Origin of the sequence: Enterobacter sp. 725m/11 (assembly GCF_011683705.1) — a bacterium.
GTDB classification, from domain to species: domain Bacteria; phylum Pseudomonadota; class Gammaproteobacteria; order Enterobacterales; family Enterobacteriaceae; genus Enterobacter; species Enterobacter bugandensis.
Genome location: NZ_JAAQOK010000001.1, coordinates 114,012 through 169,806, shown reverse-complemented (window position 1 = coordinate 169,806; position 55,795 = coordinate 114,012). Strand labels below are relative to the sequence as shown.

The following is a 55,795-nucleotide window of genomic DNA, read 5'->3' as shown; positions in this document are numbered from 1 at the left end:
AGCTGATGCACGAGAACAGCCGGGTTCAGCTTTCCATGGTGCAGATGCCGGGGCTCAATACGCCGCAGTTCGAATGGGCAAGGAATAAGTTCGCCTGGGCGATGCGACCGGTGCCGCCGGTCTTTGAGCCTGAAGTGGCCGCCAGCGCCATCTTTAAGGTTGCGCAGAAACCGGTGCGAGAGCTGTGGGTGGGCAGCAGCACTATCCAGTCCATCGTCGGGCAATTCTTCTTTCCGGGCTACCTTGACCGTCTGATGGTAAAAAAAGCCTGGGAAGGCCAGATGACCGACGATCTGAACGCAGCGGATCGGCGGGACTATCTCGACCAGCCGATTGACGACCTGCACAAAATCCATGGTCGTTTTACCGACGAAGCGAAGAACCGCGCTACGTCCGTCACCTCCGGTATGCCGGGCAAGGTGGCGCTGGGGGCCCTCGCGGTGGCGGGGATTATGCTGACGCGTCTGATAACCCGCCGGAAACGCTAATCAGCGCAGCGCGCTGCGGTGCGTCCAGAACCAGCGGTAGCCGTAGGCGCCAATACTGAGTTCGACGGTTTTGCCGCAAACCAGCGCGTCGTCGTAGCGTTTGTCCGCGAGGCAGGCGGTCCAGGTGGCGTTGCGGATCCCTCTGGCGGTGAATTGCACCGGCTGGTCGCTGAAGTTAACGAAGGTCAGAATGCTGCGCTCGTCGGTCTCGTAATAGATCCCCAGCACCGCGTCATGATCGAGGGTGATGAGGCGAAAGGGCGCCACGGCAATTTCGGGGAACTCCGAGCGGGTATTGGCAATATCAATAATCCGGTGCAGGAGCGAGTTGCGGTGGAGCAGCGAATCGGCGACGTTGATTTTTTGATAGCGGTAGGGCCCGTGGTCGATTATCGGCGCAATAAATTTTTCAGGATCGGCTGCCGAAAACCCGCCGCCCTGTGAACCCGCCCACTGCATTGGGGTGCGGACGGCGTAGCGCTCCTCCAGTTCAAGGTCGTCACCCATGCCGATCTCATCCCCGTAGCGCATCACCGGGACGCCCGGCAGTGAAAAGAGCACCGCGTGGCAGAACGCCAGCCGCTTTGGATCGCCATTCAACATCGGAGCCAGACGTCGCCGGATCCCACGCTGATAGACGTTCATCTCCTCGTCAGGGGCGAAGGTGTCGAGCACGAACTGTTTATCTTTCTGGCTAATCCCTTCCAGATCCAGCTCGTCATGGTTGCGCAGCCAGTTGGCAAAACAGCATGAATCTGGCGGGACGATCATTTTCTTCACCGCGTTGCGCAGCGGGCGGGCGCTTTTTCTGGCCAGGCTGACGTAGAAATACTTGTTGAGCCAGAAGTTGAGCACCAGATGCAGGCGGTCGTTATTGCCGAAATAGTCTTTATAAACCTCAACGTCTACGTCCACTTCGCCGAGCAGGATCGCGTCCGGATTACGCTGCTCGATAAGACGGCGCATGTGCTCCAGGATCCACAGGCCCTTTTTCTCGTCACCGCTGCCCGCCTGCTTCGTGAGGTGTGATGCGGCATCCAGTCGAAATCCCGCTACCCCCAGCTTGAGCCAGAAGAGGATAATATTCTCAATCTCCTTAAGCACGGCGGGCGAGGTCAGGTTCAGGTCCGGCTCGTGGCGGTAGAACATGTGCCGGTAATACTGTCCCGCTTCGTCGTCCCAGCTCCAGACGCTCTTTTCCACGCCGGGGAACATAGGTGGCGTATCGTCGTCGTCGTTATCCGACCAGATATAGTAATCGCGATAGGGCGAGGCGGGGCTGCGGCGGGCCTGCTGGAACCAGGGATGGGCGTCCGAGGTGTGCTGGATCAGCAGCTCAATAATAACCTGCATGCCCAGCTCCCGGGCCTGTTCGATAAAGGCGATGATATCGGCCAGTTTTCCGAAGCGGGGATCCACCTGCAGATGGTCGCTGACGTCGTAGCCCTCATCGAGAAAGGGCGTGAGGTAAAACGGGGTGATCCAGATAACCGTCGCCCCCATGCGGCGAATATAGCGCAGCTTGGCCGCGATCCCGGCGATGTCCCCGCAGCCATCGCCGTTCATATCGTAAAAAAGCGCGGTGTCAATCTGGTAGATAATGGCCCGTGTATGCCAGTCCGTCATAGCGTTCCTCAGTGATAGCCTTCAGTATCCGAAACCTTGCCCCGGAAGACGTAGTAGCTCCAGGCGGTGTACACCAGAATCACCGGAATTATCAGCAGGGTCCCGACCAGCATAAACAGCTGGCTGGCGGGGGGCGCCGCGGCTTCCCACAGGGTGATGCGCGGCGGAATAATGTTTGGCCACAGGCTGATACCCAGGCCGCTAAATCCGAGGAAGATCAGCCCCAGCGTCAGCAGGAAGGGGCGCGAGTGGCTGGCCGGGTTGCGGGTCAGCCGCCAGATCAACACGCTAAACAGGCCTACCAGCAGGGGAACCGGCAGGAACCAGAAGAAGTTGGGCAGGGTAAACCAACGGTCGGCCACGTACTGCCAGCCGAGCGGCGTCCAGACGCTGACAACCGCGATCACCACCATCAGGGCCAGCAGCACGTGGCGGGTTAGCTCGCGCATGCGGCGTTGCAGGGCGCCTTCACTTTTCATGATAAGCCAGGTGGTGCCCAGAAGCGTGTAGGCGACCACCAGGCCGATACCGCAGAAAAGGTTAAAGGGCGTCAGCCAGTCAAGCGGCGAGCCCACAAAGCGTCTGCCCTCTACCTCAAAGCCGTTGATCACCGCCCCCACGACGATCCCCTGGCTGAAGGTGGCGAGCAGAGAGCCACCGGCGAAGGAGTAGTCCCAGAACTTGCGGTGCGAAGGCGTCGCTTTAAAACGAAACTCAAAGGCGACGCCGCGAAAAATGAGGCCGATCAGCATCGCGGTGAGGGGGATAGTGAGCGCATCAATGATCACCGCGTAAGCCAGCGGGAACGCGCCGAACAGCCCCGCACCGCCAAGCACCAGCCAGGTCTCGTTGCCGTCCCATACGGGCGCTACGCTGTTGACCATCACATCGCGCTCTTTCGCATCGCCCACGAAGTTAAACAGCAGGCCGATGCCCAAATCAAAGCCATCCATAATGATGTACATCAGCGTGGCAAAGACGATGATGGCAAACCAGATAACAGAGATATCGACGCCCATCAGTTTCTCTCCTGTTCCGGAACAGACTCCGCGGCAGACAGCGGACGGGCGGGGGTGCCCGACGTGTTTGACGTCAGCGTATCGACGGGCTGCGGGCCTTTCTTAATCAGCCGGATGAGGTACACATAGCCCACGCCAAACACCGACGAGTAGACAACGAAGAACGCCAGCAGGCTGATGCTCATCTGCAGGGTGCTGTGCAGGGAGACCGCGTCAATCGTGCGCAGATAACCGTAAACCACCCACGGCTGGCGGCCCACTTCGGTGGTCACCCAGCCGGCGAGCAGCGCCACCAGACCCGCGGGCCCCATGCAAAGGGCAAACCACTGGAACGGACGCGAGTCGTAGAGCCGGTGGCGATAGCGGAGCCAGAGGCTGACCAGACCGAGGGTAATCATCAGCAGGCCCATTCCGACCATGATGCGAAACGACCAGAAGACGATGGTCGAGTTTGGGCGATCCTCTTTCGGGAAGTCCTTCAGCGCCGGGACCTGCTTATCGAGGCTGTGCGTCAGGATCAGGCTGCCGAGCGCGGGGATTTCAAGACCGTATTTGGTGCGCTCCTCGTCCATATCGGGCAGGCCAAACAGCAGCAACGGCGTGGCTTCGCCGGGCGGATTTTCCCAGTGCCCCTCTATGGCGGCAATCTTGGCTGGCTGATGCTCAAGCGTGTTCAGGCCGTGCATATCGCCTACGACGGCCTGAATGGGGGCAACCAGCAGCGCCATCCACATCGCCATGGAGAACATGGTGCGTATGGCAGGGGTATCGTTACCGCGCAGCAGGTGCCATGCGCCCGACGCGCCGACAAACAGCGCGCTGCTCAGAAATGCGGCGATGGCCATATGAATCAGGCGGTAAGGGAAGGAGGGGTTAAAGATAATCGCCAGCCAGTCCTGCGGAATGACCTGCCCGTTCTCGATAGTAAAACCCTGCGGGGTGTGCATCCAGCTGTTTGAGGCGAGGATCCAGAAGGTCGACATCAGCGTGCCGAGCGCCACCATGCAGGTTGAAAAGAAGTGCAGCCCAGGGCCGACCTTGTTCCAGCCGAACATCATTACGCCAAGAAAGCCAGCTTCCAGGAAGAAGGCGGTTAACACCTCGTAGGTCAGCAGGGGACCGGTAATACTGCCTGCGAACTGGGAGAACCCGCTCCAGTTGGTGCCGAACTGATACGCCATGACCAGCCCGGAAACGACACCCATCCCGAAGTTAACGGCAAATATCTTGAGCCAGAAGTGGTACAGCGAGCGCCAGACGTCGTTTTTGGTGCGCAGCCACATGCCTTCAAGCACGACCAGATAGCTGGCAAGACCGATGGTGATCGCCGGGAAAAGAATGTGAAACGAGACGGTAAAAGCGAACTGAATTCTGGCGAGATGGAATGCATCAAGTTCGAACATGGTCCGTACCTCTGAAGCGATGGGGCACGAGAATTGCCGGGCAGGTCAGGATGCCCGGCAAAACCGATTACGGTTTACTCTTTCCGGCACCCAGCTCGGCACCGGTCAGCGGGTCGGAATGGGGATCGGACTTGGTGCGGGCAGACATCGCCTTAACCAGGGTTGCCTGTTCAGCTGTGAGCGTCACGCTGGCGCTACCGTCTCCGCCATCAACCGCAGGCTTGGGGGACTCAACGTAATCAAAGTGCTTATCGCTGTTCCAGCTTCCGCGAACCTCTCCACCTTCAGACATATTGTAGTACTTGTTGGTGAATTCCTCGATTGGCGGCAGTTTTCCCGGCGGGAAATTATTACGAATGGACTGCAGCGCCTTCTCAAAGGAGAGCTGATGCGCCGCCTCACGCGTCATCAGAAACGCCAGCGCATCCTTCACTCCGGGATCGTCAGTGACGTTAATCAGCCGTTCATAGATGATTTTCGCCCTGGCCTCTGCCGCCACGTTCGAGCGCAGATCCGCCGTCGGCTCGCCGATGGTATCGACGTAGGCTGCCGTCCAGGGCACGCCCGCGGAGTTAGTGAGCGGGGTACCGCCGCCGTAGAGCAGGGAGGTGATGTGGCTGTCGTTACCGTTTTCGGTCATGGACCGATACAGTTCAGCCTCATTTTCCACCCCTTCCGCCAGCGCGCCTTTGGCACCTTTGTTCAGCATACCAACCAGCGTACCGATGATTTCGAGGTGGCTTAGCTCCTCGGTGGCGATATCCATCAGCATATCCTTGCGGCCCGGATCGTCATCGCTCAGGCCCTGAGTGAAGTAACGGCAGGCGGCAGCCAGTTCGCCCTGCGGCCCGCCAAACTGTTCCAGTAAAAGGTTAGCAAGACCGGGGTTGGGTTCGGCGACGCGAACCGTATATTGAAGCTGTTTGACGTGTCGAAACATAGGCACTCTCCTGTGGATTATTTTTTCGCTTCGACACCGTCTGCGTCTGAACGCAGCAGGAACTGTTCCGTCGTTTGCGGGATATGGCGAATCAGCCAGTCGGCCATTTCGCGCTCTTCTGCGAGGATCGTCTCAATGGCAGGCACAGAGGCGGTATCGCCCGCTTTTTTCGCCGCAGCGAGCAGGGAGGTGTAGCAGGCGATTTCAAACTGTTCGAAGACATAGCCGCTGATCGAGCCCTTAACGATCTCATCGGACGGGAACATACCGCCGATGGATTGACCCAGGGCCGCCATTTTGCTCATCGAGTCTTTTAAGACCGAACGAGAAATATCATTACGGTCGAGGATTTCCTCCAGCAATGTAATTTGCCGTTTTGTCTCATTAATATGTTGCTCAATTCTGGCGCGAACATCAGGATAATTATCAATACGGCTGGCCATGGACTCCAGCATAGATTCGGCTTGCTTTTCCATTGCATGGGCATCGCGTAGCCAGTCATGGTAGTGTTCTACGTGATTCATCATTGTATCCTCATTAGGGGTTCGCTTATTTGGTCTCACTTTCAGCAGCCTGATCGGCACGTGCGGCACTGTAGCCAGATAAGTGGCCGACAATATTGGCGTAAATGCTGATGATAATGACCCATAGTACGCTATTCTTCCACCATATTACGGAAGGGATAGCGAGAATGAACCATATTATTGCTGCCGCTAAATGGCACCGTTTAATTGTCCTGGGACTGATGCTCATTTTATTTAACCTGTCTTATCGCGTCATTTCTGCGCTTTTTGGTTAATATTGCCAACGGCCAGGTCGGTGAGTTTAAGGTCGGTCTCTTTCTCTTCTTCCAGCGTTTCGGCAAGAAGTTTAACGGCTTTTTTGTAGCCCAGTTGTTCTGCGAGGGTCGCAAGGGTACCGTAGCTGGCTATTTCGTAATGCTCCACTTTTTGCGCAGCGGCAATTAACGCGGCATCACGCACTTCATTTTTTTCCGTACTTTCGATAACTTCGTTGGCTTCTTCAATTAAGCCTTCCATTGCCACGCACTTCATGCGCTTGAGCTTAATACCGTCTTCCTGATCGACGATCTGGTCAATACGTTCAATCTGACCCTGCGTCTCCTCCAGGTGCGCGGTGAAGGCGGCGCTCAGCTTCTCGCTGGAGGCGGCGCGAGCGAGTTTGCTTAACGCTCGGGTAAGTTGTTTTTCAGCGCTGTAGGTATCGGACAGAAGATGAATAAATACATCCTCAACACTTTTCATATTCATAATAACTACGCTCCGGTAAAATAAGGAAAGGGTACTGCGAGCTTTTCAGCCCGCAGCATGCTCTCAGGTTTTATTAAAAGAGTACTAAATAAGATCAGGAGTTATCAGATTTACGGCCTCCGCCGTGACTGTTCTGTCCCCCTTTCTTACCCGCTTCAGATGCGCGTTGCGGATCGTTTTTGAAATTACCACCGCTGTGCTGGCCGCCTTTACGTCCAGCTTCTGATGCTTTTTCACGGTCTTCAGCGAAATTACCGGAACCACCACGATGCTCTGCCATATTAAACCTCATAGTCATATATTGGTTATGTCAGTACGATACGAAAATATTCCGTATCACTCGTCGTTCGAGTAATAACTCTAGTCGCTGTGAGGCATACGTCAAATTCGTTTCGCCAATAGCGGTTGCGTTATATTTAATTATTGCTGCGTTTGCGCTTCGCTTGGTTTGGAAATATGGAAGTGTGGGAAGGACTTGTAAACAAATGTTCGGATTAGTCCTAAGTTTCATTTAAAAATCGGAAGGTTGAGGCCAATAATAATGGCTTGGCAAAAACGAATAATTTGTAAGCGGTGATTTGGGAAAAATTACCCCTTTAGGGCTAGAAAAATAGCCGCTACGAATCATAAGGAAAATCCTGGAAAAAGATGACGAGGCGCCTGACAGGGGTCGGTAGCACACGGTTTAACCACTGGCGTCTTAAGATCACAAATCAGAAATTCTTCCCCCCGGAAGGAACGGCCTTCTCTACACTCCAGGTAATATTCACTGGAGGCATGACATCATGGCGAACACCATCACGGCTGATGATATTCGGGAACATTTTTCGCAGGCTATGTCGGCGATGTACCAGCAGGAAGTTCCGCAGTACGGCACCTTGCTTGAGCTGGTCGCGGACGTAAACCTGGCGGTTCTGGAAAATAATCCACTATTACATGAACAACTGGCGAACGCCGACGAGCTGGCACGCCTGAACGTGGAGCGTCACGGGGCGATCCGCGTCGGTACGGCACAAGAGCTTTCCACCCTGCGTCGTATGTTTGCCATCATGGGCATGTTCCCGGTCAGCTATTACGATCTTTCTCAGGCGGGGGTACCGGTCCACTCAACGGCGTTTCGTCCGGTTGACGATGCGGCGCTGTGCCGCAATCCGTTTCGTATCTTTACCTCACTGCTGCGCCTTGAGCTGATTGAAAACGTGGCGTTACGCGAGCGGGCGGCAGAAATTCTCTCTCAGCGGAACATCTTCACGCCGCGCTGTCTGGAACTTATTGACCTCTATGAGTCGGAAGGGCACTTTACCGAAGCGCAGGCGCACGAGTTTGTGCAGGAAGCGTTAGAAACCTTCCGCTGGCACCGTCATGCAACGGTCGACCAGGAGACCTACCTGGCGTTGAGTAACGAGCACCGCCTGATAGCTGACGTGGTCTGCTTCCCGGGGTGCCATATCAACCACCTCACGCCGCGCACGCTGGACATTGACCGTGTGCAGGAGCTGATGCCGAAGTACGGGATTGAGCCCAAAATTCTGATCGAAGGGCCGCCGCGTAGTGAAGTGCCGATCCTGCTGCGTCAGACCAGCTTTAAAGCCCTCGAAGAGCCGGTGCTTTTCGCCGGGGAACATAAAGGCACCCACACCGCGCGCTTCGGTGAAATTGAACAGCGCGGCGTGGCACTGACCCCGAAAGGCCGTGAACTGTACGATAGCCTGCTGGCCCAGGCCGGAACCGGAAAAGATAACCTCACGCACCAGCTGCATTTGCGGGAGATTTTCAGCGCCTTCCCGGACAGCGAAATGTTCCTGCGCCGTCAGGAGCTGGCGTATTTTCGCTATCGCCTGACCCCGGCGGGAGAAGCCCATCGTCACGCGTTTCGTCCGGGGGATGACCCGCAGCCGCTGATCGAGCGCGGGTGGGTGGTGGCCCAGCCGATAATTTACGAAGATTTCCTTCCGGTCAGCGCGGCGGGGATTTTCCAGTCCAATCTCGGGAATGAAACCCAGGCGCGCAGCCACGGGAATGCCAGCCGCAATGCGTTTGAAGCCGCGCTCGGCTGCCCGGTGTATGACGAATTTACGCTCTACGAGGAGGCGGAAACGCGCAGCAAACAGCGTTGCGGTTTGCTCTGAAATCGTTACTCTTCAGGGGTGTGATGGAAAAAATAAGGTCGTTATGCAAAATCCTTCCGCCCCTGTGGTTGAAACGCGCCAGGGCGCACTGTCTGGTTTAACCGATGAAAACGTTCACCTCTGGCGCGGTATTCCTTATGCCGCACCGCCCGTTGGCGACTGGCGCTGGCGCTCACCCCGGCCGCCGGAACGCTGGGATGGCGTGCATGCAGCTACCGACTTTTCGCCCTCAAGCTGGCAAAGCACTGAATATTGTCAGGAGCTGGGCGGGGGCGATCCCGGCCAGTTTTCTGAAGACTGCCTCTATCTGAACGTCTGGTCCCCTATCGACCGTACCGGGCCGCTGCCGGTCATGGTCTGGCTGCACGGGGGTGGGTTTACGATCGGCGCCGGAAGCCTGCCGCCGTATAACGGCAAAGCCCTGGCATCCCGCGGGGTGGTTGTCGTCACGATTAACTACCGTCTCGGCCATCTCGGCTTCTTCGCCCATCCCGCTCTGGAAGGTGAAGAGGAGCGGGTGGTGCATAATTTTGCCCTGCTGGACCAGATCGCCGCGCTCGAATGGGTGCGGGATAATATTGCCGCGTTTGGTGGCGACCCGAATAACGTGACCCTGTTTGGTGAATCCGCCGGCGCGCGCAGCGTGCTGTCGCTGCTGGCCTCGCCGTTGGCGAAAGGACTATTCCATAAGGCGATAGTGCAAAGCGGGTACACCTTGCCGGACACGCCGCGCGCGCAGGCCCTGCAAAAAGGGGAAGCGCTGGCCGCCCACTTCGGGCTGGAAAATGCGACGGCAGAGCAGCTGCGCGCGATCCCGCCCGAGGCGTTCTGGCCGCTGACCGCGCCGCTGAACGTCGCCCCGGCCCCTATCGTTGGGGATTGCGTTCTGCCGGAAGCGATGCTGGACGTCTTTTTCGCCGCCCGCCAGCATCCCGTGCCGGTGATGATTGGCTCCAACAGCGATGAAGCCAGCGTGATGGCGGTGTTTGGTGTCGATCTCGCCGGGCAGATCCAGAAGCTTCGCCGGGAGCGCCGCTTCGGGCTGGGGCTCATCAAGCTGCTTTATCCGGGCGTGAAGGGCGACGAGGAGCTCGGCAGGCAGGTGTGCCGCGACATGGCCTTCACCACTATGGGCTACGTGGTGATGCAGGCCCAGCAGCGTGTCGGCGGGCTTTGCTGGCGCTACTGGTTTGACTATGTGGCCGAAGCGGAACACGCCACCTATATCAACGGTGCCTGGCACGGCAATGAGGTGCCGTACGCGTTCGATACCCTCGGGCAGGTGGAGCCTTCGCGCCAGTACGTTAACGAACGGGATCTGGCGTTTGCCGCCCAGGTGGCTGATTACTGGGTGAGTTTTGCGCGCGATGCCGGAACGCATGACACCCTTCACGGGCCGACGCGCTGGCCCGCCTGCCGCAAAGGACGGGACGTGCTGTTACGTATTGGCGTGAATAAACATGCAGGTTTCAGGCTTGAAAACCGCTTTATGCGCGCCCGCATGAGCCTCTTCAAGCGCGTAATGAAGCACCACGTCAGCCTCGATTAAGCAAACAGGCGCGAAACGCCGCCAGACCATTCTCCTGACAAGGCGTTTCGCGCAGCACCAGCCGGTAGCTCGCGCCGGTTTTAATGCTGGTCTCATAGGGCCGCATTAGCCTTCCGGCGCGGATATCTTCTGCCACCAGCGTTTCGTCGGCAATGGCTACGCCCAGCCCCTGAATGGCGGCGGTAATGGCGAGATCCATCGTATCGAAGTGTTGATTTTTGTGCATAGCAAAGCCCGGACCTTCCTGATTCGCCAGCCACAGTGACCAGTCTGTCTTATCCCTTGTCGGATGAAGAAACGTCAGCGAACCCAGCGTGGCACCCGCTCGCACGGGGCTGAATACCGGCGTCAGCGCCTCTTCGAACAGCAGATCGCCTGCGCTCATGTGCGTGCCGAAGACGATGGCGGCATCGTAAGATTCGGTTTTGAAATTGACGTTATGATCGGTCGTGGTGGTGAGCGCGATCTGCAGATCCGGCTGCTCGCGCTCCACTTCCAGCAGGCGCGGCACCAGCCAGCGCATCGCGCAGGTGGGGGCCTTGAGGCGGATCACCGTGTGCTGGCTGCGGGCCTGGTCGGCCACGCTCAGCAGTTGTTCGAAGGAGGACTGCAGTTCGGGAAGCAGGGCGCTGCCCTGAGGGGAGAGGCGCAACCCGCGCGCGTGGCGCTCAAACAGCGGAAAGCCAAACCAGGCTTCAAGGGAGGCAATCTTACGGCTCACGGCCCCCTGCGTCAGGCAGAGTTCCGCGGCGGCGTGGGTAAGATTCAGATGACGCGCGGTGACTAAAAATGCGTCGATGGCATTGAGCGGGAGCGAACGGCGTGACATTGAAACACCTCAGCTATGCATTTTTCTCATGGCTATTATGACAACAATTCGATTGTCCCGGCAACGGAGTTGTTGTTTGAATAGTTATGCAATATCCATGAGAAGGGAAAGAGGATGACTTTACGAACGCCGGTGCAAACGCGCTCCAAGCTGCCAGACGTGGGGACCACCATTTTTACCGTTATCGGCCAGCTTTCGGCCCAGCATAACGCCATCAACCTTTCTCAGGGGGCACCGAATTTTTCCTGCGACCCGAAGCTGATCGCCGGCGTTACCCGCGCGATGGAGGCAGGGCATAACCAGTATGCGTCGATGACCGGCCTCCAGCCGCTCAAAGAACGCATCGCCGATAAGATTGCCGCGCTCTACGGCACGCAGTATAACCCTGCCAGCGAGGTGCTGGTCACCGCCAGCGCCAGCGAAGGGCTCTATTCGGCGATAAGCGGGCTGGTGCACCCTGGCGATGAGGTGATCTACTTTGAGCCGTCGTTTGACAGCTACGCGCCGATTGTTCGTCTGCAGGGGGCAACGCCTGTCGCCATCAAGCTCACGGTGCCGGATTTTGCCGTCAACTGGGATGAGGTCCGTGCGGCAATCACCCCGCGCACGCGCATGATCATCATCAATACGCCGCACAACCCGAGCGGCCAGGTCTTCTCCGCTAATGACCTGCAGCAGCTGGCGGCGCTGACGCGCAATACCGACATCATTATTTTGTCTGACGAAGTGTATGAACACGTCGTGTTTGATGGGGAACCGCACCACGGGATGGCCACGCACCCGCAGCTGGCGGAGCGTAGCGTGATTATTTCTTCTTTCGGAAAAACCTATCACGTCACCGGCTGGCGCGTGGGTTATTGTGTGGCGCCCGCAGAGCTGATGGACGAGATATGTAAAGTCCATCAATTTTTGATGTTCTCTGCCGATACGCCAATGCAATACGCGTTTGCAGAACACATGACCGATCCGCAAACCTGGCTGTCCCTGTCGGCGTTTTACCAGCGTAAGCGCGATCTGCTGCAAGGCCTGCTGGCCGATTCGCCGTTTACCCTGCTGCCGAGCGCCGGGTCGTTCTTTATGCTGGCGGACTACAGCCAGTTCAGCGACGAGCGCGACAGCGAGCTGGTGAAGCGGCTGATTGTTGAGTACGGTGTTGCCACCATTCCGCTGTCGGCGTTTTATGCCGACGGCACGGATAATAAATTGATTCGTCTCTCTTTTGCGAAAGATGAGGCGACGTTACGGGCAGGTGCTCAAGCCCTGTGTCGGGTTAAACCACGCTAAGGAGTATGAGATGAAATTACGCGCGTTAGTTGTCGGCATGGGATTGCTGTGTACCTTTTCCTCCTTCGCGGCCACCGAGCTGCGCTACGGTCTGGAAGCGGAATATCCGCCGTTTGAAAGCCGTAATGCGGCAGGCGAACTGGAAGGGTTTGACGTTGAGCTGGGAAATGCCATCTGCAAAGCGGCAGCGCTGAAGTGCAGCTGGGTCGAAACCTCGTTTGACGCGCTGATCCCGGGGCTGGTGGCGAAGAAGTTTGACGCCATCAATTCGGCGATGAACATTACCGAGCAGCGCCGCAAGAGCATCGATTTTACCCAGCCGATCTACCGCATTCCGTCTCAGCTGGTGGGCAAGGCCGGTACGGCGGTCGAAGCAACGCCTGAAGGGCTGAAGGGGAAAACCATCGGCGTGCTGCAGGGGTCTATTCAGGAAACCTATGCCAAAGAGCACTGGGAAAAGCAGGGTGTCACCGTGGTGTCGTATAAAGATCAGAATATGGCCTGGGGCGACCTGCTGAATGGCCGCATTGACGCCTCGCTGGTCATGTCCGCGGCCGGGCAGGCGGGTTTCCTCAGCAAGCCGCAGGGAAAAGGGTTTGGCTTCATCGGCAAACCGGTGTCTGACGACACTATCCTCGGCAGTGGGATCGGCTTTGGGTTGCGCAAAGGTGACGAGGCCACCAAAAAGCAGCTTGATGCCGCCATTGATAAAGTACGTGCCGACGGCACGATCGCCAAACTCGCTGATAAGTACTTCCCGGGTATCGATGTCAGCGTAAAATAACCGCCTCATTGGCCCCGTCAGCTGATGTGCTGACGGGGCATTTTTCTACACATTTTCCAGGCTTTCTTTACACCACTTTCAGGCCGTTCTGGTCGACAGAAAATATTTCTCACTTTGTTCATATAATCACCGGCCAACAATTGGATTCTTAACCATTTTTGTTTAGGCTGTGCGTTCTTTCTTGCCGTCATTTCGCCGAGCGCGAAACACATTCACACGACCATAAGGACGTTTTTCCAGGCATGAATCGCAGACGTTTTCTAAAAGGCTCGCTGGCTGTGGCAGCCCTGAGCGGCACCTCCGGCCTTGCTTCCCTGTTTTCCAAAGCGGCATACGCGGCTGACTCTGACATCGCTGACGGTCAGAGCCGTCGGTTTGACTTCTCCGTACTGCAATCCATGGCGCATGACCTGGCGAAAACCCCGTGGGGTGGCGCGCCGCGTCCGCTGCCGGAGACGCTGGCGACCATGACGCCGCAGGCGTATAACGCCATCCGCTACGATGAAAAACAGTCTCTGTGGAACAACATTGAAGGGCGTCAGCTGGACGTGCAGTTCTTCCATATGGGAATGGGGTTCCGCCGCCGCGTGCGGATGTTCTCGCTGGACCAGTCTACCTCTATGGCGCGCGAGATCCACTTCCGCCCTGAGCTGTTCAGCTACGGTGACACGGATGTCGATACCAAACAGCTGGAAGGGCAAAGCGATCTCGGCTTTGCGGGCTTCCGCGCCTTTAAAGCGCCTGAGCTGGCGCGCCGCGATATCGTCTCTTTCCTCGGGGCGAGCTATTTCCGCGCGGTGGACGACACCTACCAGTACGGGCTTTCCGCGCGCGGTCTGGCGGTAGATACCTTTACCGACACCCCGGAAGAGTTCCCGGACTTCACCTCCTTCTGGTTTGAAACCGTCAAGCCTGGCGATACCACCTTTACCGTCTATACGCTGCTGGACAGCCCGAGCGTCACCGGTGCCTATAAATTCGTGATCCACTGCGAGAAGAGCCAGGTGATCATGGAGGTGGAAAACCATCTCTACGCGCGTAAGGACATTAAGCAGCTGGGCATCGCGCCGATGACCAGCATGTTCAGCTGCGGCAACAACGAACGCCGCATGTGCGACACCATTCACCCGCAAATCCACGACTCCGACCGCCTGGCAATGTGGCGCGGCAACGGGGAGTGGATCTGCCGTCCGCTCAATAACCCGCAGAAGCTGCAGTTTAATGCCTATCTGGACAAAAACCCGAAAGGGTTCGGCCTGCTGCAGCTCGATCGCGATTTCTCCCACTATCAGGACGTGATGGGCTGGTATAACAAGCGCCCGAGCCTGTGGGTTGAGCCGCGCAACAACTGGGGGAAAGGATCTATCGCGCTGATGGAGATCCCAACCACCGGTGAAACGCTGGATAACGTGGTCTGCTTCTGGCAGCCGGAAAAACCGGTGAAAGCGGGCGACGAGCTGGACTTTAAATATCGTCTCTACTGGAGCGCGCAGCCGCCGGTGCGTTCCCCGCTGGCCAACGTTTACGCGACCCGTACCGGCATGGGCGGCTTCCCGGAGGGCTGGGCGCCGGGCGAACACTATCCGAAAGTGTGGGCCCGTCGCTTTGCGATTGATTTCGTCGGCGGTGACCTGAAGGCCGCTGCGCCGAAGGGCATCGAGCCGGTAATTACGCTCTCCAGCGGTGAAGCGAAGCAGGTTGAGATCCTTTACGTTGAGCCGTTTGACGGGTATCGCATTCTGTTTGACTGGTACCCAACGTCGGATTCGACGGAGCCGGTGGATATGCGCCTGTTCCTGCGCTGTCAGGGCGATGCCATCAGCGAAACCTGGCTGTATCAGTATTTCCCGCCAGCGCCGGATAAACGTCATTACGTTGATGACCGGGTAATGCGTTAACGATCGATTCCCTCTCCCTCCGGGAGAGGGTTAGGGTGAGGGGCAATGACCGCAACACAATCCGAAACTATTCCCGTATCTGACGCTCTCGAGCTTCGCGCCGTCGAAGAGCGCTACACCGCCGAACTGCATAACCTCGTCGTCAAAAACGGAGCCTATCTGCAAACCGCCTTTGACTGGGCGCAGCACGTGGGCAGCGAGGACGATACCCGACGCAACGTGCAGAGTAACCAGATGCTGCACCAGCGCGGCTACGCCAAAATGTTTTTGATCTTCAGGGAGGATGCGCTGGTCGGCGTACTGTCGTTTAATGCGATTGAGCCTGCCAACAAAGCCGCGTACATCGGCTACTGGCTGGATGAAGCGCACCAGGGGCAGGGGATCCTCTCGCAGTCGCTGCAGGCGTTTATGCGCTACTACGCTGAGCGCGGTGAGATCCGCCGATTTGTGATCAAGTGTCGGGTGGCGAATCAGCACAGCAACAGCGTGGCCCAGCGCAACGGTTTTACGCTGGAAGGGTGCCTGCGGGAAGCGGAATATCTGAATGGCGCCTATGACGATGTGAACATCTACGGCAAAATTTATACCCTATAGCGCTCCCAGCAACGGCGTGCGGGTGATGCGCTGGTCGCCGTTGATCACCTTTTCACCGCGCAGGTGAATGCTCTCACCAGCAAAGGCCTCTATCACCGCATCGTCGGTGATTTCTACCCGATGCTCAATCAGCACGTCGCCGCTGATCCGCGCGCGTCCCTGAATCACCACTTTATCATCCAGCATGATCGGCCCGCCGCGCAGCCATGCCTGACCGCCGATCAGGACGTGGTGCTTGATGATGCAGTTTCCTTCCACCACGGCGTTCTCGGCAATCTGAGAGCTGTAGCGCACGGTAGGGATGGCGTCATCGTCGAAACCGGCTATTACGCGGGCGTTGCCGTACACTTTGGCGCAGTCGCACACCCAGACGTTGTTGAGTTCGTTACCTTCGAGGATCGCGCAGTCGAACACTTCGGCGCGGTGCTCAACAAACGCGTTATTCACCATCGCCTCGCCGTATATTTGTGCCTGATGCACAATGCGCGATCGGCTTACCGTCGCCTTGCCGTAGATTTGCAGGATCTGGTCGTGGTCCGGCGTGAGGCCTTTAGCGGCAATGATAACGCTGTTGTGCAGCACGCGCGCGTCGCCGTAGAGATGGCACTCACCTCGCACACAGGAGTGCTGAATTGTGACGTTGTCACTTATTCGCGCCCCGTGGCTGACCTCTGCGGCGTCAAGCCAGCAGTTATCGCCGATATGCGCGTCATGGCTGACGGTGCACGGCAGGGTCAGGCGCGCGTTGCCGGACACGGTTGCGCCGGCGAATACCACGCTGTTTTCATCGTAGATCCAGCAGTCTCCGTCCTGCGCAAGGGCACGCTCATCGTCAATCCAGCCGCCTTTCGTGCCGGCCTTCACATCGTTAAAGTCCACCGTAGCGATAATCTGCCGCAGCGTCGTAGAGTGGGATGTTTCGCCATTTTTCCATTGCCAGAGCCGGGTTTCATCGCTGAGCCGATACTTATTCATCGTGGGGTCCCTGATATGCGTCTTCACTAAACGTAGCAAACTTTCGGCTTTCCGTTGTGCTGGCATCCGTTGCTGAAACCCCTTAAAATGGCATTTAAAATACATTTTAAAAATTCAAATTAATGGATAAATTAAACAAACCTGAACAGGCGCTTAACCTTCCCGCAGGCTATTTTGGCATGGTGCTGGGCATCATCGGCATGGGTTTCGCCTGGCGATACGCCAGCACCCTGTGGCCGGTGACGCGCTGGCCGGGTGAGATTCTGGTCGCTCTCGCTGTTGCCTGCTGGTTTTTACTGACGACGGCGTTTATTACCCGTGCGATCCGTTTCCCGCACAGCGTGCTGGCAGAGATGCGCCATCCGGTAATGAGCAGCTTCGTCAGCCTTTTTCCGGCCACCACCATGCTGGTCGCCATCGGTTTTGTGCCCTGGTTCCGCCCGGTATCGCTGGCGCTGTTAGGCGTGGGCGTGGTGTTACAGCTTGCTTATTCCGCCTGGCAAAGCGCCGGGCTCTGGCGAGGCAGGCACCCGCAGGAGGCCACCACGCCCGGATTGTATCTGCCGACGGTGGCGAATAATTTCATCAGCGCGATGGCGTGCGGTGCTCTGGGGTTCAACGATGCAGGGCTCGTTTTTCTCGGCGCGGGCGTCTTTTCCTGGCTCAGCCTGGAGCCGGTGATCCTCCAGCGTCTTCGCAGCGCCGGGGAGCTTCCCACCGCGCAGCGCACCGCTTTAGGCATTCAGCTGGCGCCCGCGCTGGTGGCGTGCAGCGCCTGGTTTAGCGTCAACGGTGGGGAAGCCGACACCTTCGCCAAAATGCTGTTCGGCTACGGCCTGTTGCAGTTGCTCTTTATGCTGCGCCTGCTGCCGTGGTATGTGTCTCAGCCGTTTAACGCCTCCTTCTGGAGTTTCTCGTTTGGCGTGTCGGCTCTGGCTACCACCGGGCTGCATCTGGGTCACGGCAGTTCGTCTGGATTCTTCCACGCCATTGCCGTGCCGCTGTTTATCTTTACCAATCTCATCATTGGGATGCTGTTGGTCCGTACGTTTATTCTGCTGATTCAGGGCAAACTTCTGGTGCGCACTGATAAGGCACTGCTTATGCAATCTGAGGAAAAATAATGGCTGTCGATGAAAATTACTTCACAGAGAAATATGGCTTAACCCGTACGCATTCAGAGGTGCTGTACAGCGCGGGGTTCGTAAAGCCCGGCAAGACATTGGATCTGGGCTGCGGAAATGGCCGCAACAGCCTTTACCTGGCGGCCAACGGCCACGAGGTGACCGCCTGGGATAAAAACCCGATGAGCGTTGATAACATTGAGCGCATCAAGGCGGCAGAAGGGATTGAGAATCTGCACACTGCCGTCAAAGATCTTAACAGCCTGAGCTTTGACGGCGAGTACGACTTTATTCTTTCCACCGTGGTGCTGATGTTCCTGGAGGCGAAAACCATTCCGGGCCTTATCGCCAACATGCAGCGCTGCACCAAACCCGGCGGCTACAACCTGATCGTTGCCGCGATGGACACGGCGGATTACCCGTGCACCGTCGGCTTCCCGTTTGCGTTCAAAAGCGGTGAGCTGAGCAGCTACTACGAAGGCTGGGAGCTGCTCAAATACAACGAAGAGGTTGGCGAACTGCACCGCACCGATGAAAACGGCAACCGCATCAAGCTGCGCTTTGCCACCATGCTGGCGCGCAAGCCCGCTTAACGGGCGGCCAGCAGGCAGATCTGCAGGGCAGTCTTGTAAGACGCCTCGAACGACGACAGCGGCAGGAACTCAAACTTCGAGTGGAAATTATGCGCGCCGGTGAAGAAGTTCGGGGTGAGTAGCCCTTTTGCCGACAGCGCCGCACCGTCCGTGCCGCCGCGCATAGGGATCGGTTTTGGGGTGATGCCGAGCGATTTCATCGCCTCAAACATCAGGTCGATGGCGCGCCGGTCTTCACCAATCGCATTGCTGATGTTGCTGTAGGTATCTTCAATGCGATAGTCGACCTTCGCCGTCGGGTGTTGGGCGGCAATCAGCGCGGCGACGTCCGCAATCTGCTGCTTGCGGGCGGCAAAGCTGGCTTTATCAAAATCGCGAATATTAGCCTTTAGCACGGCGTCGTTCTGTCCGGCCTGAATGCCGTTAAACCAGATATAGCCCTCGCGGCCCTCGGTGCACTCCGGGGTTTGCTGGCGGTCGAAATGGCTGATGAAGTCGGTCGCCATCAATAACGGGTTCACCAGTACCCCTTTGGCGGACATCGGGTGCGCCGTCACGCCGGTGAAGTGGATCTCTGCCGCTGCCGCGTTAAAATTCTCGTAAACAATTTCTCCCAGCTCGCAGCAGTCAATGGTCCAGGCAAAGTCCACGTCGAAGCGTTTCAGATCCAGCGCCTTGGCGCCGTTCAGGCCAATCTCTTCGTCGGGCACAAACGCGACCACAATGTCGCCATGCTGATGCTCAGCGGTGAGGTTTTCCAGTACGGTCATTACCACCGTCACCGCCGCTTTATTGTCTGCGCCCAATACGCTGGTACCGTCGCTGAAAATAATCTCCTCATTCGGATAAGCCAGAATTTCCGGGTGCTCGTTCACGCGCAGCCAGATGTCTTTTTCCTTATTCAGACAGAGATCTTCACCATTAAACGTTAATATTTGCGGATGAATATTCGGTGATAAACCGACGTCTACCGTATCAATGTGGGTAATAAAGCCGATGCGCGGCGCACCGGGCACGTTGCCTTTTTTCACTGCCGTCACGGTCGCGAATTCGTCAATCACGATGTCGTCTAACCCCAGCTGCGCCAGCTCCTGCGCCAGCTCTCGCGCCATGTCGTGCTGGCCCGGCGTGGAGGGCAGAGTTTTCACTTTCGGATCGCTCTGGCTGGTAATTGCAAGATAGCGGAAAAAACGGTGCGTTAATTGTCTGGAAAGCGGCGAGCCCATAGTGTTTTCTTCCTTATTTATTTTTCGGGTGTTTGCCACTTCACTTTAATGTTATTTATGAAATGGCAAAAGAATTAATTAGCCGTCGAATTAAAAAGACAGGAATAAATGATGACAAGCAAACGCACAACGTTAACGCTGGCACTCGCTGCGCTCACGGTCAGTTCCACCGTAGCCGCGAAAACGCTGGTGTATTGCTCCGAAGGGTCACCGGAAAACTTTAATCCCCAGTTATACACCTCGGGCACCAGCGTGGATGCCAGCGCAGTGCCGGTCTACAACCGGCTGGTCGATTTCAAACCCGGCACCACGGAGCAGGTGCCGAGCCTGGCAGAGCGCTGGGAGGTGAGCGACGACGGCAAGGTTTATACCTTCCATCTGCGTAAAGGGGTGAAGTTTCAGAGCAATAAATTCTTCACGCCGACCCGCGATTTTAACGCCGATGACGTGATCTTCTCGTTTATGCGCCAGAAGGACGTGAACCATCCTTATCACAACGTCTCAAACGGCAGCTATTCCAACTTCGAAAGCCTGGAGTTTGGCAGCCTGATTACCGCTATTGATAAAGTCGATGACCACACGGTGCGCTTTACCCTGGCGCACCCTGAAGCGCCGTTTGTTGCGGATCTGGCATGGTATTTTGCCTCGATCCTCTCCGCGGAGTATGCCGATGCAATGTTGAAAGCGGGCACGCCGGAGAAGGTGGATATGCAGCCCATTGGCACCGGGCCGTTTAAGCTGGCGCAGTATCAGAAGGATTCTCGCATTCTGTTTACGGCGTTTGCCGACTACTGGCAGGGGAAATCAAAGCTGGACAGGCTGGTGTTCAGCATTACCCCGGATGCCTCCGTACGTTTTGCCAAAATTGAAAAGAACGAGTGTCAGGTCATGCCGTTCCCGAACCCGGCCGATCTGCCGCGTATGAAGGCCAATAAAGATATTACGCTGATGAGCAAGGCCGGGCTGAATACCGGTTTCCTGGCGTTTAATACCCAAAAGCCGCCGCTGGATAACGTGAAGGTCCGTCAGGCGCTGGCGATGGCGATCAACAAACCGGCCATTATCGACGCGGTGTTCCACGGCACCGGCACCGCGGCGAAAAACCTGCTGCCGCCGGGCGTCTGGAGCGCTGACAGCGAGCTGAAGGATTACGATTACGATCCTGAAAAAGCCAAAGCGTTGCTGAAAGAGGCCGGTTTAGCCGGCGGCATGAGTATTGACCTGTGGGCGATGCCCGTCCAGCGGCCCTATAACCCGAACGCCAGACGGATGGCGGAGATGATTCAGGCTGACTGGGCGAAGGTGGGGGTGCAGACCAACATTGTCACCTACGAATGGGGCGAATATCTCAAGCGCGTGAAGGACGGTGAACATCAGGCTGCCCTGATGGGCTGGACGACCGCAACGGGCGACCCGGATAACTTCTTTGGCCCGCTGTTTACCTGCACCTCGGCCAACGGCGGTTCGAATTCGGCGAAGTGGTGCTATAAGCCGTTTGATAAAATTATCGCGGAGGCAAAATCAACCACCGATCGCGACAAGCGCGTGGCGCTGTATAAAGAGGCGCAGCAGATCATGCATGACCAGATGCCGGCGGTCATGATTGCGCATTCAACGATCTTCGAACCGGTGCGCAAAGAGGTGACAGGTTACGAAATCGATCCGTTTGGCAAACATTTGTTCTGGCAGGTGGATATTAATCAGTAATTTTCTCTGCCCGGTACGCTGCCGGGCACTCTTTTCGCAATTTGTGCTCCCAACGTCATTTTTTGTCACAACAAACCCACCGAACTTTTGCTATAACTTCAAATGCATACTTGCAGATTACATGGAAAACTATCATGCGTACTCAAACTTTTTTTAAAGTTGCAGTGCTTACTGGTTTATTGGCAGTGGCGGGCTGTTCTTCAAAAGTCGCGGCTCCAGAACAATATTCAGGCTTTTTAAAAGATTATTCCGGCTTGCAGCAGACGACGTCTGCAACGGGTAAACCAACGCTGCGTTGGGTTGACCCTTCCTATAACGAAGCCAACTATGACAGCATTATCTGGACGCCAATCACCTATTATCCAACGCCAAAACCGACGACTCAGATCGGGAAACAAACCCTTGATGAGCTGCTGGATTACACCAATAACAAAATGAAAACGGCTATTGGTACCCGTAAGCCGATTGTGACCACGCCGGGTAAACACAGCCTGATTTTCCGCGGTGCTATCACCGGGGTGAGTTCGCAGAAAGAAGGCCTGCAGTTCTATGAAGTGGTGCCGGTCGCGCTGGTGGTAGCAGGTACGCAGATGGCTACCGGCCATCGCACCATGGATACCCATCTCTACTTTGAAGGTGAGCTGATCGACGCGGCCACCAATAAACCGGTGATGAAGGTGGTACGTAAAGGTGAAGGTAAAGAGCTGAATAACGAAAGTACGCCGATGACCTTTGCGACGCTGAAGCAGGTTGTTGACGACATGGCGACAGACGCCACCATGTTTGACGTGCATAAAACAGCGAAATAATGTTAAGCGGCCTGCATTGCGCAGGCCGTTTTTTTTACGCCGTACGCAGGCGCCTGAACCAGGTCTCTGGTTTCGTGAACATCACCATATTCCCGCCCAGAATCAGCAGCAAACCGACGATACCGTTGATGTGCCAGACGTAGCCTTCATACACCGTTGAGATAGAGAGCGCCACCAGCGGGAAGAGAAGCGTACTGTAGGCCGCTTTCCCGGGGCCGATACGTCCCACCAGCGTGAAGTAGGCGCCAAAGGCAATCACCGAGCCGAAGAGGGCCAGATAGAGCAGCGCGCCCATGTAGGTGACCGTCCATTCCGGAGTAAAACTGTCGCCTCTGAAGAGCGCAATACACCCCATCACCAGCGTGCCGTAAAGCATAGCCCAGGCGTTGGTGGTCATGGTTTCCAGACCTCTGCGCTGATGGCGCATGCTGATCATATTGCCCAGCGAGAAGCCGTACGTGCCGAGGGCGGAAAGGCCAATGCCCGTCAGGAGCGATACGCTCCAGCCGCTGGCCAACAGGTCGTCCCAGAAAAGGGTCACGATCCCCACAAGACCCAGCGCCGCCGCCGTCCAAAAACGCGCGGGCGGGCGCTGTCCAAAGAAAATAAAACAGTTAATGGCGTTGTAGAGCACCGCCATGGAGAAGATCACCGATTCCAGCCCGGTGTTGATGTGTGCCGCCGCGGTATAAAAACACCAGAAGTTAAAGCAGAAGACGCAGCATCCCTGAAGCATGCAGAACAGATGATCCCGCAGCGCCAGCTTACGCAACCGGCGCAGGGCAAGTAACACCACCATCATCGTGGCGCTGGCCACCGCGAAACGCCAGAAAATAGAGACGGGGGCGGGTACGGGACCCTGCTGCAGGAAAATGGCAATCCAGGTGGTTCCCCAGATGATCACCACCAGTCCGTATAATAACGCGTTCATATTTTTTCTCTTCTCAAACCACGGAAGCCCGCAGTATGGCGCTGTCATCGCTCTGGGGCTTTCACCGGCTTGCGGTAGACTTGCAAAATCTTGCGCTTTTTTCTTTTCCGGGGGCTGGCAACGGGGGACAACAGTTCTTAGACTGACAGTTCACTCAATAACGCGCTAACGGTTATGTCTCACGCTTACGATACCTTTGAAACGCTTCGCCAGCAGAATGCGGTCCTGCGGGAAACGGTCGCGCTCAATTCCGGCATTCAGCTGGCGGCGTGGTACAACAAGCACGATACGATAACGGTTAAAAGCAATCATCATACCCTTAGTCTGTACGTCGCCGACGGTTACGAGAGCTATCAAAAGACGCCGGGCGGCTGGAAGAACGGCGGGGGACCGGACCGTTTCTGTCTGATGCCGAAAGAGAGCGAATCGACGTGGGATATCCGCGATGACCTGTCGTTTGTCCATCTCTACTGCACCGATGAACACCTGCGCGATGTGGGCGAAAAAATCTGGGATAAACGGCCCCTGTCGCTGACTCTGGACGAGCGCATTTTTGGCAGCGACCCGAAGATCACCGCGCTGTACCGCCAGTTTCTGCTCGGCTGCGACTGGCAGCAGCAGGCCAACCAGCTCACCCTGAGCACGGCCTCTACGCTGCTGTTGACCCACCTGCTGCAAAACTACGCCAACGTTCAGTGGAAGCTCCCGGTCGTTACCGGCGGGCTATCGCCGTTTGTTCTGCGCAACGTGCTGGCATTTATTGAAGAAAACCTCGGACAGCCCCTGACGCTGGCCGATCTGGCGGCGCAGGCCGCACTCAGCGAATACCATTTTGCCCGCATGTTCCGCCAGTCGACGGGGCTGGCGCCGCATCAGTACGTCATGCAACGGCGCATGGAAAAAGCGAAAAACCTGGTGCGTCATACCTCGACGCCGCTGACGGATATCGCGCTGGCCTGCGGGTTTAACTCCGCCAGCCACTTCAGTAACCGTTTTCGCAGCGTCATGGGCATCACGCCGTCACAGCTGCGCGCGGCGAGCGCGTGAAAACAGGGCATAGCTTACGCCGCCCAGCACCAGCCCCCAGAATGCCGAGCCGATGCCCAGGATCGTGACGCCGCTTGCGGTCATCAGAAACGTGACGATAGCCGCGTCGCGCTCCGCTTCATGATTCAACGCCTGATATAAACTCCCGCTGATGGTACCCAGCAGCGCCAGACCGGCCAGCGTCTGGATCCAGCTGAGCGGCAGCGCAGCCATTATCCCGGTGATGGATCCGCCGAACACTCCCGCCAGCAGATAAAACCCGCCCGCGGCGATAGCCGCCAGCCAGCGTTTACCGGTATCGGGGTGGGCATCCGGGCTTTGACAGATAGCGGCGGTAATGGCGGCTATGCAGATGGAAAAGACGCCGAAGGGAGACAGCAGCAGCGCCAGCCCGCCCGTAAAAATAATGAGCGGTGAGACCGCCAGCGGATAGCCGGACGCTTTCATGGTCGCGAAACCGGGCGCATTTTGCGAGGCCATGGTCACCAGGAAGAAGGGCAAGCCGATGCTCACCAGGCTGGTGAAGGTGAACGTGGGCGCAATAAACTCAGGTGTCACGAAGGAAATGGTGATTTTATCGGTGACAACGTCACCTCCCGCCCACGCCACGATCCCGCCCACCAGCAGCGTAACGACGATTGCATAGCGCGGTGCCAGCGCTTTCGCCAGCAGCCACGCGGCAATCATGCTGCCGCACAGCAGAAAGTGCCCGTCCAGATGGGCAAACGCATGCAGCCCAAACTGCAGGAGTACGCCTGCCAGCATGGCCGCAGCCAGTGAGTGTGGGATCAGCTTCATCAGGCGGGCGAAAAGCCCGGTCATGCCGCAGAGTAAAATGAGCGCGTTGGCGAAGATAAACACGCCGATTGTCTCGGCCAGCGTCACGCCGTGCAGGCTGGTGGCGAGTAGCGCCGCGCCGGGCGTAGACCAGGCGGTCAGCACCGGAGCTTTATACCACCAGGAGAGCGCCAGCGTGCTGACGCCCATCCCAACCCCCAGCGCGGTCATCCAGCCCGCAATCTGCTGCGCGCTGGCGCCTGCCGCCGCGGCGGCCTGCCAGATGATGGCTGCCGAACTGGCGTAACCGACCAGAACGGCGACAAAGCCAGCCAGTACGACTGGAACGAGATGAGAGGTTGGGCGCATAGAAACTCCGCTGTGCGTTATAACGTCCGCGATAAGGTAACACTGTGCGCTATAGCGTACAAGTGGTATGCTCAGGGCCATCAGGAGGGAGCATGGACATTACACAACATCTTGCAGCAACGCTGAAAACGCTGCGCCAGGCGCGCGGCTGGAGTTTATCGAAGCTGGCGGACGAAACGGGCGTGTCGAAAGCGATGCTCGGGCAAATCGAGCGCAATGAGTCCAGCCCGACGGTGTCGACGCTGTGGAAAATTGCCACCGGGCTGAACGTCCCGTTTTCCGCTTTCATTACGCCTGAGGCGGACAGGCCGGCTGTGTTTGATTCACAGCAGCAGGCGATGGTGGTCAAACCGCTCTTTCCCTGGGATGAGACGCTCCGGTTCGATCATTTCTCCATCACGCTGGCACCGGGTGCCCTGAGCGAGTCCACGCCGCATGAGGCAGGCGTGATTGAACATGTGGTGGTCATCAGCGGCGAGCTGGAGATGAACATCAACGACGAGTGGCAGACGGTGCATGCCGATTCTGGCGTCCGTTTTGCCGGCGATAAACCGCACGCCTACCGCAACAGCAGCGACAGGCCGGTGCATTTTCACTCTCTGATCCATTATCCCCGCTGAGGCTACGCAAAACTGTTTCGCTGGCGCATACTTCTGACTACAATAGCCGCCATTTTGACCATAACGGATAACGACGAAGTATGCGCCTGCAATCCCATCATCTTGAACTTTTAAGCCCGGCCCGCGACGCCGCCATTGCCCGTGAAGCGATCCTTCATGGCGCTGACGCCGTCTACATCGGCGGCCCTGGCTTCGGTGCCCGCCATAACGCCAGCAACAGCCTGCGCGATATTGCCGATCTGGTGCCGTTCGCCCACCGTTTCGGGGCGAAAGTGTTCGTGACCCTGAACACCATTCTTCATGATGATGAGCTGGAGCCCGCGCAGCGTCTGATTACCGATCTCTACCAGACCGGCGTCGATGCCCTGATTGTTCAGGATATGGGCGTGCTTGAACTGGATATTCCGCCTATCGAACTGCATGCCAGCACCCAGTGCGATATCCGCACGGTTGAGAAGGCGAAGTTTCTCTCCGACGTGGGCTTTTCGCAGATCGTTCTGGCCCGCGAGCTGAACCTCAATCAGATCCGCGATATTCACCATGCAACCGACGCGACGATCGAATTCTTTATCCACGGCGCGCTGTGCGTGGCCTATTCCGGCCAGTGCAACATTTCCCACGCCCAGACGGGCCGCAGCGCCAACCGCGGCGACTGCTCGCAGGCCTGCCGTCTGCCGTATACCCTGAAAGACGACCAGGGTCGCGTGGTGGCGTTCGAAAAACACCTGCTTTCCATGAAGGATAACGATCAGACCGCCAACCTGGGCGCGCTGATCGACGCGGGCGTGCGTTCCTTTAAGATTGAAGGGCGCTACAAAGATATGAGCTACGTGAAGAACATCACCGCGCACTATCGCCAGATGCTGGACGCCATCATCGAAGATCGCGGTGACCTGGCGCGCGCCTCGGCCGGTCGTACCGAACATTTCTTTATTCCGTCAACGGACAAAACCTTCCACCGCGGCAGCACGGACTATTTCGTGAACGCCCGCAAAGGGGATATCGGCGCGTTTGACTCACCGAAGTTTATCGGTTTACCGGTCGGTGAAGTGTTGAAAGTGGCGAAAGATCACCTGGACGTTGAAGTGACCGAGCCGCTGGCGAACGGCGACGGCCTGAACGTGATGATTAAGCGTGAAGTGGTGGGCTTCCGCGCCAACACGGTCGAAAAAACCGGCGAGAACCGCTACCGCGTCTGGCCGAATGAAATGCCTGCCGATCTCTACAAGGCAAGGCCGAACGCGCCGCTCAACCGTAACCTGGATCATAACTGGCAGCAGGCGTTGCTGAAAACCTCCAGCGAGCGTCGCATCGCGGTGGACATTGAGCTGGGCGGCTGGGAAGAGCAGCTGATCCTGACCATGACCTGCGAAGACGGCATCAGCGTAACGCATACGCTTGATGGCCTGTTCGAGGTGGCAAACAATGCGGATAAAGCGCTTAACAGCCTGAAGGACGGCGTAGCGAAGCTGGGCCAGACGATTTACTACGCGCGCACCATCGAGGTTAATCTGCCGGACGCGCTGTTCGTGCCGAACAGCCTGCTGAACCAGTTCCGCCGCGAAACGGCAGAGATGCTGGATGCCGCACGCCTGGCGCAGTATCCGCGCGGCAGCCGTAAGGCCGAATCCGTTCCTGCGCCTGTGTATCCGGACACCCATTTATCGTTCCTGGCCAACGTTTACAACCATAAAGCGCGTGAATTTTATCATCGCCACGGCGTGCAGCTTATCGACGCGGCCTATGAAGCGCACGAAGAGAAGGGCGATGTGCCGGTGATGATCACCAAGCACTGCCTGCGCTTTGCTTTTAACCTGTGCCCGAAACAGGCGAAAGGGAATATTAAAAGCTGGAAGGCCACCCCCATGCAGCTGGTCAACGGTGACGAAGTTCTGACCCTGAAGTTTGACTGCCGTCCTTGTGAAATGCATGTTATCGGCAAAATGAAAAACCACATTTTCAAAATGCCACCGCCGGGCAGTATCGTTGCGTCCGTGAGCCCGGACGATCTGATGAAAACCCTTCCGAAACGCAAGGGCAGTTAATTACCTTACGTGCGTGTCCGGTTTGCGCGATTTCTGCCACAGGTGGTGTTCGCGCAAACCCTCCGCTGACTCTTCCGCTACACTGCGTAACTCGTCACTGTCGGCCTCATGCCGCAGTTGATGCTCCACATTCTTTACCCAAACATATTCATGCCCTTTGTGCCCGGCCATCAGCTGGCCAGAAAAGAGGGCACAAATAAGCATGATAAAAGATAGCCCTTTTTTGAACATAAATTCACCCAATAAGAACAGCGCGGGTTAATCATGCCAATTATTGTTTGGGGTTATTATTCAATATTTCAAAATAGCGCAAAGAAAATGTCAAATAACGTGGGTTCATAATACCGATTAAGATTTTTCTTAAAATATATGTGCGTTTTTGTAAACCTCCTATTTCTGGTCCATAGTTGGATGTTCGCTTTAAGGATAAATCCTATATAATAGTGAATCTCTGGCTAAGGAATGGGTCATTCATAAATGAAAAAAATAATAGCGTTTTCGCTTCTGGCTGTTGCGGTAGGTGCCGTTGCAGCGATTCGTTATGCAGGTAATGACGAACCAGAATATATTCAGTCCGCTGAAATTCGCGTTGGTTCCTATTTAACCAGCGACTATGGACGCGTAGCCTGCACTAGTAAAAGAGTAAATGAACAGCGCTGGGAATTAGACTGCACCCATCCGGCACGGGGAAAAACATTCCAGTTTGCGGTATATCCCTCTGAAAAGGCTCCCTATGGCGTATCGCGATCGTTTTATCTTGAGGCCCTTAACGATGATGCCAGGCAGAGCGCTGAGCAGGGCCTGATGCGCTATTTGCAAATCAACACCAGCGCGAGTTAATCAGGCTGTTTAGCTTTCGTTGAGACAGCCAGTGTTAGTTTGTATGAGATCCGCTGCCCGACCATGGAGCGTCGGGGACGTAGAGACCAAAATACAAATCTATCCATGCAAGCATTTACCGCCAGATAATGGCGGTTTTTTTTTGCGCTTTTGCCGCTAGCGGGGAGTATCAGAACGTGAAAATTGTTTGCGATACTGAGCCGGGGAAAGCGCGAACTGCTGACGAAAATGATGACGCAGCGTCGACGCCTGACCAAACCCGGTCTGTTCCGCGATGCTGTCGATGCTTAAACGGCTGCTCTCCAGATAATCTTTTGCTCTCAGAAGGCGTTCATTAAGCAGCCAGCGAGCAGGCGTCGTGCCCGTTGCCGCCTCGAAGCGACGAAGAAAGGTGCGCTGGCTCATGCCGACCCGACGCGCCAGCGAGTCGACGCTGTGCGGCTCGACAAGGTGCGTGTGCAGAAAATCAAATAGCTGGCCCAGGCGCTGGCTCTCACGCAGCTGCGCCACCGGGCGGCTCAGCTGCTGCGGCTGTGAACCATCCCGGTGAGGGGGGATCACCAGCCGACGCGCCACGCTGTTGGCGGTTTCCAGCCCATAATCCCTTCGTACAACATGAAGGCAGAGATCGATCCCCGCCGCGCTGCCCGCGGACGTCAGGATATCGCCCTCGTCCTGGTAGAGCACATCCTCAACCACCTCGATGTCAGGGTAGCGGACCTTAAGCGCGTCAATGTAGCGCCAGTGCGTCGTGGCTTTACGTCCGTTCAGCAGCCCCGTAGCGGCCAGCACGAACACGCCCGAGCAGATGGACAGCAGCTGACATCCGCGCGCGCTGGCCTGGCGCAGCGCCTCGCAGAGCGCCGGAGGAACCGGTGAGTCCAGCCCCCGCCAGCCGGGAACCACGATCAGGTCCGCCGACGCAAGCAGGCTCAAGTTCCCATCGGTAACGATGCGGATCCCGCCGGTCGCCCGCAGTTCTCCGCTATCCACGCTCGCCACCGCAAAACGATACCAGTCGTCGCCCAGCTCCGGACGCGGCAGGCCAAAAATCTCAACCGCCACGCCAAACTCAAAGGTACATAGCCCGTCATACGCCAGCACCACCACCTGCGGACGGGTAACCTGTCTTAAGTTTGTCATCTTTTTGCTGTTTTCTGGCATAAGCGAGCGCATTCACGGGCTGAATTTGTGGATAGAGTAGTGTTAACACAAACGCCAAAGATGAGGAAGGATCATGAGCTATGTTACTGAATTTCCGGCTGCCGAGCCGCAGGAAGCCGTTACCCATTTTCTGCGTCGCCTGAGCGTCGAAACCGACTGTGCCGACGTGCATCACGCCATCGCCAATAATGAGCAGGACTTCGTGCTGCTGCACGTGGTGGGGAGCCCGGAACAGTTTGCCCGCCGCCATGTGCCGGGCGCACTGCATATGCCGTGGAGCCAGATGACCGCTGAGCGGATGTCTCAATGGCCGGAAGGGACGCTGTTTGTCGTCTACTGCGCGGGGCCACACTGTAACGGCGCGGACAGGGCGGCGCTGAAGCTGGCGCGTCTCGGGCTGCCGGTCAAAATCATGCTCGGCGGCATCACCGGCTGGGAAGATGAACGCTACGCCTTTGCCAGCCAGGCGCACGCTGACGCGCTGTGAAGATGAATTTTTTTCAACACACGTGAAATTTTCTCGTTTGCCGGAAACGGTCAGGTATGACATCTTTTTTGGACATTTAGACATCCAGAAGTCTAAAGATTCAAATGATGAATTATCACTGCGGGCAATTAATACCGGCAGACTGAGGAGATTTCCATGCAACGACAGCACGCCCCATACCGCGCCGACGTAGTCGGCAGCTTTTTACGCCCGGATGCCATCAAGCAGGCTCGCCTGAAGTTCGCCAGCGGCGAGATTGATGCCGGACAGCTTCGCGCGGTGGAGGACGAGGCTATTCGCCACGTCGTCGAGCAGCAGTGCGCGTGCGGCCTGCATGTGGTGACCGACGGTGAATTTCGCCGTGCCTGGTGGCACTTCGATTTCTTCGACGGTCTTCAGGGCGTTGAGCGTTACGATTCACAGCAGGGGATTCAGTTCAACGGAGTACAAACCAAAGCCCACGGCGTGCGCGTGACCGGCAAGCTGGGCTTTGGCGACCACCCGATGCTGGAAGACTTCCGCTATCTGAAAAGCATCAGCGGCAATGCCCAGCCGAAGATGACCATTCCCAGCCCAAGCGTGCTCCATTTCCGCGGCGGGCGCAAAGACATCGACGCGACGGTGTACCCGGATCTGAACGACTATTTCGACGATCTGGCAACCACCTGGCGCGACGCCATCCGCGCATTCTACGACGCGGGCTGCCGTTATCTGCAGCTGGACGACACCGTCTGGGCCTACCTCTGCTCGGATGACCAGCGCCGTCAGATCCGCGAGCGCGGCGACGATGCCGATGAGTTGGCTCAAATCTATGCCCGCGTACTGAACAAGGCCCTGGAAGGCAAGCCGGAGGATCTGACCATCGGGCTGCACGTCTGCCGCGGTAACTTCCGTTCAACCTGGATTTCCGAAGGCGGCTACGAGCCGGTGGCGGAAGTGCTGTTCGGGACGGTCAACGTTGACGCATTCTTCCTGGAATACGATAACGACCGCAGCGGGGATTTCGCGCCGCTGCGCTTCGTTCGCCCGGGCAAGCAGCAGGTGGTGCTGGGCCTGATCACCACGAAAAACGGTGAGCTGGAGAACCCGGAAGGCGTGAAGGCCCGTCTGGAAGAGGCGGCGAAATACGTGGCGAAAGAGCAAATCTGCCTCAGCCCGCAGTGCGGTTTTGCCTCCACCGAAGAGGGCAACAGCCTGAGTGAGTCCCAGCAGTGGGATAAGGTCCGTCTGGTGACGCAGATCGCCAGCGAAGTCTGGTAAAAGCGCTTCCTCAGCGCTGCATTATAAAAGTGCAGCGCTGTGCCATTCTGAGTCGTTCTCTTTACATCCTGCCGTCTGTCTCCTGCAATAGCGCTTCCTCCATTCTGGCATCCTTTTTGCTCCTGCTTCGCTGACACCTTTATTTCCGCGTCCATGCCGTAACGGACGTTTTCGCACAGCGTTCTTTTTCAGGAGTGAAAATATGCAGCGTCGTACCTTATTAAAAGCCTTTGCGTTATCCGCGTCCGTCGTGGCGATGGGAATGAGTTTTGGCGTGCAGGCGGCCGACACCATCAAAGTGGGGATCATGCACTCTCTGTCCGGCACGATGGCCATCTCCGAAACCCCGCTGAAGGACGTCGCCCTGATGACCATCGACGAGATCAACGCCAAAGGCGGCGTGCTGGGTAAGAAACTGGAGCCTGTGGTGGTGGATCCAGCCTCAAACTGGCCGCTGTTTGCCGAGAAGGCACGCCAGCTGCTGAGCCAGGATAAAGTGGCGGTGGTGTTCGGCTGCTGGACGTCGGTTTCGCGCAAATCCGTGCTGCCGGTGTTTGAGGAGCTGAACGGCCTGCTGTTCTATCCGGTGCAGTATGAAGGCGAAGAGATGTCGCCAAACGTCTTCTATACCGGCGCGGCGCCGAACCAGCAGGCCATCCCGGCGGTGGAATATCTGATGAGCGAGGACGGCGGCGGGGCGAAGCGCTTCTTCCTGCTGGGTACCGACTACGTTTACCCGCGCACCACCAACAAGATCCTGCGCGCGTTCCTGCATTCGAAAGGGGTTGAGGATAAGGACATCGAAGAGGTTTACACCCCGTTTGGTCACAGCGACTACCAGACCATCGTCGCCAGCATCAAGAAATTCTCCGCCGGCGGCAAAACAGCCGTGGTGTCGACCATCAACGGCGACTCCAACGTGCCGTTCTACAAAGAGCTGGCTAACCAGGGGCTGAAGGCCACCGACGTGCCGGTGGTGGCGTTCTCCGTCGGCGAAGAAGAGCTGCGCGGGATCGACACCAAACCGCTGGTGGGTAACCTGGCGGCGTGGAACTACTTTGAGTCCGTGGATAATCCAACCAACCAGGCGTTCGTCGCGGATTACAAAGCCTATGCGAAGGCGCACAAGCTGCCGAATGCCGATACCGTGGTGACCAACGACCCGATGGAGGCGACTTACGTGGGGATCCATATGTGGGCACAGGCGGTGGAAAAAGCAGGCACCACCGACGTGGATAAGGTGCGCGCGGCGATGGCCGGTCAGTCATTTAAGGCGCCATCTGGCTTTACGCTCACCATGGATGCTACCAACCATCATCTGCATAAGCCGGTCATGATCGGTGAAATTGAAGGCAACGGCCAGTTCAACGTGGTCTGGCAGACGGAACAGCCGGTGCGCGCCCAGCCGTGGAGTCCGTTCATCGCCGGGAATGACAAAAAGCCCGACCAGCCGATGAAAACCGCCAGCAACTAGGCCATTGCCTCAGGGAGAAACGTCATGAACGCCATGCGCATGTTCATCGCTCTTGTATGGCTTTCCGGACTGCTGCCAGGGATGGCGCAGGCATCGGATGCCGATCGTTTTGTTGCCGCCAGCCGCGGCCAGCAGGCGGAGCTCCTCACGCAGTGGGCCGCTGCGCCGGATGCCGCCAGGCTTCCGCTGCTTCAGTCCCTGCAAAAGGAAAACCTGTATACCGACAGCCAAAAGCACGCCTTTGCGAAGCGTAATGGCGAAATGGTTTCGCTCGGTGAGGCGCGTGCGGCAGTAGGGCAAACCAAAGCCGTACGCCTGACAAACCGGCTGCGCGTGCTGGCTGCAACGGCCATTGCCACGCATCAGCTTGTTAGTGACAGTGTCACCGAAAGGCGGGCGGCAGCCCGTCAGCTCCAGCGTGATGCTCAGCCCGACATGCTCGCTTTTCTGGAAAAGCGCGCCGGGGATGAAGCGGACGCTGTGGCGCGTCAGGCGCTGCTGCTGGCGGTGGCAAACCTCCAGCTGGCGAGCCCGCAGCCGGAGGTGCGCCGCAGGGCCGTCGAACTGCTTGGCCAGTCAGACGATCCGGACGTACAGTCCAGACTCACTCCGTTTACCCAGGCGCAGACCGAGCCGGACGCCGGCGTGCGCGCGGCTGCAGAAGAGAGCCTTAGCTAGATTACGCATCGCCTGATGTGGGGCGATCTGCTGGGCCAGGCATTTATGGGGCTTTCTCTGGGGTCGGTGCTGCTGCTGGCCGCGCTGGGGCTCGCGATCACCTACGGCCTGCTGGGCGTCATTAACATGGCCCACGGCGAGATGCTGATGCTGGGGGCGTACGCTACGTGGATGGTGCAGCAGGCAATGGCCGGGCTTGCGCCTCAGTGGCTGGCGCTCTATCCCGTTATCGCCTTGCCGGTAGCGTTCTGCCTGACGGCGGGCATTGGAATGGTGCTGGAGCGCACCGTGATCCGTCACCTGTACGGTCGTCCGCTGGAAACGCTGCTGGCGACCTGGGGGATCAGCCTGATGCTTATCCAGCTGGTGCGCATGACCTTTGGTGCCCAGAACCTGGAGGTGGCAAACCCGGCATGGCTTTCCGGCGGGGTACAGGTTTTTGCTAACCTGACCCTGCCGTGGAACCGCATTGTGGTGCTGGGCTTCGTGCTGCTGGTTCTGTTCTTCACCTGGCTGATTCTGAATAAAACGCGTCTTGGTCTGAACGTGCGCGCGGTGACGCAAAACCGCAGCATGGCCGCCTGCTGCGGGGTACCGACCGGGCGCGTCGATATGCTGGCGTTTGGGCTGGGCTCAGGGATCGCCGGGTTAGGCGGCGTGGCGTTATCCCAGCTTGGGAACGTCGGGCCGGAGCTTGGTCAGGGGTACATCATCGACTCGTTCCTCGTAGTCGTTCTCGGTGGCGTAGGCCAGCTGGCAGGCAGCGTGGCTGCCGCGTTCGGGCTGGGCATTTTCAATAAAATCCTTGAGCCGCAGATGGGGGCGGTGCTGGGCAAGATCGTGATTCTGGTGGCGATCGTCCTGTTTATCCAGAAGCGCCCTCAGGGGCTGTTTGCGCTGAAAGGGAGGGTGATTGACTGATGAGCCAGCCGCTGACCTTAACGCTGGCGCGTAAAGCGCCGCGCACGACACAGATTGCAGGCAGCCTGCTGGTGGCGTGTCTGCTGATTTTACCGTTTTTCGCCTTGCTGCCCGCCACGCATCCGCTGGCGCTGTCGACCTGGATGCTGACGCTCATCGGCAAGATCCTCTGCTATGCCATCGTTGCGGTGGCGCTGGATCTGGTGTGGGGCTACGCCGGTATGCTCTCTCTTGGACACGGCATCTTCTTCGCCCTGGGCGGCTATGCGATGGGCATGTACCTGATGCGCCAGGCGTCAGGCGACGGCCTGCCCGCGTTTATGTCGTTTCTCTCCTGGAGCGAGCTGCCGTGGTTCTGGTGGGGCACCCAGCACTTTGCCTGGGCGCTGGTGCTGATCGTGATGGTGCCGGGTTTGCTGGCGCTGGTGTTTGGCTGGTTTGCCTTCCGCTCGAAGATCAAAGGGGTTTACTTCTCGATTATGACCCAGGCGCTGACCTACGCGGGCATGCTGCTGTTCTTTCGTAACGAAACCGGCTTTGGCGGCAATAACGGCTTCACCGGTTTTACCACGCTGCTTGGGTTTTCGGTGACGGAAACGACCACCCGCATCGCGCTGTTCCTGGCCACCGTGCTGTTGTTGCTTCTGGCGTTGGGCACCGGATTTGCGCTGGCGAAGAGCAAGTTTGGCCGCATCCTGACCGCCGTGCGCGACGCGGAAAATCGCCTGACGTTCTGCGGGTACGATCCGCGCGGGTTCAAGCTGCTGGTGTGGACGCTCTCCGCCGTGCTGTGCGGCCTGGCGGGGGCGCTGTACGTTCCGCAGGTGGGCATTATTAACCCCGGTGAAATGTCGCCGACCAACTCGATAGAAGCCGCCATCTGGGTGGCGCTGGGCGGGCGCGGCACCCTGGTGGGGCCGGTGATTGGCGCGGCGCTGGTGAACGGGGCGAAAAGCTTCTTTACCGTTGCCATGCCGGAGTATTGGCAGCTGTTTCTGGGGCTGATTTTTATCGCTGTCACGCTGTTCCTGCCGCGCGGCGTCTACGGTCTGTTGCGTAAGGGAGAGAAATAATGCAGCCAACGGAAGAGTTATTTACCCGCCAGTTGCCCGGCGATCGCTACCGGGACCAGACTGACCCGGTGCTTCAGCTTGAGGCTATTAACGTCAGTTTCGACGGCTTCCAGGCGCTGACCGATCTCTCCCTGAATATCGGCGTGGGCGAGTTGCGCTGCGTGATTGGCCCCAACGGGGCGGGTAAAACCACGCTGATGGACGTGATCACCGGCAAAACCCGACCCAAAAGCGGGAGAGCGATTTACGACCAGTCCATCGACCTGACCGGGCTGGAGCCTGCGGCCATTGCTCGCCAGGGGATTGGCCGAAAATTCCAGAAACCCACGGTCTTTGAAGCGCTGACGGTGTGGGAGAACCTTGAGATCGCCATGAAAACCGATAAATCCGTCTGGGCGAGCCTGCGGGCAAAACTCAACGGCGAGCAGCGGGACCGCATTGACGAGATGCTGGTTCTTCTGCGTCTTGGTAGCGAGCGGGACCGTCGCGCCGGGCTGCTTTCGCACGGGCAGAAACAGTTCCTGGAGATCGGCATGCTGTTGGTGCAGGACCCGCACCTGCTGCTGCTGGATGAACCCGCCGCCGGGATGACCGATGCGGAAACGGAATACACCGCCGAGCTGTTCAAAACCCTGGCGGGCAAACATTCGCTGATGGTGGTGGAGCACGACATGGGCTTTGTTGAAACGATTGCCGACCACGTCACGGTGCTGCATCAGGGGCGCGTGCTGGCGGAAGGCTCGCTTCGCGAGGTGCAGGCCAACGAGCAGGTGATTGAGGTCTATCTGGGCCGCTAAGGAGCGATGATGTTACAGGTTAACGAACTGAATCAGTACTACGGCGGCAGCCATATCCTGCGCGGCGTGAGCTTTGAAGCCGCTGCCGGCGAAGTCACCTGTCTGCTGGGGCGCAACGGCGTCGGGAAAACCACGCTGCTGAAGTGCCTGATGGGGTTGATCCCGGCGAAAACCGGGGAGGTCATTTGGCAGGGTAAAACGATCACCCACAGCAGGCCGCACCAGCGGGTGCAGTCCGGCGTGGCGTATGTCCCGCAGGGTCGCGAGATTTTCCCGCGCCTGACCGTGGAAGAGAACCTTCTGCTCGGGCTGTCGCGTTTTTCCGCCCGCGAGGCGAAGCAGGTTCCTGACGAGATCTGGCAGCTGTTTCCGGTTCTCAAAGAGATGAAGCACCGCCGCGGGGGCGATCTCTCCGGCGGGCAGCAGCAGCAGCTGGCGATTGGTCGCGCGCTGGCGAGCCGTCCGCAGCTGTTGATTCTGGACGAACCGACGGAAGGCATACAGCCTTCCGTCATCAAAGAGATTGGCCAGGTGATCCGCACCCTGGCAAACAGAGGCGACATGGCAATCCTGCTCGTCGAGCAGTTTTACGACTTTGCCGCCGAGCTGGCCGACAGCTATCTCCTGATGTCCCGCGGCACTATCATTCAGCGCGGGAGGGGCGAAAATATGGAGCAGGAGGGCGTTCGCGGGCTGGTTGCGATCTGAAATGTTATAATATAACATCCTCATTCTTATAAAACGGAATGAGGGCGTTACTTTGGCTGCACATATTGGAAAATTTGCCATGACTCTGGGGGCGCTGCTGGTCAGTGGCCAGCTGTTTGCTCACTCGCACGGCCATCAGATGACCGAAGCGGAACAGAAAGCGGCGAACGGCGTGTTTGAGGATAAAGACGTGAAGGACAGAGCGCTGTCCGACTGGGATGGCACCTGGCAGTCGGTGTATCCGTTCCTGCTGGACGGTTCGCTGGATCCGGTCTTCAAACAGAAAGCGCAGAAGGATAAAAGCAAAACCTTTGACGAGGTGAAAGCGTATTACCGCAAGGGATATGCCACGGACGTGGATGCCATCGGCATTGAAAATAACGTAATGGAATTCCACAGAGGCAAGGCGGTCAGCAGCTGTCAGTATGACTACAGTGGCTACAAAATTCTGACCTACGCATCGGGCAAAAAAGGCGTTCGCTATCTGTTTGAGTGTAAGGATGCCGACAGCAAGGCGCCGAAGTTCGTGCAGTTCAGCGACCACATCATCGGGCCGAAAGCCTCATCGCACTTCCATATTTTTATGGGCAATACCTCCCACGAGGCGCTGCTGAAAGAGATGGACAACTGGCCGACCTATTATCCAAACGAGATGTACAAAGAGCAGGTGGTGGAGGAGATGCTGCACCACTGATGCGTTATTGCCGGGGGGCGGCTTCGCCTTACCCGGCCACTATTTTTACGCCGCTTTGGGGGATTCGTTCCACGCCTTCACGCTCATTCCCCGCAAAATCATCAGCCAGGCAACGACGATGGCAACCATCATGATTGCAAACAGCGACCAGTGCGGCAGGTTGGTCAGGATAATGCCGGTAATCATCGGGTTTGCCGCCGCGCCGAGCCAGCCCAGCGCCTGCGCGGAAAAATAGCTGGCCTTCATCCCCGGCGGGGCGATGTTGTCGATCAGCATATATTCACCCGGTGCGTAGATAATCTCACCCAGCGTAAAGATGGCGGCAGCGATGCCCCAGTAAATCAGGTTCTCCCCGGAGAGCATAAAGCCTCCCAAACCCAGGATAAAAAACAGCGTTGCGGCGGTCATTAAAGGCCGAATATTGCTGGCAGAGATCTTGCGTCCCAGCGCGTACTGCAGCGTCACCACCACGGCGGCGTTAACGGGCAGCACCACGGCGACCACCTTCTGGGCAAAATCGCTGTCGGCATTGGCGGCCAGTACGTATTGCGAAATGCAGCTGGCGAACGATCCACCCACGTAAGACGCGAGCAGGCCGGAGAGGGTGAACCAGAACAGGGCGCGATCTTTCAGCAGCACCGACGGCTGCCAGGGCATCTTCTCCTCGGCGGTATCCAGCGCGACGCTTTTTTGCACGAAGAAATGAATAAACCCGAGCGGCAGCGCGGCGCAGAAGGCCGCCAGCCAGAACGGCAGCTGCAGGCTGTACATCACCAGCAGGGTGCCAATCGGCGGCCCTATCGTCCAGCCAATGTTCAGGAAGCTGTAGTTGAGCGAGAAGACGCGCGCTTTCTGGCTGGAGGTCAGCACGTCCGAGAACCAGGCTTTCAGCACCGTCGAAAAGACGGAATAGGCGCAGTTAATAAGGGAAAAGAACAGCACTACCAGGGTGACGTTATCCACTAGCGGGATCGCGACAAAACCGGCGATAAAAGCCACGATCGCGATCAGCATATAGCGTTTTTTATCAAACTTATCGGCCAGAATGCCAAATCCCAGGCTGAACACCACGCCAACGGTCAGCGCAATCGTCAGGGCATAACCAATATTCTCGACGCTCATATTAAACACGCGCGTGAGATAAATGGTCATGAACGGCAGCGTTGCCCCCCGACCGATGGTTAATAACAATGACGATGCCAGCAGCGCTGCGGTTGAGCGCCTGAGAGATGGTTTCATATTCCTTCCCGACGGTTGCTTATGCTTTTTTTAGACGAGTGTTAACAGGATTACCATGACATAAGGGGCTTGTATAGCACCCGATTTATCCCTAAGTGCTTCAGCTGCCTGCCAGAAATAATGATCTTCTCGCGGCACACTTTTTTCTGTTACCTTGAAGTGTTAACAAATTATTAATAATCAGGGGCAGGGTATGACGCGTAAAGACGGACTGCTGGCGTTGCTGGTGGTCGTGGTATGGGGGCTCAATTTTGTGGTCATCAAGCTGGGATTGCACAACATGCCCCCGCTGATGCTGGCCGGTTTGCGTTTTATGCTGGTGGCGTTCCCGGCGCTCTTTTTCGTCGCCCGTCCGAAAATCCCGTTAAAACTGCTGCTGGGCTACGGTCTGACCATCAGCTTTGGCCAGTTCGCGTTTCTCTTCTGCGCCATCAAGTTCGGCATGCCGGCCGGTCTGGCCTCGCTGGTGTTACAGGCGCAGGCGTTCTTTACCATTATTCTCGGCGCATTTGTGTTTGGCGAACGCCTGCAGGGCAAGCAGCTGGCGGGGATAACGCTGGCGGTATTTGGCGTGCTGGTGCTGATTGAAGCAAGCCTGAACGGTCAGGATGTGGCGCTGCTCGGGTTTATGCTCACGCTGGCGGCGGGGCTGAGCTGGGCGTGCGGCAATATTTTCAACAAGCTGATTATGCAGCACGAGGCGAGGCCTCAGGTGATGTCCCTGGTGGTCTGGAGCGCATTGATTCCGATAATCCCGTTTCTGGTGGCGTCGTTTATTCTGGATGGCCCGGAGGTGATGCTGAACAGCCTGGTCGAGATCGATCTGACTACGATCCTTTCTCTTATCTATCTGGCGTTTGTCGCCACCATCGTGGGCTACGGGATCTGGGGTTCGCTGCTGGGGCGCTATGAGACCTGGCGCGTCGCGCCGCTGTCTTTGCTGGTTCCGGTAGTGGGGCTTGCCAGTGCGGCGATACTGCTGGATGAAACGCTGAGCGCGCTGCAGCTGCTCGGTGCCGTGCTGATCATGGCCGGGCTGTACATCAACGTGTTTGGCCTGCGGGTTCGCCGGGCGGCGCGGGTAAGGGGATAGGGCATAAAAAAGCCCCGCGGCTGCGGGGCAAAAACGAATCAGAGGCCGTGCTGATTATAATAAGGCACGCCTAATTCGTCGGATTTGTCGCTACCAGCACCCATGTGGTTGAAATCATAAGGCGACTGGTCATGTGCTGACGGCAAAATCATCGTGTCATGATTATTTTGCTGCGTTGCACCTGGGGTTTGCTCCGCGAAGGTCTGGCTGGAAAACAGCACCAGCAAGGCGAGGGCGGCGGAGGCGGTAACTTTCATTTTTTCCTCGGTTACGTCTTTTACAGGCGATGATTAACTACAGTGTTTTAACGGATACAGATAACGGGATTCACCCGGCACGCTGGTGATTCGGTACTTATGAGGCGGCACGTCAAAATAGTTCTTGAACGTACGCGTGAGGGTTTGCTGTGATTCAAATCCGTAACGCTCCGCCAGATAAAGGATCGGTTCATTGCTTTCTTTCAGTTTCTGGGCAATTTCCGTCAGCTTGCGGCTGCGAATATATTGACCTAATGAATGACCGGTCTCTTTTTTGAACATCCGTTGCAGGTGCCATTTGGAGTAACCTGAACGCTCAGACACTTTTTCAAGGGAGAGCGGCGATTCCAGGTTATCTTCGATCCAGTCCAAAATGCTATGAATAGTGATAGCGTCAGTATTGCGTCTGGACATCGTCATACCTCTTTTTCTGTTTACGGCAGTATTTTCTTCAGCAAAAGCTCAAGGGTAGCCACTTCATCTGCCGTTAAGTTTTTTGTTAGTTCCTGATGCAGTGTTTGTCCTACTAATTGATGACATTGCTCGCACATAGCCGCACCATCGCTGGTGAGCCTGACCAGTACGCCGCGTTTGTCATTCGGGTTAGGGCTTCGTTCTACCCATCCTTTGCAGACGAGACGATCGAGCATGCGGGTTAACGCACCCAGATCGACAGAGAGCACCTTTTTCAGCTCAACCGGCGTGATACACACTTCGCAGCGAATGGAACACAGCACTTTGAACTGTGTTGCGGTGATATCCAGCGGTGACAGGTAGTCATTGAGCAGGCGATCTTTTTTCTGGTTAACCATATGAATAAGACGACCCAGCGGAACAACGTCGTTAAAGATATCACTGGTGCTTTTCACAATGGTTGCCCTGGCAAGTAGTTTAATCACGGCAGATATTATTGCTCAGGCAAGTATAAGTCAACTGAATGAATCAGCCGATGCCACGAATTGCTAAAACGTTTCATGAACGATTTTTGCAACCTTTCAAATCAGGAAGATAACTAATGAGTATCGTTCCCAAAGGAAAACTATCGTTACGTTGCGCCGATGGCTGAACGTCACACTTTCACCCTATAATTGCGATGTTAAATATGGATAAGGACAACAACGCACTATGTTGGATTTGATTAAAGCAATTGGTCTCGGGCTGGTGGTACTGCTGCCGTTAGCTAACCCGTTAACGACGGTGGCGCTGTTCCTGGGGCTGGCAGGGAATATGAACAGCGCCGAGCGCAACCATCAGTCGATGATGGCTTCGGTGTATGTGTTTGCCATTATGATGGTGGCCTACTACGCCGGACAACTGGTGATGAATACCTTCGGGATTTCAATTCCCGGGCTGCGTATTGCGGGCGGGCTGATTGTGGCCTTTATCGGCTTCCGCATGCTGTTCCCGGCGCAGAAAGCGCACGAGTCTCCGGAGGCAACCAGCAAATCTGAAGAGCTGGAGTCCGAACCGAGCGCGAATATTGCTTTTGTACCGCTGGCCATGCCGAGTACGGCCGGGCCGGGTACCATCGCGATGATCATCAGTTCTGCATCGACGGTGCGCGACAGCTCTACCTTCCCGGACTGGGTACTGACCGTTGCGCCACCGCTAATTTTTGCGCTTATTGGGGTTATCGTGTGGGCGTCTCTGCGCAGTTCCGGTGCGATCATGCGCTGGGTGGGCAAGGGCGGAATCGAGGCGATTTCCCGTCTGATGGGCTTCTTACTGGTCTGTATGGGCGTGCAGTTTATTATTAACGGCGTGCTGGAGATTATTAAGACCTACCACTGATGTCATTGCCGGGTAACGGATTACCCTTACCCGGTATGTAAAATATTTATTAAATGAATACAAATAAATTCCGGAAAAATACTTTTTTAATTCAAACCGGGTTAAATGAGCATAGCCAGACTTGTCGCTCGTTAGTTCTTAAAGTAATGTACTGCACTCATTTCTTTTCAGGATAGTGTCATGCGTGCAAAATATTCTTTTATCGTACTCAGTACGTTGCTGTTTTCATTTACTGCCACTGCAGGCTTGTTCGATTCTGCGCCCGAATTTAAATGTGGTCGTGAGGATGCTGTTGCTGCTATGCAAGCAAAAATCAGAGATGATGCAATGAGTAAATTGCAGGAAACGTATCTGGCAACGCCTTCGCAATTTTATGGAAAACCACTTAAATCATACCAGGAAAAAGCAAATCAAATAGCCATTCATCTGGAGAATGTTACAACTAAACCATTTGATAAAAATGATTCAAACCGCAGTTGCTCCGCTAAGGTCACGCTCGCCATACCTATGGAAATCCTTGGGTTTATTGCAGCCTATCCTCAGAAACTAGAGCGGATAAATCAAGGTGGTGGCAAGGTGCTTAATAACAGTGTTCAATGGGATAATTTTGTATATATATTATCCCTGGCGGACAATGAGAAAGACATTTCAGCATCCTATGAATATTCTGACAGAGATTATGTCTCCCAGTCATTGGTCGATATGACTATGCTGGCCATGAATAAATCCGAATTTGAGAAAGCCGATCTCAACAACAAATTAAACGATGCAGTGCTGGCCTATTCTGAGAACGATAGTCAACTCAATAATCTCTGGAAATCTCTTCCAGAGTCAGTCAGGGCCTCTATGAAAAAAGAACAGAATCTCTGGATTAACGAGAAAGCTAAAAAATGCGGGAAGATCAGTGATGCGTCTTCCACTGCCACGCCTGTTGAAACAAGAATTAATATCTATCAGTGCCAGGCTGACATAACCCATGAAAGATATGTCTATCTGGGTGGAGAGGAAGAAAGACAGTATTAATACTTATACTGTGGGTCAATCTGACCTGCTGATGTTGTCGATACGGTTATGCCACGCAAGTAATTTCCCCATGCAGTGTGGCATCGTACGGGCGTCCTGATTTCAGGACGCCATGCGCCACCCGGCATAAATAAACCTCACCCGTGCTGCCCCTGTTCCTCCAGCGCCACCGGCCACTTGCGGAAGATGAGTACCGACCAGACGAGCGCGACGAGCGCCGGAATCGCCCCCAGATAGCCAATCGCCGACATCGATACGTGCAGGCTAATCTGATTGCCCACCAGCGCCCCCGCGCCAATCCCGAGATTGAATATCCCCGAAAACAGCGACATCGCCACGTCCGTGGCATCCGGCGCCAGGGCCAGGACTTTCACCTGCATGCCGAGACCAATAATCATGATCGCCACGCCCCAGAACAGGCTCAGGATCGCCAGCTGGCTTTCGCTGCCTGACGCAGGGAGCAGCAGCACCAGGCACGCCAGCAGCAGGCCGATGGCGCTGCTCACCAGCAAGGAGGCATGCTGGTTACCCAGTTTACCAAACAGCACGCTGCCAATAATGCCCGCGCCGCCGAGAATGAGCAGTAAGAGGGTGGCAAAGTTTGCGCTAAAGCCCGCGACCACCTGTACAAACGGTTCAATGTAGCTGTACGCCGTGTAGTGCGCGGTGACCACGATAACGGTAAGCAGGTAGATACTCAGGAGCGCCGGGCGACGCATCAGCAGCGGCAGGCTTTTCAGCGAGCCGGAATGTTCGCTTGGCAGCGCGGGCAGCAGCTTAATCAGACACACCAGCGTCACCAGCGCGCCCATGCCGATGGCAAAGAAGGTGGTACGCCAGCCGAAGTACTGTCCCACGATGCGGCCAATGGGCAGCCCCAGCACCATCGCCAGCGCGGTGCCGGTGGCAATCAGGCTCAAGGCCTGGGCGCGTTTACCCGCCGGCGCGAGTCGAATAGCCAGCGACGCGGTGATCGACCAGAATACCGCGTGGGCAAAGGCAATGCCGATGCGGCTAATAACCAGCACCGTAAAATTCCACGCCATAAACGACAGGACATGGCTGGCAATGAACAGGGCAAACAGGCCGATCAACAGCCTGCGCCGCTCCATCTGGCTGGTCAGCAACATAAACGGCAAAGACATCAGCGCCACCACCCAGGCGTAGATAGTTAACATAATCCCCACCTGCGCCGTTTCCATCTGGAAGCTTTCTGCTATGTCAGACAACAGCCCAACCGGAACAAATTCTGTGGTGTTAAAAATAAATGCGGCAATGGCCAGCGTGACCACGCGTAGCCACGCGACCCTGCGGGAAACTGTGTTCGTTGTCATAGGGATGTCGGAGATTCGTTGCTGGAAAGATGAGAAGGCGATCTTAAAACGTCATACGGCGAAAACTCAACCATTATGTGACGCAGATCTCAATATTTACCTTATGAAAGCGGTAGCCGGGGGCGTTGTTTTCATTGAATATAAAAGTACGACACAGCAAAAACAGGCGGTAAGACAATGCAGGAGATTGATTTTTATCTGGTAGATGCATTCAGCAATACCTCGTTCGGCGGCAATCCGGCAGCGGTTTGCCCGCTGAACGAATGGCTGCCGGATGAAACGTTACTGAAAATGGCGCAGCAGCATAATCAGTCGGAAACCGCATTTTTCGTCTGCACTAAGGGCGGCATTGAGCTACGCTGGTTTACCACGCTCACTGAAGTCAATCTCTGCGGTCACGCCACTCTGGCCGCCGCGTACGTTCTGTTTAATGAACTCGATTACCCCGACTCGCGGATCCACTTTGATACCGCCTCTGGCCGACTGACGGTCAGCCGGGAGGGCGAGTGGATGACGCTGGACTTCCCGGCGTGCCCGACCCGTGAAGAGACGCCGCCGCCGGAGCTGCTCGCGGCGCTCGGTATCCGCCATTACGTTGAAGCCCGTAAAGGCCGCGCCTGGGTGATTGTGCTGGAAAATCCACGGCAGGTTGAAGCGCTTGCGCCGCGCTTTTCGGCGATGACGCCGGGCGAGCATAAAGTGAGCGTGACGGCACCGGGTGAAGGGGAATATGACTTTGTCAGCCGCTTCTTCTCACCGGGCGTTGCCGTTCCGGAAGATCCGGTGACCGGATCCGCGCACACGATGCTGATCCCCTACTGGAGCGAAAAGCTGGGGAAAACGGCAATGTTTGCCCGTCAGGTTTCGGCGCGCGGCGGGGATGTGCGCTGCGAGCTGAAAGGGGAGCGCGTATTGATGAGCGGTCAGGCGTCGTGCTACCTGAAAGGCACTGTGTATCTGCGCTAAAACTGATAACAAAAGAGGAAGAGACAATGCGGGAAATTGATTTTTATCTGGTGGATGCCTTCAGCGACAAAACCTTTGGCGGCAACGCGGCAGCGGTATGTCCTCTGGAAGAGTGGCTGCCGGACGAGACGCTTCTCAAAATGGCACAGCAGCATAACCAGTCGGAAACCGCGTTTTTTGTGCGTACCGACGGCGGATTTGAACTGCGCTGGTTCACCACGCTGCATGAAATTAATCTCTGCGGCCATGCGACCCTCGCGGCATCACACGTCATTTTTGAGTATCTGGACTATCCGCATACGGAAATCCACTTTACCACGCGCTTCGTAGGGGAGCTGACGGTCAAACGCAGCGGCGACTGGCTGACGCTGAATTTCCCCGCATGGTCCACGGAGGTCGTCGATAACCCACCGCCTGCACTGTTTAGCGCGCTGGGCATCCCGGCGGCAAAAGAGGTGCGCGTCGGGCGAGACTACCTCGTGGTGCTGGAGAGCCAGCAGCAGGTGGAGGCATTAATGCCGGATATTGGCGCGATGGTTCCGCTGGGCAAAATGGTCTGCGTAACCGCGCCGGGCGAAGGGGAATATGACTTCGTCAGCCGCTTTTTCTGCCCGGGCGAAGGGGTGCCGGAAGATCCGGTTACCGGGTCCACGCACAGCATGCTGATCCCCTACTGGAGTGAAAGGCTGGGTAAGACGTCGCTCAACGCCCGCCAGGTGTCGTACCGCGGCGGGGATCTTCGCTGCGAGCTGAAGGGCGACCGCGTACTCATTGCTGGTCAGGCCACCCTGTACCTGAAAGGGCGGATCTTTTTACGCTAGCGGCTGCGCGATAAGTTAATACTATGAAGCAGCCTGGCAGGCCTGCGCTATGTTGACATTGAGTTTCACAAATAAAGCAAGGAGCCTGCCATGTATTCCATTACCTCTGAATCTGCACGTCACCCGGACATTCTTATGCTGATTGCGGCCCTCGACCGTTATCAGAGCGAACTCTATCCCGCCGAAAGCAACCATCTGCTCGATCTTTCAGAACTGCCCGCGACATCCCTTATCCTGATGATCGTCCGCGACCCGCAGCTTCAGGCCGTTGGCTGTGGAGCTATCGTGCTCAATGGCGACGGAACGGGGGAGATGAAGCGGGTTTATATCGATCCGGCCCATCGCGGGCAACATCTGGCTGAGAAGCTGCTGGCCGCGCTGGAAGATGAGGCCCTGAGCCGTCACTGCCATACCGTACGGCTGGAAACGGGCATCAAACAGCATGCCGCGATTCGTCTTTATGAACGAAGCGGCTACGATCGGCGTCCGGCGTTTGCCCCGTATGTGGGCGATCCGCTCAGCCTGTTTATGGAGAAGGCGCTGGTTGAAGACGTTCGTTTAGCAGCGCTATAAACGCTTCCAGCTGGCGGGTCATCGCCCCGCGTCGCCACACCAGCCAGGTAGTGAGCCAGCGCCAGTTTTCCGCCAGCGGCCAGGCTTCAACCTGATGGTGGCCCGGCATACTTTCCAGCATTGAGCGCGGCATCAGCGCGATGCCCGCGCCCGCGATGACGCAGGCGAGCATGCCGTGATAGGACTCCATCTCATGAATGCGTCCCGGCGCGGCTCTGTCTGCATGAAACCAGCTCTCCAGGTGTCGGCGATACGAGCAGTTTGCGCGAAAGGCATAAACATCTCTGCCGCTCACCTGCGCAGCGCGCGTTACCTCCGTCTGCCCGGCAGGGGTGACCAGCATCATCTCTTCCCGGTAGACCGGCATCCCCTCCAGCTCCGGGTGCGACAGCGGCCCGTCGACAAAGGCGGCGCTCAGGGTTCCCTCCAGTACGCCATCAATCATCGTCCCGGACGGTCCGGTAGAAAGGGCAAACTGGATGCGCGGATAGCGCTGGTTAAACTGCGCCAGCGTCTCAGGGATGCGTACGGCGGCGGTGCTCTCCAGCGCGCCGAGGGCAAACAGCCCCTGCGGCTCATCGCCCGCGACGACCATGCGCGCTTCATCCACCAGCGCCAGGATCTGCCTGCTGTAGCGCAGGAAGTTATGCCCGGCGGGAGATAAGCGCAAACGCTGGTTCTCACGGATAAACAGCTCCACGCCAAGATCGGCCTCCAGCTGGCGGATGCGGGTCGTCAGATTCGAAGGTACGCGATGCACCTTCTGCGCCGCCTGGGTGATGCTGCCCGTCAGCGCGACGGCGTTAAACATTTCAAGCTGGGTTAAGTCCATAGCATTCTCGTTTCGTGAATAAGGTGGTCAGTATTATTCATTTTTAAGAAATAGCAGAGTGAGCCACACTTAATCAACCGAAATGCGTGGAGAACATCATGAAATATTCATCTGCTACACATGCTCTGTCCGTTAACCCTGCAACGGGCGAAACGCTCGCCTCGTATCCGTGGGCGACGCAGGAAGAGGTTGAACGTGCCATCGCGCTGGCTGATGCGGGCTTTCGTCACTGGCGGTGCGAAAGCGTAGCCCACCGGGCGCAGAAGCTGCGCGATCTCGGCACCGCGCTGCGCGGTCGCGCGGAAGAGATGGCCCGGATGATGTCCCGCGAGATGGGAAAACCCATTCAGCAGGCGCGTGCGGAAGTGGCGAAATCAGCGGGCCTCTGCGACTGGTATGCCGAACATGGCCCGGCGATGCTGAATGCTGAACCCACGCAGGTCGAGAATAACAACGCGGTCATCGAGTATCGTCCGCTGGGGCCAATTCTGGCGGTGATGCCGTGGAACTTCCCGCTCTGGCAGGTGCTGCGCGGCGCGGTGCCGATCCTGCTGGCAGGTAACAGCTATCTGCTCAAACACGCGCCCAATGTGCTCGGCTCGGCGGAACTTATCGCGCAGATTTTTGCGGACGCCGGCTTCCCTGAAGGGGTATTCGGCTGGGTGAACGCCACCAATGACGGCGTAAGCCAGGCGATTAACGATCGTCGCATTGCGGCGGTAACCGTCACCGGCAGCGTGCGCGCCGGGGCAGCCATTGGCGCGCAGGCGGGGGCGGCGCTGAAAAAATGCGTTCTTGAGCTGGGGGGGTCTGACCCGTTCATCGTTCTCAACGATGCCGACCTGGATCTTGCCGTGAAGGCGGCGGTAGCAGGGCGCTACCAGAATACCGGGCAGGTGTGCGCGGCGGCCAAACGGTTCATTGTGGAAGAGGGTATTGCAGACACCTTTACCCGACGCTTCGTTGACGCCGTCTCCGCGTTAAAGATGGGCTCGCCGGATGAAGAAGAGAACTACCTTGGCCCGATGGCGCGCTATGATCTGCGCGATGAACTGCATCAGCAGGTGCAGGCGAGCCTGGCAGAAGGGGCAACGCTGCTGCTGGGGGGAGAGAAAATCAGCGGTGAGGGGAATTATTACGCGCCAACCGTGCTGGCGAACGTCACCCCGTCGATGACGGCCTTCCGCCAGGAGCTGTTTGGTCCGGTCGCGGCCATTACCGTTGCGAAAGACGCGGCGCACGCCCTGACGCTTGCCAATGACAGCGACTTTGGCCTGTCTGCCACGGTCTTCACCGCCGACGCAGCGCTTGCGGATAAATTCTCTCGCGAGCTGGAGTGCGGTGGGGTGTTTATCAACGGATACAGCGCCAGCGACGCGCGCGTGGCCTTTGGTGGCGTGAAGAAAAGTGGCTTTGGCCGCGAGCTCTCCCATTTTGGTTTGCACGAGTTCTGTAATGTGCAGACGGTGTGGAAGGATCGCGTGTAATTTATTTGGCCCTCATCACGAGGGCCGTTGTCATTTATCTGCAATGGTTCTGTCATTTTCGTTTCGTAGACTCGCACGCGTCTAACGTCTTGTTACTGAAGAAAATTATGAACCTAACGCAAATTTTTCGCCGTATTGCGCAGCGTCTTATCCCTCGCCAGTTTGGCCTGCTGACGGGTATCTTTTGTATTATTGGCCTTTTCTCCGCGCTGCAGCTCTCCTCATCCTTTCTGCTGAACGCCTCCCTGAAGGAAGCTCAGCGCAATGAACGGCAAAACCTGCTGGCGTATCAGCAGCAGAGCAAGCTGGATCTGGCGCGCGTCTCCCTGCTGGCGGCGAGCGATCTGCTCAACCGCTCCGGCGTCTGGTTTATGCAGGATAAAGAAACCGGCTCGGAAGGAAGCTGGCACAGCCTGATGGACGACGCACAAAAGTCGCTGGCGGTTTCTCAGCAGGCATGGAAGGCCTGGCTGGCGCTCAGCCCGCCAAAAGATGAGGCGCTGATTAACAGTTACCAGCTTTTCTACGATGCCATTAAGGAGCAATCGGAAGCGCTTGTCAGAACCAACTCGATTGATGCCTTTTTTGCCGTGCCAGCACAGGCTTTTCAGACCGACTTTAACGACAACTACGCGCGCTATCAGCAGGCCAGCGAGAAGCAGGCCATGCAGGGGCGTCAGGCTTTAATGGCGCAGCTCTCCGGTCTGCAAACGTTGTTCCTGCTGGCGCCGGTTCTGCTGCTCGCCATCGCCGCAGCCGTCTGGTTCGGCATGTCCAGGTGGGTGATTACGCCGTTGCGTCGGCTTATTACACATATTAACCGGCTGGCCGCAGGAGATCTCTCCGGCACGCCGCCAAACGTGATGCGCTTTAACCGGGAGACGGGGCAGCTTAGCGACAGCGTTGCCACCATGCAGCGCGGCCTGCAGCAGCTGGTGACGCAGGTCAGCCACGCCACAGCCACGATGGTAGAGAACATTGGCTCCCTCGCGGAGGGAAACCAGAAGCTGTACCAGCAGTCGGCGCGTCAGGCAAAGGAGCTGGAGGAGGTCACAGCGCATATCGCGACGCTGGAAACCCACGTGGAAGGGAATACCGGCTATGCCCGCCTCGCCAGCTCGCGCGCGGATGAAGCGCGTCAGGCTGCCGTAGGAGGCGACCAGATGATGTCGACCGTGAATGCCTCCATGCAGGCGATCGTCGAGCGATCGTCCGAGATGCGCGGGATCGTGGCGATGATCGACAGCGTGGCGTTTCAGACTAACATTCTGGCGCTCAACGCCGCCATTGAGGCCGCCCATGCAGGAAACCAGGGGCGCGGGTTTGCCGTCGTCGCCCGGGAAGTCGGGCTCCTGGCGCGAAAGAGCAGCCACTCGACGCAGACCATTCAGGAGTTGATCAACCGCTCCGTGCAGGGCATTGAAGACGGCTCCCGCGCCGTGAATCTGATGGAAGAGAACCTGCAGCAGGTCACCGGTCTGGTGGGCAATTTAAGCAGTTTGCTGAATGAAATCTCGACCGCCACGCTCAGTCAGGGAGAAAGTATTCACCAGATGACGCGCCAGCTACAGGCGCTGAATCAGGTCTCACGCCAGACGGATATGCTGGTTTCTGACGCCTCGGAGGCCTCTGAACGCCTGCAAAAGCAGTCCGATCTTTTATTGCAGGCCGTTTCGCGTTTTCGTCTTAGCGCCTGACGCAATACATTAGCCTCTGTTATACTCGCAGCCCGTTTTAGCCTGAGGGCAAGGAGCAAAGAGTGGCTGCGGTCATCCATAATGAGATGCTGGACGAGATTCTGGCGCAGGTTCGTCCGTTATTGGGAAAGGGGAAGGTGGCCGACTACATTCCGGCCCTTGCCTCGGTGAGCGGGAATAAGCTGGGCATCGCTATCTGTACCATAGACGGACAGCGATACCAGGCAGGCGATGCCACTGAACGCTTTTCTATTCAGTCTATTTCTAAAGTGCTGAGTCTGGTCGCGGCGATGCGCCAGTATGAGGAAGAAGAGATCTGGCAGCGCGTGGGAAAAGATCCGTCCGGCCAGCCCTTTAACTCACTGCTTCAGCTCGAAATCGAACAGGGTAAACCGCGTAACCCCTTTATCAACGCCGGGGCGCTGGTGGTCTGCGATATGCTGCAAAGCCGCCTCAGCGCACCGCGTCAGCGAATGCTTGAGATTGTTCGTCAGCTTTCTGGCGTGGACGACATTGCCTATGATTCAGTGGTGGCGCGCTCGGAGTTTGAACACTCCGCCCGCAACGCGGCTATCGCCTGGCTGATGAAATCCTTTGGTAACTTCCACAACGACGTGGCGACCGTGCTGCAAAACTACTTCCATTATTGCGCCCTGAAGATGAACTGCGTTGAGCTGGCTCAGACGTTTCTGTTCCTTGCGCACCAGGGGCACGCGCCGCATCTCGATCAGGAGGTGGTTTCCCCGCTTCAGGCCCGTCAGGTTAACGCCCTGATGGCTACCAGCGGCATGTATCAGAACGCCGGGGAGTTTGCCTGGCGGGTTGGCCTTCCGGCCAAATCGGGCGTTGGCGGCGGGGTGGTGGCGATTGTGCCACATGAAATGGCGATTGCCGTCTGGAGCCCGGAGCTGGATGAAACGGGAAATTCACTTGCCGGCGTGGCGGTTCTGGAGAAGCTGACCCAGCGCCTGGGACGTTCTGTATACTGATGTCTGACCTGGATCCCCTTTTTTCCCGCCTGGCGCGATCGACGTTTCGCTCGCGCTTCCGCTTAGGCAATAAGGAACGACAGTACTGCTGGGACAAAGGCCCCGAAACCATTGACCAGCATGCCGCCGATTTTGTCGCTAAACGCCTTGCACCCGCGCAACCCGCAAACGACGGCAAGCAGACGCCCATGCGTGGCCACCCGGTGTTTATCGCCCAGCATGCCACCGCGACCTGCTGCCGGGGCTGTCTGGCAAAATGGCATAACATTCCCCAGGGCGTGCAGCTGAGCGCGCAGCAGCAACATTATATCGTCAGCGTGATCCACCGCTGGCTGGTGATACAGATGAACGCCCAAAAATGATATTTAATGCGTTCTGCGCTTACCGCCTGCAGCCTCGTACCCGGCTGGCGGACGAGCAAATCGTCATAACGCATTGACGTGAAATGGATAGCGGCTTAACAGGACGTCGAACGCTGACAATGTCTCGGTTTAAGCTACGCTTTGAGTAACGCTTTACGTCAGGAGACATTATGAAAGCACCTGCAACACCTGAAAATGAAATTGACAGACTTAACGCGCTGCGCGAATCGGGTCTGCTTGAGATTGACAGTTCCCCGGCGTTTGACCGCTTAACGCGTCTGGCAAAACGCTTTTTCCAGGTACCGCTGGCCATGGTCAACCTTATTGATGAGCATACGCTGATCGTTAAGTCGGCGGATGGGCAGGCCCCCGATTCCGTTCCGCGCAACATCTCTTTTTGTGGCCATACCATCCTCACCGAAGCACCGCTGATCGTCGGGGATATGCTTCAGGACGATCGTTTTGCGGATAACCCGCTGGTGGCCGGCGAACCTCGCGTGCGGTTTTACGCAGGCTTTCCGCTGCGCTTACGTAACGGCGCAAGCGTTGGCTCGCTTTGCCTGATTGACTACGCACCGCGGGAGTTCTCAGCGACCGATCTCGCCGTGTTGGGGGATTTGGGCGCGCTGGCTGAAGATGAGTTTGCGGCAATCAGCGCGGCGACCACGGATGAATTGACCGGATTATTCAACCGACGGGGCTTTAACCAGCTCGTGCGGTTCACGCTCTCCATCGCCCGTCGCCGGGCGGAGCCGTTAACGCTCGGCTGGCTGGATCTGGATCGTTTCAAGGAGATTAACGATCGCTACGGGCACGAAGAGGGGGATAAGGCGTTAAAGACCATGGCGCAGCTGATGCGCGCCTCTTTCCGCGAAGCGGATATGCTGGTTCGTTTTGGTGGCGATGAGTTTGCCGTGCTGTTTGCTGATACGGATGAGAAGGGCGCGTGGATTGCCATGCAGTATCTCGCCGAGCAGGTCGAAAACTACAATGCACGCAAGCTACATCCGTGGTCGCTTCTGTTCTCCTGGGGGCTGAGCGAATTCGATCATAACGGCAACGACCTGCAGCAGTGGCTCAAAGATGCCGATGAAAAAATGTATGCCATGAAGCAGCAGCGGCAGCGGGCCAGATGACATAACAAAAGCGTATGACCGTTCCGTTTGCGTTAATGAAATGTTAAATGCAAAGTGAGGGTATTCAACGTAAGGACAAAAAATGAATACCTCACTGCAAATCAAAAACCTCACCCGCGACGACATTCTCACCCATCTTGATGCGCTGGCCGGGATCCTCGAAAACTGCGTAAACGGCGGCGCATCCGTCAGCTTTATGCTGCCCTTTAACCTGGAGAAGGCCCGTTCATTCTGGCTCGGCATAGCTGACAGCGTAGGGCGCAACGAGCGCGTGGTGCTGGCCAGTATTGATCCGCAGGAGGGCGTCATCGGCACGGTGCAACTGATTACCGACCAGCCGGAAAACCAGCCGCACCGTGCGGACGTGGCAAAGCTGCTGGTTCATGAAAAAGCGCGTCGAAAAGGGGCCGCAATGGCGCTGATGGAAGCGCTGGAAGCTGAGGCCCGGGCCAGAAACATTTCGGTTCTGGTGCTCGATACCTCCACCGGCAGCGGCGCCGAAACCTTCTACCAGCGTGCCGGCTGGCAAAAGGTCGGTGAGATCCCGCGCTACGCCCTGATGCCGGACGGCGCTATGACGGCCACGTCGGTGTTCTATAAATTCTTATAATTTTTTCACAACCACGCCGGGGATTGATCGAAACAGGGTATCTGGTCGTAAAGTTTTGATAAGTTATCGTACCAATCTTATCAGGCTGTATGACTAATCATAAAAGGAACCCTCTTGTGAACACGCTCAACCGTCGTGATTTTCCCGGTGCGCAGTATCCCGAACGCATTATTCAGTTTGGCGAAGGCAATTTCCTGCGTGCGTTTGTCGACTGGCAAATTGACCTTTTGAATGAACATACCGATCTCAACGCCGGTGTGGTTATCGTTCGTCCTATTCAGAGCGACTTCCCGCCGTCGCTGAACACGCAGGATGGGTTGTACACCACCATCATTCGTGGCCTGAATGAGCAGGACGAAGAGGTGAGTGAAGCCCGACTTATCCGCTCTGTTAACCGTGAAATCAGCGTCTACGACGATTACGACGCCTTTCTGAAACTGGCACACAGTCCGGATATGCGCTTTGTTTTCTCGAACACCACCGAAGCCGGAATCAGCTATCACGCGGGGGATAAATTCGACGATGCGCCAGCCGTCAGCTACCCGGCGAAGCTAACGCGCCTGCTGTTTGAGCGCTTTAGCCACTTTAACGGCGCGCCTGACAAGGGCTGGGTTATCATTCCGTGTGAACTGATTGACTACAACGGTGACGCATTGCGTGAACTTGTGTTGCGCTATGCCCAGGAGTGGGCGCTGCCTGCCGCCTTTATCCAGTGGCTGAACGAGGCAAACCACTTCTGCTCAACGCTGGTTGACCGTATCGTAACCGGTTACCCGCGCGATGAAGTGGACACGCTTGAGGCCGAGCTGGGTTATCACGATGGGTTCCTGGACACGGCTGAACACTTTTATCTGTTTGTCATTCAGGGGCCAGCCTCGCTGGCTGGTGAACTGCGCCTGGATAAGTACCCGTTAAACGTGTTGATTGTCGACGACATCAAGCCCTATAAAGAGCGTAAAGTCGCCATTCTTAACGGTGCGCACACGGCGCTGGTACCGGTGGCCTATCAGGCCGGGCTGGACACGGTTGGCGAGGCGATGAATGATGAAGACGTGTGCGCTTTCGTCGAAAAAGCAATTTATGAGGAAATTATTCCGGTTCTCGATTTGCCCCGCGACGAACTGGAGTCGTTCGCCAGCGCGGTAACAGGGCGTTTTCGAAATCCCTACATCAGACACCAGCTGCTTTCCATCGCGCTCAACGGCATGACCAAGTATCGCACGCGTATTCTTCCGCAGCTGCTGGCAGGGCAGAAGGTCTCAGGTCAACTGCCAGCGCGTCTGACGTTTGCGTTAGCGGCACTGATCGCATTTTATCGCGCGGAGCGTAACGGAGCGAACTATCCGGTGCAGGATGATGCGTTCTGGCTGGAACGTTATCAACAGCTATGGGCGCAGCATCGCGATAATCAGCTCGCTACCCGCGAACTGGTGCACGCCGTGCTGAGCGTAG

General features: G+C 56.9%; 56 protein-coding genes and 1 pseudogene (2 of these 57 only partly in view). 36 read left to right on the top strand and 21 right to left on the bottom strand.

All coding sequences use genetic code 11. The annotated features are described in order from the left end of the window. Positions 1-488, top strand: the final stretch of a protein-coding gene (locus HBA26_RS00820; protein ID WP_028013102.1) for an SDR family oxidoreductase. The gene continues 499 nt to the left of window position 1, outside the view; only the last 488 of its 987 coding nucleotides appear in the window; the start codon falls outside the window, past its left edge; its stop codon occupies positions 486-488. On the opposite strand, the gene HBA26_RS00815 is transcribed toward HBA26_RS00820, so the two are convergent. The 8 genes from HBA26_RS00815 to HBA26_RS00780 form a co-directional block, all read right to left on the bottom strand. Further along, positions 489-2,114: an alpha-amylase family protein gene (locus tag HBA26_RS00815; RefSeq protein WP_126345570.1), complete on the bottom strand. Its 1,626-nt coding sequence runs from the start codon at positions 2,112-2,114 to the stop codon at positions 489-491. It lies immediately after the preceding gene. Positions 2,115-2,122: 8 nt separating this feature from the next. Then, a complete protein-coding gene (gene cydB / locus HBA26_RS00810) occupies positions 2,123-3,133 on the bottom strand; it encodes a cytochrome d ubiquinol oxidase subunit II (protein WP_028013104.1) in 1,011 nt (336 codons plus the stop codon). After that, on the bottom strand, positions 3,133-4,536 hold the full coding sequence (locus tag HBA26_RS00805; RefSeq protein ID WP_126345569.1) for a cytochrome ubiquinol oxidase subunit I: 1,404 nt from the start codon (positions 4,534-4,536) through the stop codon (positions 3,133-3,135). The genes cydB and HBA26_RS00805 overlap by 1 nt, the downstream gene beginning before the upstream one ends. A 67-nt stretch (positions 4,537-4,603) precedes the next feature. Continuing rightward, the gene (locus tag HBA26_RS00800; protein ID WP_063438035.1) at positions 4,604-5,476 is read right to left on the bottom strand and encodes a manganese catalase family protein; all 873 of its coding nucleotides are present in this window, start codon (positions 5,474-5,476) and stop codon (positions 4,604-4,606) included. Between the two features lie 17 nt (positions 5,477-5,493). Beyond that, entirely contained in the window at positions 5,494-6,000 is a 507-nt protein-coding gene (locus HBA26_RS00795) for a ferritin-like domain-containing protein (protein ID WP_028013107.1), read from the bottom strand. Between the two features lie 25 nt (positions 6,001-6,025). After that, positions 6,026-6,229, bottom strand: coding sequence for a hypothetical protein (locus tag HBA26_RS00790; RefSeq protein ID WP_008502273.1), 204 nt, complete (start codon positions 6,227-6,229; stop codon positions 6,026-6,028). A gap of 23 nt (positions 6,230-6,252) precedes the next feature. Beyond that, positions 6,253-6,747 carry a ferritin-like domain-containing protein gene (locus tag HBA26_RS00785; protein WP_128301567.1) on the bottom strand — a complete coding sequence of 165 codons (495 nt, stop codon included), beginning with the start codon at positions 6,745-6,747 and terminating at the stop codon, positions 6,253-6,255. Positions 6,748-6,841: 94 nt separating this feature from the next. After that, complete coding sequence (locus HBA26_RS00780) at positions 6,842-7,027, bottom strand: general stress protein (protein ID WP_004150795.1); 186 nt, start codon at positions 7,025-7,027, stop codon at positions 6,842-6,844. Positions 7,028-7,532: 505 nt separating this feature from the next. Here HBA26_RS00780 and HBA26_RS00775 point away from each other — a divergent pair. Both HBA26_RS00775 and HBA26_RS00770 read left to right on the top strand, forming a co-directional pair. Then, positions 7,533-8,876 carry a VOC family protein gene (locus HBA26_RS00775; protein WP_126345568.1) on the top strand — a complete coding sequence of 448 codons (1,344 nt, stop codon included), beginning with the start codon at positions 7,533-7,535 and terminating at the stop codon, positions 8,874-8,876. Between the two features lie 43 nt (positions 8,877-8,919). Then, positions 8,920-10,425, top strand: coding sequence for a carboxylesterase/lipase family protein (locus HBA26_RS00770; RefSeq protein WP_063438034.1), 1,506 nt, complete (start codon positions 8,920-8,922; stop codon positions 10,423-10,425). Here the strand turns inward: HBA26_RS00770 and HBA26_RS00765 are convergent. Next, positions 10,412-11,254, bottom strand: coding sequence for a LysR family transcriptional regulator (locus HBA26_RS00765; RefSeq protein WP_126345567.1), 843 nt, complete (start codon positions 11,252-11,254; stop codon positions 10,412-10,414). The two genes, HBA26_RS00770 and HBA26_RS00765, sit on opposite strands and share 14 nt — an antisense overlap. 114 nt (positions 11,255-11,368) lie before the next feature. Here HBA26_RS00765 and HBA26_RS00760 point away from each other — a divergent pair, with 114 nt between their 5' ends. The 4 genes from HBA26_RS00760 (at position 11,369) to rimL (ending at position 15,814) form a co-directional block, all read left to right on the top strand. Next, a complete protein-coding gene (locus HBA26_RS00760; protein WP_126345566.1) occupies positions 11,369-12,538 on the top strand; it encodes a pyridoxal phosphate-dependent aminotransferase in 1,170 nt (389 codons plus the stop codon). A gap of 10 nt (positions 12,539-12,548) precedes the next feature. Beyond that, positions 12,549-13,322: a transporter substrate-binding domain-containing protein gene (locus HBA26_RS00755; protein WP_025756391.1), complete on the top strand. Its 774-nt coding sequence runs from the start codon at positions 12,549-12,551 to the stop codon at positions 13,320-13,322. A 242-nt stretch (positions 13,323-13,564) separates the two neighbouring features. Further along, positions 13,565-15,220 (top strand): glucan biosynthesis protein, encoded by a 1,656-nt coding sequence (locus HBA26_RS00750; RefSeq protein ID WP_126345565.1) that lies wholly within the window; start codon positions 13,565-13,567, stop codon positions 15,218-15,220. A gap of 45 nt (positions 15,221-15,265) precedes the next feature. Next, positions 15,266-15,814, top strand: a complete 549-nt coding sequence (gene rimL / locus HBA26_RS00745) for a 50S ribosomal protein L7/L12-serine acetyltransferase (RefSeq protein ID WP_126345564.1) — start codon at positions 15,266-15,268, stop codon at positions 15,812-15,814. On the opposite strand, the gene ydcK is transcribed toward rimL, so the two are convergent. Further along, on the bottom strand, positions 15,809-16,789 hold the full coding sequence (ydcK, locus tag HBA26_RS00740; RefSeq protein ID WP_041910038.1) for a YdcK family protein: 981 nt from the start codon (positions 16,787-16,789) through the stop codon (positions 15,809-15,811). The two genes, rimL and ydcK, sit on opposite strands and share 6 nt — an antisense overlap. Positions 16,790-16,911: 122 nt before the next feature. Between ydcK and tehA the strand changes: the two genes are divergently transcribed. Beyond that, complete coding sequence (tehA, locus tag HBA26_RS00735; protein WP_126345563.1) at positions 16,912-17,913, top strand: dicarboxylate transporter/tellurite-resistance protein TehA; 1,002 nt, start codon at positions 16,912-16,914, stop codon at positions 17,911-17,913. Continuing rightward, positions 17,913-18,506: a tellurite resistance methyltransferase TehB gene (gene tehB / locus HBA26_RS00730; protein ID WP_049137855.1), complete on the top strand. Its 594-nt coding sequence runs from the start codon at positions 17,913-17,915 to the stop codon at positions 18,504-18,506. The genes tehA and tehB overlap by 1 nt, the downstream gene beginning before the upstream one ends. Here tehB and pepT read toward each other — a convergent pair. After that, the gene (pepT, locus tag HBA26_RS00725) at positions 18,503-19,732 is read right to left on the bottom strand and encodes a peptidase T (protein ID WP_100170311.1); all 1,230 of its coding nucleotides are present in this window, start codon (positions 19,730-19,732) and stop codon (positions 18,503-18,505) included. The two genes, tehB and pepT, sit on opposite strands and share 4 nt — an antisense overlap. A gap of 111 nt (positions 19,733-19,843) precedes the next feature. Between pepT and HBA26_RS00720 the strand changes: the two genes are divergently transcribed. Both HBA26_RS00720 and HBA26_RS00715 read left to right on the top strand, forming a co-directional pair. Further along, positions 19,844-21,439, top strand: a complete 1,596-nt coding sequence (locus tag HBA26_RS00720) for an ABC transporter substrate-binding protein (protein WP_126345580.1) — start codon at positions 19,844-19,846, stop codon at positions 21,437-21,439. 134 nt (positions 21,440-21,573) lie between these two features. Continuing rightward, entirely contained in the window at positions 21,574-22,248 is a 675-nt protein-coding gene (locus tag HBA26_RS00715) for a DUF3313 domain-containing protein (protein WP_047368532.1), read from the top strand. Between the two features lie 34 nt (positions 22,249-22,282). Here HBA26_RS00715 and HBA26_RS00710 read toward each other — a convergent pair whose 3' ends face one another. After that, entirely contained in the window at positions 22,283-23,179 is an 897-nt protein-coding gene (locus HBA26_RS00710; protein WP_047368533.1) for an EamA family transporter, read from the bottom strand. Between the two features lie 174 nt (positions 23,180-23,353). Here HBA26_RS00710 and HBA26_RS00705 point away from each other — a divergent pair, with 174 nt between their 5' ends. Further along, complete coding sequence (locus HBA26_RS00705; protein WP_126345562.1) at positions 23,354-24,226, top strand: response regulator transcription factor; 873 nt, start codon at positions 23,354-23,356, stop codon at positions 24,224-24,226. On the opposite strand, the gene HBA26_RS00700 is transcribed toward HBA26_RS00705, so the two are convergent. Continuing rightward, positions 24,200-25,372 (bottom strand): benzoate/H(+) symporter BenE family transporter, encoded by a 1,173-nt coding sequence (locus tag HBA26_RS00700; protein ID WP_126345561.1) that lies wholly within the window; start codon positions 25,370-25,372, stop codon positions 24,200-24,202. The genes HBA26_RS00705 and HBA26_RS00700 overlap by 27 nt on opposite strands. Before the next feature lie 92 nt (positions 25,373-25,464). Between HBA26_RS00700 and HBA26_RS00695 the strand changes: the two genes are divergently transcribed. Together HBA26_RS00695 and HBA26_RS00690 are read left to right on the top strand one after the other, a co-directional pair. Beyond that, complete coding sequence (locus tag HBA26_RS00695) at positions 25,465-25,992, top strand: XRE family transcriptional regulator (protein WP_045260498.1); 528 nt, start codon at positions 25,465-25,467, stop codon at positions 25,990-25,992. A gap of 80 nt (positions 25,993-26,072) precedes the next feature. Next, positions 26,073-28,037, top strand: coding sequence for a U32 family peptidase (locus HBA26_RS00690; protein ID WP_126345560.1), 1,965 nt, complete (start codon positions 26,073-26,075; stop codon positions 28,035-28,037). Here HBA26_RS00690 and HBA26_RS00685 read toward each other — a convergent pair whose 3' ends face one another. Beyond that, positions 28,038-28,268: a DUF2554 family protein gene (locus HBA26_RS00685; protein WP_047368536.1), complete on the bottom strand. Its 231-nt coding sequence runs from the start codon at positions 28,266-28,268 to the stop codon at positions 28,038-28,040. It abuts the gene before it with no gap. 246 nt (positions 28,269-28,514) lie between these two features. On the opposite strand from HBA26_RS00685, the gene HBA26_RS00680 reads away from it, so the two are divergent. Next, positions 28,515-28,877 (top strand): hypothetical protein, encoded by a 363-nt coding sequence (locus tag HBA26_RS00680; RefSeq protein ID WP_045260501.1) that lies wholly within the window; start codon positions 28,515-28,517, stop codon positions 28,875-28,877. A 156-nt stretch (positions 28,878-29,033) separates the two neighbouring features. Here HBA26_RS00680 and ftrA read toward each other — a convergent pair whose 3' ends face one another. Further along, entirely contained in the window at positions 29,034-30,041 is a 1,008-nt protein-coding gene (gene ftrA, locus HBA26_RS00675) for a transcriptional regulator FtrA (RefSeq protein WP_126345559.1), read from the bottom strand. A 73-nt stretch (positions 30,042-30,114) separates the two neighbouring features. On the opposite strand from ftrA, the gene HBA26_RS00670 reads away from it, so the two are divergent. From HBA26_RS00670 to zinT, 8 genes and pseudogenes are all read left to right on the top strand, one after another. Continuing rightward, on the top strand, positions 30,115-30,528 hold the full coding sequence (locus tag HBA26_RS00670) for a rhodanese-like domain-containing protein (RefSeq protein ID WP_047365183.1): 414 nt from the start codon (positions 30,115-30,117) through the stop codon (positions 30,526-30,528). A gap of 156 nt (positions 30,529-30,684) precedes the next feature. Next, positions 30,685-31,788 carry a cobalamin-independent methionine synthase II family protein gene (locus HBA26_RS00665; protein WP_041910011.1) on the top strand — a complete coding sequence of 368 codons (1,104 nt, stop codon included), beginning with the start codon at positions 30,685-30,687 and terminating at the stop codon, positions 31,786-31,788. 202 nt (positions 31,789-31,990) lie between these two features. Then, positions 31,991-33,262, top strand: coding sequence for an urea ABC transporter substrate-binding protein (gene urtA / locus HBA26_RS00660; protein ID WP_028013130.1), 1,272 nt, complete (start codon positions 31,991-31,993; stop codon positions 33,260-33,262). Between the two features lie 24 nt (positions 33,263-33,286). After that, positions 33,287-34,861, top strand: a pseudogene (gene urtB, locus HBA26_RS00655) (urea ABC transporter permease subunit UrtB). Beyond that, positions 34,861-35,934, top strand: a complete 1,074-nt coding sequence (gene urtC, locus HBA26_RS00650) for an urea ABC transporter permease subunit UrtC (RefSeq protein ID WP_045630411.1) — start codon at positions 34,861-34,863, stop codon at positions 35,932-35,934. The pseudogene urtB and the gene urtC overlap by 1 nt, the downstream one beginning before the upstream one ends. Beyond that, a complete protein-coding gene (urtD, locus tag HBA26_RS00645) occupies positions 35,934-36,731 on the top strand; it encodes an urea ABC transporter ATP-binding protein UrtD (RefSeq protein WP_041910005.1) in 798 nt (265 codons plus the stop codon). Before urtC ends, urtD begins: the two co-directional genes overlap by 1 nt. A gap of 9 nt (positions 36,732-36,740) precedes the next feature. Next, positions 36,741-37,439 (top strand): urea ABC transporter ATP-binding subunit UrtE, encoded by a 699-nt coding sequence (gene urtE, locus HBA26_RS00640; protein WP_048958836.1) that lies wholly within the window; start codon positions 36,741-36,743, stop codon positions 37,437-37,439. A 52-nt stretch (positions 37,440-37,491) separates the two neighbouring features. Further along, positions 37,492-38,133, top strand: coding sequence for a metal-binding protein ZinT (gene zinT / locus HBA26_RS00635; RefSeq protein ID WP_041910003.1), 642 nt, complete (start codon positions 37,492-37,494; stop codon positions 38,131-38,133). 45 nt (positions 38,134-38,178) lie between these two features. Here the strand turns inward: zinT and ydeE are convergent, their stop codons facing one another. Further along, complete coding sequence (gene ydeE / locus HBA26_RS00630) at positions 38,179-39,372, bottom strand: efflux MFS transporter YdeE (protein WP_028013136.1); 1,194 nt, start codon at positions 39,370-39,372, stop codon at positions 38,179-38,181. Positions 39,373-39,565: 193 nt separating this feature from the next. Here ydeE and eamA point away from each other — a divergent pair, with 193 nt between their 5' ends. Continuing rightward, positions 39,566-40,465, top strand: a complete 900-nt coding sequence (gene eamA / locus HBA26_RS00625; protein ID WP_028013137.1) for an O-acetylserine/cysteine exporter — start codon at positions 39,566-39,568, stop codon at positions 40,463-40,465. A gap of 38 nt (positions 40,466-40,503) precedes the next feature. Here eamA and marB read toward each other — a convergent pair whose 3' ends face one another. Genes marB through marR form a run of 3 tightly spaced genes read right to left on the bottom strand, consistent with a single transcriptional unit; the run spans position 40,504 to position 41,591 of the window. Next, positions 40,504-40,722: a multiple antibiotic resistance protein MarB gene (gene marB / locus HBA26_RS00620; protein ID WP_028013138.1), complete on the bottom strand. Its 219-nt coding sequence runs from the start codon at positions 40,720-40,722 to the stop codon at positions 40,504-40,506. Positions 40,723-40,755: 33 nt separating this feature from the next. Further along, the gene (gene marA / locus HBA26_RS00615; protein WP_008502237.1) at positions 40,756-41,136 is read right to left on the bottom strand and encodes an MDR efflux pump AcrAB transcriptional activator MarA; all 381 of its coding nucleotides are present in this window, start codon (positions 41,134-41,136) and stop codon (positions 40,756-40,758) included. Between the two features lie 20 nt (positions 41,137-41,156). Continuing rightward, on the bottom strand, positions 41,157-41,591 hold the full coding sequence (gene marR / locus HBA26_RS00610; protein WP_028013139.1) for a multiple antibiotic resistance transcriptional regulator MarR: 435 nt from the start codon (positions 41,589-41,591) through the stop codon (positions 41,157-41,159). 256 nt (positions 41,592-41,847) lie between these two features. On the opposite strand from marR, the gene HBA26_RS00605 reads away from it, so the two are divergent. After that, complete coding sequence (locus tag HBA26_RS00605) at positions 41,848-42,513, top strand: MarC family NAAT transporter (RefSeq protein ID WP_041909999.1); 666 nt, start codon at positions 41,848-41,850, stop codon at positions 42,511-42,513. 180 nt (positions 42,514-42,693) lie between these two features. Continuing rightward, entirely contained in the window at positions 42,694-43,536 is an 843-nt protein-coding gene (locus HBA26_RS00600) for a lysozyme inhibitor LprI family protein (RefSeq protein ID WP_166720727.1), read from the top strand. 137 nt (positions 43,537-43,673) lie between these two features. Here HBA26_RS00600 and HBA26_RS00595 read toward each other — a convergent pair whose 3' ends face one another. Continuing rightward, positions 43,674-44,870 (bottom strand): sugar transporter, encoded by a 1,197-nt coding sequence (locus HBA26_RS00595; protein WP_041909997.1) that lies wholly within the window; start codon positions 44,868-44,870, stop codon positions 43,674-43,676. Positions 44,871-45,047: 177 nt separating this feature from the next. Between HBA26_RS00595 and HBA26_RS00590 the strand changes: the two genes are divergently transcribed. From HBA26_RS00590 to HBA26_RS00580, 3 genes are all read left to right on the top strand, one after another. After that, a complete protein-coding gene (locus tag HBA26_RS00590) occupies positions 45,048-45,836 on the top strand; it encodes a PhzF family phenazine biosynthesis protein (RefSeq protein ID WP_126345557.1) in 789 nt (262 codons plus the stop codon). Positions 45,837-45,862: 26 nt separating this feature from the next. Continuing rightward, positions 45,863-46,657, top strand: coding sequence for a PhzF family phenazine biosynthesis protein (locus tag HBA26_RS00585; protein WP_048999560.1), 795 nt, complete (start codon positions 45,863-45,865; stop codon positions 46,655-46,657). A gap of 90 nt (positions 46,658-46,747) precedes the next feature. Next, positions 46,748-47,230, top strand: coding sequence for a GNAT family N-acetyltransferase (locus HBA26_RS00580; RefSeq protein WP_063154056.1), 483 nt, complete (start codon positions 46,748-46,750; stop codon positions 47,228-47,230). Here the strand turns inward: HBA26_RS00580 and HBA26_RS00575 are convergent. After that, the gene (locus tag HBA26_RS00575; protein WP_063154058.1) at positions 47,184-48,062 is read right to left on the bottom strand and encodes a LysR family transcriptional regulator; all 879 of its coding nucleotides are present in this window, start codon (positions 48,060-48,062) and stop codon (positions 47,184-47,186) included. The two genes, HBA26_RS00580 and HBA26_RS00575, sit on opposite strands and share 47 nt — an antisense overlap. A 98-nt stretch (positions 48,063-48,160) precedes the next feature. Here HBA26_RS00575 and sad point away from each other — a divergent pair, with 98 nt between their 5' ends. The 7 genes from sad to HBA26_RS00540 form a co-directional block, all read left to right on the top strand. Further along, positions 48,161-49,549, top strand: coding sequence for a succinate-semialdehyde dehydrogenase (gene sad, locus HBA26_RS00570; RefSeq protein ID WP_063154060.1), 1,389 nt, complete (start codon positions 48,161-48,163; stop codon positions 49,547-49,549). A gap of 107 nt (positions 49,550-49,656) precedes the next feature. After that, positions 49,657-51,246, top strand: a complete 1,590-nt coding sequence (locus HBA26_RS00565; protein ID WP_063154062.1) for a methyl-accepting chemotaxis protein — start codon at positions 49,657-49,659, stop codon at positions 51,244-51,246. 62 nt (positions 51,247-51,308) lie between these two features. Beyond that, positions 51,309-52,235, top strand: a complete 927-nt coding sequence (gene glsB / locus HBA26_RS00560) for a glutaminase B (RefSeq protein ID WP_028013148.1) — start codon at positions 51,309-51,311, stop codon at positions 52,233-52,235. Then, complete coding sequence (locus tag HBA26_RS00555; protein ID WP_045260515.1) at positions 52,235-52,597, top strand: DUF4186 domain-containing protein; 363 nt, start codon at positions 52,235-52,237, stop codon at positions 52,595-52,597. The genes glsB and HBA26_RS00555 overlap by 1 nt, the downstream gene beginning before the upstream one ends. 170 nt (positions 52,598-52,767) lie before the next feature. Further along, entirely contained in the window at positions 52,768-53,733 is a 966-nt protein-coding gene (locus HBA26_RS00550) for a sensor domain-containing diguanylate cyclase (protein ID WP_028013150.1), read from the top strand. Positions 53,734-53,815: 82 nt separating this feature from the next. Continuing rightward, positions 53,816-54,343, top strand: a complete 528-nt coding sequence (locus HBA26_RS00545) for a GNAT family N-acetyltransferase (RefSeq protein WP_045260516.1) — start codon at positions 53,816-53,818, stop codon at positions 54,341-54,343. A 116-nt stretch (positions 54,344-54,459) separates the two neighbouring features. Further along, positions 54,460-55,795: the 5' portion of a tagaturonate reductase gene (locus HBA26_RS00540; RefSeq protein WP_126345555.1), read on the top strand. The gene runs 116 nt beyond the window's last position; only the first 1,336 of its 1,452 coding nucleotides appear in the window; it begins with the start codon at positions 54,460-54,462; its stop codon lies beyond the right edge, outside the window.

Bases quoted from the DNA above. Each gene is read 5' to 3' on its own strand.
- HBA26_RS00715 (WP_047368532.1), top strand. From the start codon at position 21,574: ATGCGTACTCAAACTTTTTTTAAAGTTGCAGTGCTTACTGGTTTATTG.
- marA (WP_008502237.1), bottom strand. From the start codon at position 41,136: ATGTCCAGACGCAATACTGACGCTATCACTATTCATAGCATTTTGGAC.
- HBA26_RS00710 (WP_047368533.1), bottom strand. From the start codon at position 23,179: ATGAACGCGTTATTATACGGACTGGTGGTGATCATCTGGGGAACCACC.
- eamA (WP_028013137.1), top strand. From the start codon at position 39,566: ATGACGCGTAAAGACGGACTGCTGGCGTTGCTGGTGGTCGTGGTATGG.
- HBA26_RS00545 (WP_045260516.1), top strand. From the start codon at position 53,816: ATGAATACCTCACTGCAAATCAAAAACCTCACCCGCGACGACATTCTC.
- HBA26_RS00550 (WP_028013150.1), top strand. From the start codon at position 52,768: ATGAAAGCACCTGCAACACCTGAAAATGAAATTGACAGACTTAACGCG.
- HBA26_RS00780 (WP_004150795.1), bottom strand. From the start codon at position 7,027: ATGGCAGAGCATCGTGGTGGTTCCGGTAATTTCGCTGAAGACCGTGAA.
- HBA26_RS00695 (WP_045260498.1), top strand. From the start codon at position 25,465: ATGGACATTACACAACATCTTGCAGCAACGCTGAAAACGCTGCGCCAG.
- HBA26_RS00580 (WP_063154056.1), top strand. From the start codon at position 46,748: ATGTATTCCATTACCTCTGAATCTGCACGTCACCCGGACATTCTTATG.
- HBA26_RS00800 (WP_063438035.1), bottom strand. From the start codon at position 5,476: ATGTTTCGACACGTCAAACAGCTTCAATATACGGTTCGCGTCGCCGAA.
- HBA26_RS00680 (WP_045260501.1), top strand. From the start codon at position 28,515: ATGAAAAAAATAATAGCGTTTTCGCTTCTGGCTGTTGCGGTAGGTGCC.
- HBA26_RS00750 (WP_126345565.1), top strand. From the start codon at position 13,565: ATGAATCGCAGACGTTTTCTAAAAGGCTCGCTGGCTGTGGCAGCCCTG.
- HBA26_RS00575 (WP_063154058.1), bottom strand. From the start codon at position 48,062: ATGGACTTAACCCAGCTTGAAATGTTTAACGCCGTCGCGCTGACGGGC.
- HBA26_RS00795 (WP_028013107.1), bottom strand. From the start codon at position 6,000: ATGAATCACGTAGAACACTACCATGACTGGCTACGCGATGCCCATGCA.
- urtA (WP_028013130.1), top strand. From the start codon at position 31,991: ATGCAGCGTCGTACCTTATTAAAAGCCTTTGCGTTATCCGCGTCCGTC.
- HBA26_RS00815 (WP_126345570.1), bottom strand. From the start codon at position 2,114: ATGACGGACTGGCATACACGGGCCATTATCTACCAGATTGACACCGCG.
- HBA26_RS00755 (WP_025756391.1), top strand. From the start codon at position 12,549: ATGAAATTACGCGCGTTAGTTGTCGGCATGGGATTGCTGTGTACCTTT.
- HBA26_RS00595 (WP_041909997.1), bottom strand. From the start codon at position 44,870: ATGACAACGAACACAGTTTCCCGCAGGGTCGCGTGGCTACGCGTGGTC.
- HBA26_RS00605 (WP_041909999.1), top strand. From the start codon at position 41,848: ATGTTGGATTTGATTAAAGCAATTGGTCTCGGGCTGGTGGTACTGCTG.
- HBA26_RS00690 (WP_126345560.1), top strand. From the start codon at position 26,073: ATGCGCCTGCAATCCCATCATCTTGAACTTTTAAGCCCGGCCCGCGAC.
- HBA26_RS00805 (WP_126345569.1), bottom strand. From the start codon at position 4,536: ATGTTCGAACTTGATGCATTCCATCTCGCCAGAATTCAGTTCGCTTTT.
- HBA26_RS00670 (WP_047365183.1), top strand. From the start codon at position 30,115: ATGAGCTATGTTACTGAATTTCCGGCTGCCGAGCCGCAGGAAGCCGTT.
- urtD (WP_041910005.1), top strand. From the start codon at position 35,934: ATGCAGCCAACGGAAGAGTTATTTACCCGCCAGTTGCCCGGCGATCGC.
- HBA26_RS00600 (WP_166720727.1), top strand. From the start codon at position 42,694: ATGCGTGCAAAATATTCTTTTATCGTACTCAGTACGTTGCTGTTTTCA.
- rimL (WP_126345564.1), top strand. From the start codon at position 15,266: ATGACCGCAACACAATCCGAAACTATTCCCGTATCTGACGCTCTCGAG.
- HBA26_RS00790 (WP_008502273.1), bottom strand. From the start codon at position 6,229: ATGAGCATCAGTCCCAGGACAATTAAACGGTGCCATTTAGCGGCAGCA.
- urtC (WP_045630411.1), top strand. From the start codon at position 34,861: ATGAGCCAGCCGCTGACCTTAACGCTGGCGCGTAAAGCGCCGCGCACG.
- HBA26_RS00590 (WP_126345557.1), top strand. From the start codon at position 45,048: ATGCAGGAGATTGATTTTTATCTGGTAGATGCATTCAGCAATACCTCG.
- HBA26_RS00760 (WP_126345566.1), top strand. From the start codon at position 11,369: ATGACTTTACGAACGCCGGTGCAAACGCGCTCCAAGCTGCCAGACGTG.
- HBA26_RS00555 (WP_045260515.1), top strand. From the start codon at position 52,235: ATGTCTGACCTGGATCCCCTTTTTTCCCGCCTGGCGCGATCGACGTTT.
- HBA26_RS00785 (WP_128301567.1), bottom strand. From the start codon at position 6,747: ATGAATATGAAAAGTGTTGAGGATGTATTTATTCATCTTCTGTCCGAT.
- cydB (WP_028013104.1), bottom strand. From the start codon at position 3,133: ATGGGCGTCGATATCTCTGTTATCTGGTTTGCCATCATCGTCTTTGCC.
- tehA (WP_126345563.1), top strand. From the start codon at position 16,912: ATGGATAAATTAAACAAACCTGAACAGGCGCTTAACCTTCCCGCAGGC.
- HBA26_RS00705 (WP_126345562.1), top strand. From the start codon at position 23,354: ATGTCTCACGCTTACGATACCTTTGAAACGCTTCGCCAGCAGAATGCG.
- HBA26_RS00770 (WP_063438034.1), top strand. From the start codon at position 8,920: ATGCAAAATCCTTCCGCCCCTGTGGTTGAAACGCGCCAGGGCGCACTG.
- ydeE (WP_028013136.1), bottom strand. From the start codon at position 39,372: ATGAAACCATCTCTCAGGCGCTCAACCGCAGCGCTGCTGGCATCGTCA.
- HBA26_RS00565 (WP_063154062.1), top strand. From the start codon at position 49,657: ATGAACCTAACGCAAATTTTTCGCCGTATTGCGCAGCGTCTTATCCCT.
- HBA26_RS00665 (WP_041910011.1), top strand. From the start codon at position 30,685: ATGCAACGACAGCACGCCCCATACCGCGCCGACGTAGTCGGCAGCTTT.
- HBA26_RS00765 (WP_126345567.1), bottom strand. From the start codon at position 11,254: ATGTCACGCCGTTCGCTCCCGCTCAATGCCATCGACGCATTTTTAGTC.
- HBA26_RS00775 (WP_126345568.1), top strand. From the start codon at position 7,533: ATGGCGAACACCATCACGGCTGATGATATTCGGGAACATTTTTCGCAG.
- HBA26_RS00720 (WP_126345580.1), top strand. From the start codon at position 19,844: ATGACAAGCAAACGCACAACGTTAACGCTGGCACTCGCTGCGCTCACG.
- HBA26_RS00685 (WP_047368536.1), bottom strand. From the start codon at position 28,268: ATGTTCAAAAAAGGGCTATCTTTTATCATGCTTATTTGTGCCCTCTTT.
- ydcK (WP_041910038.1), bottom strand. From the start codon at position 16,789: ATGAATAAGTATCGGCTCAGCGATGAAACCCGGCTCTGGCAATGGAAA.
- HBA26_RS00585 (WP_048999560.1), top strand. From the start codon at position 45,863: ATGCGGGAAATTGATTTTTATCTGGTGGATGCCTTCAGCGACAAAACC.
- sad (WP_063154060.1), top strand. From the start codon at position 48,161: ATGAAATATTCATCTGCTACACATGCTCTGTCCGTTAACCCTGCAACG.
- pepT (WP_100170311.1), bottom strand. From the start codon at position 19,732: ATGGGCTCGCCGCTTTCCAGACAATTAACGCACCGTTTTTTCCGCTAT.
- marB (WP_028013138.1), bottom strand. From the start codon at position 40,722: ATGAAAGTTACCGCCTCCGCCGCCCTCGCCTTGCTGGTGCTGTTTTCC.
- tehB (WP_049137855.1), top strand. From the start codon at position 17,913: ATGGCTGTCGATGAAAATTACTTCACAGAGAAATATGGCTTAACCCGT.
- urtE (WP_048958836.1), top strand. From the start codon at position 36,741: ATGTTACAGGTTAACGAACTGAATCAGTACTACGGCGGCAGCCATATC.
- HBA26_RS00700 (WP_126345561.1), bottom strand. From the start codon at position 25,372: ATGCGCCCAACCTCTCATCTCGTTCCAGTCGTACTGGCTGGCTTTGTC.
- ftrA (WP_126345559.1), bottom strand. From the start codon at position 30,041: ATGCCAGAAAACAGCAAAAAGATGACAAACTTAAGACAGGTTACCCGT.